This window comes from Bradyrhizobium sp. AUGA SZCCT0169, assembly GCF_018130085.1.
In the GTDB taxonomy this organism is placed as follows: domain Bacteria; phylum Pseudomonadota; class Alphaproteobacteria; order Rhizobiales; family Xanthobacteraceae; genus Bradyrhizobium.
This window is the reverse complement of sequence record NZ_JAFCMC010000012.1, coordinates 1-57,671: the sequence shown is the minus strand read 5'-3', so window position 1 is coordinate 57,671 and position 57,671 is coordinate 1. Positions and strand designations below refer to the sequence as shown.

Annotated in this window: 50 protein-coding genes and 1 tRNA gene (1 of these 51 running past the window's edge); 22 read left to right on the top strand and 29 right to left on the bottom strand. The window is 62.4% G+C overall.

Annotated elements, in window-relative coordinates; all coding sequences use genetic code 11:
• The 4 genes in view from JQ609_RS35785 to JQ609_RS16055 are tightly spaced (at most 11 nt apart) and all read left to right on the top strand, a layout consistent with a single transcriptional unit that may run on beyond the window.
• Positions 1-453, top strand: the 3' end of a protein-coding gene (locus JQ609_RS35785; protein WP_212000847.1) for an ABC transporter permease. It extends 495 nt beyond the left edge of the window; the window shows 453 of its 948 coding nt (coding positions 496-948); its start codon lies beyond the left edge, outside the window; it ends in the stop codon at positions 451-453.
• Between the two features lie 11 nt (positions 454-464).
• Positions 465-1,358, top strand: a complete 894-nt coding sequence (locus tag JQ609_RS16065) for an ABC transporter permease (protein ID WP_212213301.1) — start codon at positions 465-467, stop codon at positions 1,356-1,358.
• Positions 1,358-2,371: an ABC transporter ATP-binding protein gene (locus JQ609_RS16060; protein WP_212274132.1), complete on the top strand. Its 1,014-nt coding sequence runs from the start codon at positions 1,358-1,360 to the stop codon at positions 2,369-2,371. The genes JQ609_RS16065 and JQ609_RS16060 overlap by 1 nt, the downstream gene beginning before the upstream one ends.
• Positions 2,368-3,360, top strand: coding sequence for an ABC transporter ATP-binding protein (locus JQ609_RS16055; RefSeq protein ID WP_212213305.1), 993 nt, complete (start codon positions 2,368-2,370; stop codon positions 3,358-3,360). The genes JQ609_RS16060 and JQ609_RS16055 overlap by 4 nt, the downstream gene beginning before the upstream one ends.
• A 177-nt stretch (positions 3,361-3,537) precedes the next feature.
• On the opposite strand, the gene JQ609_RS16050 is transcribed toward JQ609_RS16055, so the two are convergent.
• The 9 genes from JQ609_RS16050 to JQ609_RS16010 all read right to left on the bottom strand — a co-directional run bounded on the left by JQ609_RS16050 (position 3,538) and on the right by JQ609_RS16010 (position 14,097).
• Positions 3,538-3,915, bottom strand: coding sequence for a hypothetical protein (locus JQ609_RS16050; RefSeq protein WP_212274131.1), 378 nt, complete (start codon positions 3,913-3,915; stop codon positions 3,538-3,540).
• Positions 3,916-3,992: 77 nt separating this feature from the next.
• On the bottom strand, positions 3,993-5,954 hold the full coding sequence (locus JQ609_RS16045; RefSeq protein WP_212274130.1) for an acetyl-CoA carboxylase biotin carboxylase subunit: 1,962 nt from the start codon (positions 5,952-5,954) through the stop codon (positions 3,993-3,995).
• A gap of 5 nt (positions 5,955-5,959) precedes the next feature.
• On the bottom strand, positions 5,960-7,576 hold the full coding sequence (locus tag JQ609_RS16040; protein ID WP_212274129.1) for an acyl-CoA carboxylase subunit beta: 1,617 nt from the start codon (positions 7,574-7,576) through the stop codon (positions 5,960-5,962).
• Positions 7,577-7,670: 94 nt separating this feature from the next.
• Positions 7,671-8,537, bottom strand: coding sequence for a 3-keto-5-aminohexanoate cleavage protein (locus tag JQ609_RS16035; RefSeq protein WP_212274128.1), 867 nt, complete (start codon positions 8,535-8,537; stop codon positions 7,671-7,673).
• 114 nt (positions 8,538-8,651) lie between these two features.
• Positions 8,652-9,473: an AraC family transcriptional regulator gene (locus JQ609_RS16030; RefSeq protein ID WP_212274127.1), complete on the bottom strand. Its 822-nt coding sequence runs from the start codon at positions 9,471-9,473 to the stop codon at positions 8,652-8,654.
• A gap of 193 nt (positions 9,474-9,666) precedes the next feature.
• On the bottom strand, positions 9,667-10,323 hold the full coding sequence (locus JQ609_RS16025; RefSeq protein WP_212274126.1) for a glutathione S-transferase family protein: 657 nt from the start codon (positions 10,321-10,323) through the stop codon (positions 9,667-9,669).
• Positions 10,324-10,403: 80 nt separating this feature from the next.
• Positions 10,404-11,615, bottom strand: a complete 1,212-nt coding sequence (locus JQ609_RS16020; protein WP_212213325.1) for an acyl-CoA dehydrogenase family protein — start codon at positions 11,613-11,615, stop codon at positions 10,404-10,406.
• 34 nt (positions 11,616-11,649) lie between these two features.
• Positions 11,650-12,804 (bottom strand): acyl-CoA dehydrogenase family protein, encoded by a 1,155-nt coding sequence (locus JQ609_RS16015; protein WP_212213328.1) that lies wholly within the window; start codon positions 12,802-12,804, stop codon positions 11,650-11,652.
• Between the two features lie 138 nt (positions 12,805-12,942).
• Entirely contained in the window at positions 12,943-14,097 is a 1,155-nt protein-coding gene (locus JQ609_RS16010; RefSeq protein ID WP_212274125.1) for an acyl-CoA dehydrogenase family protein, read from the bottom strand.
• A gap of 157 nt (positions 14,098-14,254) precedes the next feature.
• Between JQ609_RS16010 and JQ609_RS16005 the strand changes: the two genes are divergently transcribed.
• Entirely contained in the window at positions 14,255-15,463 is a 1,209-nt protein-coding gene (locus JQ609_RS16005; protein ID WP_212274124.1) for an ABC transporter substrate-binding protein, read from the top strand.
• An 88-nt stretch (positions 15,464-15,551) separates the two neighbouring features.
• On the top strand, positions 15,552-17,099 hold the full coding sequence (locus JQ609_RS16000; protein ID WP_212274123.1) for a long-chain fatty acid--CoA ligase: 1,548 nt from the start codon (positions 15,552-15,554) through the stop codon (positions 17,097-17,099).
• A gap of 111 nt (positions 17,100-17,210) precedes the next feature.
• Here the strand turns inward: JQ609_RS16000 and JQ609_RS15995 are convergent, their stop codons facing one another.
• Together JQ609_RS15995 and JQ609_RS15990 are read right to left on the bottom strand one after the other, a co-directional pair.
• Complete coding sequence (locus JQ609_RS15995; RefSeq protein ID WP_192735591.1) at positions 17,211-17,420, bottom strand: cold-shock protein; 210 nt, start codon at positions 17,418-17,420, stop codon at positions 17,211-17,213.
• A 203-nt stretch (positions 17,421-17,623) separates the two neighbouring features.
• The gene (locus JQ609_RS15990) at positions 17,624-18,388 is read right to left on the bottom strand and encodes a helix-turn-helix transcriptional regulator (RefSeq protein ID WP_212274122.1); all 765 of its coding nucleotides are present in this window, start codon (positions 18,386-18,388) and stop codon (positions 17,624-17,626) included.
• A gap of 189 nt (positions 18,389-18,577) precedes the next feature.
• Here JQ609_RS15990 and JQ609_RS15985 point away from each other — a divergent pair, with 189 nt between their 5' ends.
• From JQ609_RS15985 to JQ609_RS15975, 3 genes are all read left to right on the top strand, one after another.
• Positions 18,578-20,845, top strand: coding sequence for a marine proteobacterial sortase target protein (locus tag JQ609_RS15985; RefSeq protein ID WP_212274121.1), 2,268 nt, complete (start codon positions 18,578-18,580; stop codon positions 20,843-20,845).
• 216 nt (positions 20,846-21,061) lie between these two features.
• Entirely contained in the window at positions 21,062-21,631 is a 570-nt protein-coding gene (locus JQ609_RS15980) for a class GN sortase (RefSeq protein ID WP_212274212.1), read from the top strand.
• A 199-nt stretch (positions 21,632-21,830) separates the two neighbouring features.
• Positions 21,831-24,053: an acetate--CoA ligase family protein gene (locus JQ609_RS15975; protein ID WP_212274120.1), complete on the top strand. Its 2,223-nt coding sequence runs from the start codon at positions 21,831-21,833 to the stop codon at positions 24,051-24,053.
• Positions 24,054-24,152: 99 nt separating this feature from the next.
• Here the strand turns inward: JQ609_RS15975 and JQ609_RS15970 are convergent, their stop codons facing one another.
• Positions 24,153-24,914, bottom strand: a complete 762-nt coding sequence (locus tag JQ609_RS15970; RefSeq protein WP_212274119.1) for a trypsin-like serine protease — start codon at positions 24,912-24,914, stop codon at positions 24,153-24,155.
• Positions 24,915-25,027: 113 nt separating this feature from the next.
• Here JQ609_RS15970 and JQ609_RS15965 point away from each other — a divergent pair, with 113 nt between their 5' ends.
• Positions 25,028-25,660 carry an HAD-IA family hydrolase gene (locus JQ609_RS15965; protein ID WP_212274118.1) on the top strand — a complete coding sequence of 211 codons (633 nt, stop codon included), beginning with the start codon at positions 25,028-25,030 and terminating at the stop codon, positions 25,658-25,660.
• 125 nt (positions 25,661-25,785) lie between these two features.
• A complete protein-coding gene (locus JQ609_RS15960; protein ID WP_212274117.1) occupies positions 25,786-26,247 on the top strand; it encodes a hypothetical protein in 462 nt (153 codons plus the stop codon).
• A 147-nt stretch (positions 26,248-26,394) separates the two neighbouring features.
• Here JQ609_RS15960 and JQ609_RS15955 read toward each other — a convergent pair whose 3' ends face one another.
• Positions 26,395-26,565 (bottom strand): hypothetical protein, encoded by a 171-nt coding sequence (locus JQ609_RS15955; RefSeq protein ID WP_212274116.1) that lies wholly within the window; start codon positions 26,563-26,565, stop codon positions 26,395-26,397.
• 17 nt (positions 26,566-26,582) lie between these two features.
• Between JQ609_RS15955 and JQ609_RS15950 the strand changes: the two genes are divergently transcribed.
• From JQ609_RS15950 to recQ, 6 genes are all read left to right on the top strand, one after another.
• Entirely contained in the window at positions 26,583-27,551 is a 969-nt protein-coding gene (locus JQ609_RS15950) for a toll/interleukin-1 receptor domain-containing protein (protein WP_212274115.1), read from the top strand.
• Positions 27,548-28,405, top strand: coding sequence for a hypothetical protein (locus tag JQ609_RS15945; RefSeq protein ID WP_212274114.1), 858 nt, complete (start codon positions 27,548-27,550; stop codon positions 28,403-28,405). The genes JQ609_RS15950 and JQ609_RS15945 overlap by 4 nt, the downstream gene beginning before the upstream one ends.
• Positions 28,377-30,062, top strand: a complete 1,686-nt coding sequence (locus JQ609_RS15940; protein WP_212274113.1) for a CBASS cGAMP-activated phospholipase — start codon at positions 28,377-28,379, stop codon at positions 30,060-30,062. Before JQ609_RS15945 ends, JQ609_RS15940 begins: the two co-directional genes overlap by 29 nt.
• Before the next feature lie 121 nt (positions 30,063-30,183).
• The gene (locus JQ609_RS15935; RefSeq protein ID WP_212274112.1) at positions 30,184-31,134 is read left to right on the top strand and encodes a MoxR family ATPase; all 951 of its coding nucleotides are present in this window, start codon (positions 30,184-30,186) and stop codon (positions 31,132-31,134) included.
• A gap of 5 nt (positions 31,135-31,139) precedes the next feature.
• Positions 31,140-32,516: a VWA domain-containing protein gene (locus JQ609_RS15930; RefSeq protein ID WP_212274111.1), complete on the top strand. Its 1,377-nt coding sequence runs from the start codon at positions 31,140-31,142 to the stop codon at positions 32,514-32,516.
• Positions 32,517-32,597: 81 nt separating this feature from the next.
• Positions 32,598-34,460 (top strand): DNA helicase RecQ, encoded by a 1,863-nt coding sequence (recQ, locus tag JQ609_RS15925; RefSeq protein ID WP_212274110.1) that lies wholly within the window; start codon positions 32,598-32,600, stop codon positions 34,458-34,460.
• Between the two features lie 15 nt (positions 34,461-34,475).
• Here recQ and JQ609_RS15920 read toward each other — a convergent pair whose 3' ends face one another.
• Positions 34,476-35,489, bottom strand: coding sequence for a 1-aminocyclopropane-1-carboxylate deaminase (locus JQ609_RS15920; protein ID WP_212274109.1), 1,014 nt, complete (start codon positions 35,487-35,489; stop codon positions 34,476-34,478).
• Positions 35,490-35,634: 145 nt separating this feature from the next.
• Between JQ609_RS15920 and JQ609_RS15915 the strand changes: the two genes are divergently transcribed.
• Positions 35,635-36,111, top strand: coding sequence for an Lrp/AsnC family transcriptional regulator (locus JQ609_RS15915; RefSeq protein WP_212213382.1), 477 nt, complete (start codon positions 35,635-35,637; stop codon positions 36,109-36,111).
• Between the two features lie 23 nt (positions 36,112-36,134).
• Here the strand turns inward: JQ609_RS15915 and JQ609_RS15910 are convergent, their stop codons facing one another.
• The 3 genes from JQ609_RS15910 to JQ609_RS15900 form a co-directional block, all read right to left on the bottom strand.
• Positions 36,135-37,403 (bottom strand): S1C family serine protease, encoded by a 1,269-nt coding sequence (locus JQ609_RS15910; RefSeq protein WP_212274108.1) that lies wholly within the window; start codon positions 37,401-37,403, stop codon positions 36,135-36,137.
• Positions 37,404-37,594: 191 nt separating this feature from the next.
• Entirely contained in the window at positions 37,595-38,587 is a 993-nt protein-coding gene (locus JQ609_RS15905; RefSeq protein ID WP_212274107.1) for a tripartite tricarboxylate transporter substrate-binding protein, read from the bottom strand.
• Between the two features lie 157 nt (positions 38,588-38,744).
• Positions 38,745-40,007: an MFS transporter gene (locus JQ609_RS15900; protein ID WP_212213390.1), complete on the bottom strand. Its 1,263-nt coding sequence runs from the start codon at positions 40,005-40,007 to the stop codon at positions 38,745-38,747.
• 191 nt (positions 40,008-40,198) lie between these two features.
• Between JQ609_RS15900 and JQ609_RS15895 the strand changes: the two genes are divergently transcribed.
• Positions 40,199-41,221, top strand: a complete 1,023-nt coding sequence (locus tag JQ609_RS15895) for an MBL fold metallo-hydrolase (RefSeq protein ID WP_212274106.1) — start codon at positions 40,199-40,201, stop codon at positions 41,219-41,221.
• A gap of 81 nt (positions 41,222-41,302) precedes the next feature.
• Entirely contained in the window at positions 41,303-42,616 is a 1,314-nt protein-coding gene (locus JQ609_RS15890; protein ID WP_212274105.1) for an MFS transporter, read from the top strand.
• 339 nt (positions 42,617-42,955) lie between these two features.
• Here the strand turns inward: JQ609_RS15890 and JQ609_RS35560 are convergent, their stop codons facing one another.
• The 8 genes from JQ609_RS35560 to psrA form a co-directional block, all read right to left on the bottom strand.
• A complete protein-coding gene (locus JQ609_RS35560; RefSeq protein WP_283813856.1) occupies positions 42,956-43,639 on the bottom strand; it encodes an alkaline phosphatase in 684 nt (227 codons plus the stop codon).
• Positions 43,636-44,529, bottom strand: a complete 894-nt coding sequence (locus JQ609_RS35555; RefSeq protein ID WP_212274103.1) for an alkaline phosphatase — start codon at positions 44,527-44,529, stop codon at positions 43,636-43,638. The genes JQ609_RS35560 and JQ609_RS35555 overlap by 4 nt, the downstream gene beginning before the upstream one ends.
• A 19-nt stretch (positions 44,530-44,548) precedes the next feature.
• A complete protein-coding gene (phnY, locus tag JQ609_RS15875; protein WP_212213403.1) occupies positions 44,549-46,000 on the bottom strand; it encodes a phosphonoacetaldehyde dehydrogenase in 1,452 nt (483 codons plus the stop codon).
• Positions 46,001-46,011: 11 nt separating this feature from the next.
• A complete protein-coding gene (gene phnA / locus JQ609_RS15870; RefSeq protein WP_212274102.1) occupies positions 46,012-47,256 on the bottom strand; it encodes a phosphonoacetate hydrolase in 1,245 nt (414 codons plus the stop codon).
• A 116-nt stretch (positions 47,257-47,372) separates the two neighbouring features.
• On the bottom strand, positions 47,373-48,170 hold the full coding sequence (gene phnE, locus JQ609_RS15865; protein WP_212274101.1) for a phosphonate ABC transporter, permease protein PhnE: 798 nt from the start codon (positions 48,168-48,170) through the stop codon (positions 47,373-47,375).
• A 14-nt stretch (positions 48,171-48,184) separates the two neighbouring features.
• Complete coding sequence (gene phnC / locus JQ609_RS15860) at positions 48,185-49,006, bottom strand: phosphonate ABC transporter ATP-binding protein (RefSeq protein WP_212213412.1); 822 nt, start codon at positions 49,004-49,006, stop codon at positions 48,185-48,187.
• A 51-nt stretch (positions 49,007-49,057) separates the two neighbouring features.
• Positions 49,058-49,933 (bottom strand): phosphonate ABC transporter substrate-binding protein, encoded by an 876-nt coding sequence (gene phnD / locus JQ609_RS15855; RefSeq protein ID WP_212213415.1) that lies wholly within the window; start codon positions 49,931-49,933, stop codon positions 49,058-49,060.
• 82 nt (positions 49,934-50,015) lie between these two features.
• Positions 50,016-51,107, bottom strand: coding sequence for an iron-containing alcohol dehydrogenase PsrA (gene psrA, locus JQ609_RS15850; RefSeq protein WP_212274100.1), 1,092 nt, complete (start codon positions 51,105-51,107; stop codon positions 50,016-50,018).
• A 134-nt stretch (positions 51,108-51,241) separates the two neighbouring features.
• On the opposite strand from psrA, the gene JQ609_RS15845 reads away from it, so the two are divergent.
• Positions 51,242-52,120 (top strand): LysR substrate-binding domain-containing protein, encoded by an 879-nt coding sequence (locus tag JQ609_RS15845; RefSeq protein ID WP_212213421.1) that lies wholly within the window; start codon positions 51,242-51,244, stop codon positions 52,118-52,120.
• A 192-nt stretch (positions 52,121-52,312) separates the two neighbouring features.
• Here the strand turns inward: JQ609_RS15845 and JQ609_RS15840 are convergent.
• Positions 52,313-52,402: transfer RNA gene (locus JQ609_RS15840), tRNA-Ser, on the bottom strand.
• Positions 52,403-52,596: 194 nt separating this feature from the next.
• Here JQ609_RS15840 and JQ609_RS15835 point away from each other — a divergent pair.
• Positions 52,597-52,941, top strand: coding sequence for a hypothetical protein (locus JQ609_RS15835; RefSeq protein WP_409411179.1), 345 nt, complete (start codon positions 52,597-52,599; stop codon positions 52,939-52,941).
• Positions 52,942-53,008: 67 nt separating this feature from the next.
• On the opposite strand, the gene JQ609_RS15830 is transcribed toward JQ609_RS15835, so the two are convergent.
• From JQ609_RS15830 to JQ609_RS15820, 3 genes are all read right to left on the bottom strand, one after another.
• Entirely contained in the window at positions 53,009-54,472 is a 1,464-nt protein-coding gene (locus JQ609_RS15830; RefSeq protein ID WP_212274099.1) for a trehalose-6-phosphate synthase, read from the bottom strand.
• A gap of 210 nt (positions 54,473-54,682) precedes the next feature.
• Positions 54,683-55,519: a trehalose-phosphatase gene (otsB, locus tag JQ609_RS15825; protein WP_212213439.1), complete on the bottom strand. Its 837-nt coding sequence runs from the start codon at positions 55,517-55,519 to the stop codon at positions 54,683-54,685.
• A 6-nt stretch (positions 55,520-55,525) separates the two neighbouring features.
• Entirely contained in the window at positions 55,526-57,019 is a 1,494-nt protein-coding gene (locus JQ609_RS15820; RefSeq protein ID WP_212274098.1) for an MFS transporter, read from the bottom strand.
• Positions 57,020-57,671 lie beyond the last annotated feature (652 nt).

The following is a 57,671-nucleotide window of genomic DNA, read 5'->3' as shown; positions in this document are numbered from 1 at the left end:
ATCTTCAACCCCAATCCGAAAACCTGGACCGAAGCGATCGCCATCTACGCCGTGCCGGCGATGGCGGTCGGCTTTCGCAGCGCCGCGCTGACGATGCGTATCACGCGCTCCTCGATGCTGGAAATCCTGCGCCAGGATTTCATCCGCACCGCGCGCGCCAAGGGCGCCTCGGAGAATTCGGTCAATTACCGCCATGCGCTGAAGAACGCCATCCTGCCCGTCATCACCGTGATCGGCATCGAGGCCGCTTTCCTGATCGGCGGGCTGATCGTCACCGAAACCGTGTTCAATATCCCGGGCATCGCCCGCTTCCTGGTCGAGGCGCTGCGCTGGCGCGACTACCCGATCGTGCAGAACCTCGTGATGCTGATCGCGGTCGTCGTGGTGTTCGCCAACTTCACCGTCGACTTGCTGTATGCCGCGATCGATCCGCGCATCCGCTACGGGGATTAGGAGATTCAGGTTTGGCTGTAGTCAATTACGATAGCGAACTGAAACGCGCCGGCGCCCATTCGACGCATGGCTGGCGCCGGCTGACGTTTCTCGCGCAACGCTACATGCTCGGCACCATCGGCCTCTTCATCATGATAATGTTCGTCTGGGTGGCGATATCGGCCGATCTGATCTGCCGCTTCAGTCCGCTCAGCGTCGATTCCACGCACCGGCTGGCGGCGCCCGATGCCGTGCATTGGCTGGGCACCGATTCATTCGGCCGCGATGTCTGGAGCCGGATCGTCCATGGCGCCCGGATTTCGCTCGCCGTCGGCATCGGCGCCACGCTGCTGGGCTCGACGCTCGGCGTCATCGTCGGCCTCGTCTCCGGCTATCTCTCGGGCTGGGTCGATTTGCTGTTCCAACGCGTGACCGACATCCTGCAGGCCCTGCCGCTGCTGGTGCTGGCGCTGGTAATGACAGCGGCCCTGGGGCCGTCGCTGCCGAACGTCATCATCGCGATCGCGATCCCGCTGATTCCGACGGTGGCCCGCGTGATCCGCGCCAACACGCTGGCCTTGCGCGAACTGCCGTTCGTCGAGGCCGCCAAGTCGATCGGCATGAGCGAAACGCGCATCGCTATCCGCCACGTACTGCCGAACACGCTGGCGCCGCTGATCGTGCTGGCGACCGCGCAGCTCGGTTCCACCATTCTCACCGAAGCCTCGCTGTCGTTTCTCGGCCTCGGCATTCCCGAGCCCTATCCGTCATGGGGCCGCATGCTGTCGGAATCGGCGGCGGAATATGTCCGCACCGCGCCGTGGCTGGTGATCTTCCCCGGCGTCGCGATCAGCCTTGCGGTGTTCGGCACTAATCTGTTCGGCGACGCGCTGCGCGATATCCTCGACCCGAGGCAGCGCGGCTGATGACGCTGGCACGAGCGGATGAGACGGTTCTCGATGTGAAGAACCTGCAGACGGTGTTCTTCACCAATTCGGGCCTGTTCCGGGCCGTCGACGACGTGTCATTCCACGTTCGCCGCGGCGAGACGCTAGCGATCGTCGGCGAATCCGGCTGCGGCAAGAGCGTCAGCGCGCTGTCGATCATGCGCCTGGTGCCGGACCCGCCGGGCCGGATCGTCGGCGGCTCGGTGACGCTCGAAGGCACTGATTTGCTCGGCATCGACGAAGCGGACATGCGCAAGATCCGCGGCAACCGGATGTCGATGATCTTCCAGGAGCCGATGACCTCGCTCAATCCAGTGATGCGGATCGGCGACCAGATCACCGAGGTGGTGCGCCTGCACCAGGACATGACGGCGAAGGAAGCGTGGGCGAAGGCGGTCGAGATGCTGCGCCTCGTCCGGATTCCCGAGCCGGAGCGGCGCGCGCAGGAATATCCGCACCAGCTCTCCGGCGGCATGCGCCAGCGCGCGATGATCGCGATGGCACTGGCGTGTCGCCCGGCGCTGTTGATCGCGGACGAGCCGACCACCGCGCTCGACGTCACGATCCAGGCGCAAATCCTCGCGCTGATCGTCGATCTGCAAAAGACGCTCGGCACCGGACTGATCCTGATCACCCACGATCTCGGCGTGGTCGCCCAGACCGCGCAGCGCGTGATCGTGATGTATGCCGGCAAGAAGGTCGAGGAGGCCACTGTCGAGGCGCTGTTCGAGAATCCACGGCATCCCTACACCCGCGGCCTGATGGCCTCGATGCCGGCGGTGATTTCGCTTGGCGCGAAAGAGGATGTCAGGTTGAACGAAATTCCCGGCATGGTGCCGTCGCTGACCAATTTGCCGCCGGGCTGCGCCTTTGCGCCGCGCTGTCCGTTCGCAATCGACCGCTGCCGCGCAGAATATCCGCCGCTCAAGGATTTCGGCGATAATCATTTTGCGGCGTGCTGGCGCGCGGCGGAAATGGTGGCCGCGATATGACCGACAGAGCGCCCCTCTTGGAGGTTACCGACCTCGTCAAACATTACCCGGTGCGCGGCGGCATCCTGCGCCGGCGCATCGGCACCGTGCATTCGGTCGACGGCGTCAGCTTCTCGGTCGGCAAGGGCGAGACGCTGGGGCTGGTCGGCGAGTCCGGCTGCGGCAAGTCGACGGTGGCGCGCAGCGTGTTGCGGCTGGTGGAACCGACCAGCGGCGCCATCAAGCTTAATGGCACCGACATCACCAACCTCAGCAAGACAGATCTGCGCCCGCATCGGCGCTCGATGCAGATCGTATTCCAGGATCCGTTCGCTTCGCTCAATCCGCGCATGACCGCCGGCGACATCGTCGGCGAGCCGCTCGGCGTCCACGGCCTCGCCACCGGCGCCAAGCAGCAGGAACGGGTCGCCGAACTGTTCGCCCAGGTCGGCCTGCGCGCGGACCAGATGAAGAACTATCCGCATCAGTTCTCCGGCGGACAGCGGCAGCGCATCTGCATCGCGCGAGCGTTATCATTGGGGCCGAGCCTGATCGTCTGCGACGAGCCGGTGTCCGCGCTCGACGTCTCGATCCAGGCGCAGGTGATCAATCTGTTGATCGACCTGCAACGCAAGAACAATTTTTCCTATTTGTTCATCGCTCATGACCTCGCCGTGGTCGCCCATATCAGCCACCGCGTCGCTGTGATGTATCTCGGGCGCATCGTCGAGATCGCCGACAAGACCGAGTTGTTCGCCAACCCGCGCCATCCCTATACGCAGGCGCTGCTGGCCTCGGTGCCGGTCGCCAACCCGAAGGCGAAGAAGCTCGCGCCCATGATCGACGGCGACGTGCCAAGCCCGATCAACCCGCCGTCGGGCTGCGCCTTCCACACCCGCTGCCGCTACGTGATGGACCGCTGCAAGGTCGAACGGCCGTCGCTGCTTGATGCCGGCGCGCGGCATGAGGTGGCGTGCTGGCTCAATGAGGGCACGGGGCGGGCGGAGTAGAATCTATCGTCGTCCGTACGAAGGCCCCTCTGCCGTCATTGCGAGCGAAGCGAAGCAATCCACGTCTCCGCTCGGAAACGATGGATTGCTTCGTAGCTTTCGCTCCCTTGCACAAGCGCTTCGCGTTTGTTGCAGTTAATGACGCGGCTAGAGAGTTACGTGGCCGCCACATCTCAGCTAATTCAACTTGCTCGATTGCGTTTCAGGGCGGGCGTTGAGCTGGGCCTGCAGCTGACTAATCAGCTTCTGCGTGTCCTCCTTCGAGAACATGTAGTGGAGCCAGCCGAATCGGGGATCCCGGATATGAAGAACGGTATTGCCCTGCATCAGCTCGGGCTCGGTGCGCCAAGCCGGATACGGCACAGCCTCGCACTTCTGGCCGGTCTGGTAAGTCGAGGGAGTTTCCGGCTTCATCCGGGCTCGAAACTCTCCAAGGTCCTGCATCATCCGGCCGGCACCGTCGGCATCCATTTTTATTGCAACTGGCGGGGTGGAAGGGAACGTGATCGTTACCGTCTTGAAGTCGTCGTCCAGTTTCCAGCTTACGCCGCTCATTAGCGTCTCCAATGCGTGACGATTTTGGGCAGCTTACGCTTGAAGCGCGGAAAATGCTCCACTATTGGAAGGTAAAATCAGGCCACCGCCTCGATCTCCACCACGATCTTCCCAGTCGTCACCTGCTCGCCCTCGGCGACATCGATGGCCGCGACTGTGCCCGCAACACCCGCGGTATGCACATGCTCCATCTTCATCGCTTCCAGCGTCATGACAGGCTGGCCGGCCGTGACCTGCTCGCCCGGCTTGACCAGCACGGCGACAACGCGGCCGTTCATCGCCGCCCTCACCTTGCCGTCGCCGCCGCTGGCCGCGGCTGACACCGGCGCGGCCAGCGTCAAATCGCGGACCGCAATCGTGGCACCGCGGTGCAGGAAATAGAGCCGATCCCGGTCACGCAGGAATCTGACGGACTCCGCAAGACCGTCGCGGCTGAAGCGGATGGTGTCGCCGTCGACGGCGTGAACTTCGATTCGATAGAGCGTGTTGTTGAGCCCGCGATAGCTGCCGTCACGCTCGCGCACGATCTCGATCTCATGGACCGCGCCGCCGATCTCGACACGAACGGGAACCGGGAACGCCGCCGCCAACGAACGTCCGGGCTTCCACTTCGGCGCCGAGGGATCGGTGACATACAACAGCAACGCCGCAAGCTCGGCATCCGAAGCTGCATCCTTGCGCGGCGCCAGCAATTCATCGCGGTGGCTGCCGATGAACGCCGTGGTCGCCTCGCCCGCGGCAAAACCGGGATGGCGCAGGCATGAAATCAGAAAGCCCTGATTGGTGGTGACGCCGAATGCAGCCACCTGCTCCAGACCGACGATCAGCTTGCCCCGGGCTTCATCGCGGGTGGCGCCATGGCTGATGATCTTCGCGATCATCGAATCGTAGAACGGCGGAATCTCGGAACCGGATTGCAGCGCATGTTCGACCCGGATACCGTCCGGCATCTGCCACAACGCCATCGTGCCGGATTGCGGCATGAAATCGTGGCCGGCATCTTCCGAACACAGCCGCACCTCGATGGCATGGCCGGAGAATTTGATGTCTTCCTGCACCAGCCCGAGCGGCTCGCCACTGGCGACGCGCAGTTGCAGTTCGACCAGATCGAGGCCCGTGATCGCTTCGGTGACGGGATGCTCGACCTGCAGCCGCGTGTTCATTTCCATGAAATAGAACTCGCCGCTGCCATCGAGCAGGAATTCCAGTGTGCCGGCGCCCTCATAGCCGATCGCCTTGACGGCTGACACTGCAACCGCGCCCATCCGCGCCCGCAGCTTCGGCGACACCGCCGGCGACGGCGCCTCCTCGATCAGCTTCTGGTGCCGCCGCTGCACCGAGCAATCGCGCTCGCCGAGATGGACGGCATTGCGGTAACGATCGCCGAACACCTGGATTTCGATATGGCGGGGATTGACGATGGCGCGTTCCAAAATGACCGTGGGATCGCCGAACGCGCCCTGCGCCTCCGACCGTGCGCTGCGCAGTGCATCCGGAAATGCCGCGGCGTCGGCCACGAGCCGCATGCCGCGCCCGCCGCCGCCCGCCACCGCCTTGATCATCACGGGAAAGCCGATCTTCCTGGCTTCCGCCAGCATCACGGCGTCGCTCTGATCCGCGCCCTGATAGCCGGGCACGCAGGGCACGCCGGCCTTTTCCATGATCTCCTTGGCGCCGGCCTTGTTGCCCATCGCCCGGATCGCTTCCGGCGACGGTCCGATGAACACCAGCCCAGCGTCGCGGCAGGCTTGCACAAAATCTTCGTTTTCGGCGAGGAAGCCGTAGCCAGGATGCACCGCCGTGGCGCCGCTGGCTTTGGCCGCCGCAATGATCTCCTCAATGCGCAAATAGGATTGCGCCGGCAGCGCCTCACCGATCCGCACGGCTTGATCCGCTTCGCGGACATGCAGCGCGTCGCGGTCGGCATCCGAATAGACCGCAACCACGCCATAGCCGAGGCGGCGCGCGGTGCGCATGATGCGCAGCGCGATCTCGCCGCGGTTGGCGATCAGGATTTTGAAGAAAGGCGTCGGCTTCATGACAGTCATGGCCGCGCGACCGAGAATTGCATGCGCTGGGGTTGCCGCGCCTCCGCCTCGCGACAGATCGCCAGCACCTCGGACAAGATGCTGCGGGTATCGCGCGGATCGATCACGCCGTCATCGAGCACGCGTGCCGAGGTCGAGAACACGTCCATCTGGCCGTCGAACACGCCTGTTATCTGCGCCTTCATGGCATCGAGCTTTTCCTTCTCGATCGGCTTGCCACGCCGCGCAGCCGCCGCTTCGGTGACGATCGCCATGGTCTCCGCCGCCTGCTCGCCGCCCATCACGGCGGTCTTGGCGTTGGGCCAGGAGAAGCAGAAGCGCGGATGGAAGCCGCGCCCGCACATGCCGTAATTGCCGGCGCCGAACGAGGCGCCGCAATAGATGGTGATCTGCGGCACGGTGGCCGAGGTCACCGCCTGGATCATCTTGGAGCCGTGCTTGATCATGCCGGCTTCTTCGTAAGCCTTGCCTACCATGTAGCCGGTGGTGTTGTTCATATACAAAAGCGGCGTGCGCGACTGGCAGCAGGCCTGGATGAAATGCGTCGCCTTGTTGGCGCCGGGCACGTCGAGTGGGCCGTTATTGGTGATGATGCCGATCGCCTGCCCCTCGATGCGGGCGTGGCCGCAGATGGTGGCGGGGCCGTAATTGCCGCCGAACTCGGCAAAATCGGAATCGTCGATAAAGCGCGCGATGGCCTGCCGCATGTCGACCGGGCGCTTGTGATCCATCGGCATGATGCCAAGCAGTTCCTCCGCGTCATAGCGCGGCCGCCGATACGAGGTTTCAGCCGGCTTCGGCCGATCCCACTGCATATTGGTCATGATGTCGCGCGCGATGCGCAGCGCGTCGCGGTCGTCCTCGGCGAGATAATCGCCGAGGCCGGAAATCGAGGTGTGCATCTCGGCACCGCCAAGCTCTTCCTCGGTCGCGATCTCGCCCGTCGCGGCCTTGAGCAGCGGCGGTCCGGCGAGGAAGGCGCGGGTGCGGCCGCGCACCATCACGATGTAGTCGGAGAGCCCGGTCTGATAAGCACCGCCCGCGGTAGACGAACCATGCGTCACCGTGACGACCGGCAAGCCCGCCGCCGACAGCCGCGCCAGGTTGCGAAAGATATTGCCGCCACGGATAAAATCCTCAACGCGGTAGCGCAGTAGATTGGCGCCGGCGCTTTCGACCAGTTGCACGTAGGGCAGCTTGTTCTCCAGCGCCAGTTCCTGCACGCGCAAGGTCTTGTCGAGGCCGTAAGGCTGCAAAGCGCCGGCGTCGATGCCGGAATCATTGGCGCTGACCATGCAGCGGATGCCGGCGACGAACCCGATGCCGGCGATCGCCCCGCCGCCCGGGATGCTCTTGTCGGCATCCGGCACGTCGAACATGTAGCCCGCCAGCGTCATCAGTTCGATGAAGGGCGAGCCGGGATCGAGCACCAGCGCGACGCGCTCGCGCGGCAGCAATTGCCCGCGCTTGTGAAAGCGATCCTTGGCGGCGGCGGAGGCGGCGCGCGTCCGCTCCTCAAGCCCGCGCATGCGTGCGATCAGCGCCAGCATGCCGTCGCGGTTGGCCTTGTAGGCGGCGCTGCTCGGGGCGATGGTCGATTCGATGATGGCCATGAATGTTCCTGGTCGTCATTCCGGGGCGTCCGAAGGACGAACCCGGAATCTCGAGGTTCCGGGTTCGATGCTTCGCATCGCCCCGGAACGACAATTAATGCCTCGTCCCAAATATCTGCCGTGTCTCAGCGGGGCTGGCGATCTCTCTGCCAGCGCGGCGGGCGCAGGCGGCGATAGCTTCGATCAATTGGCCGTTGGAGGTCACCTTGGTGCCGTCGGCGAGATAGAACGTGTCCTCCAGCCCGGTGCGCAAATGACCGCCGAGATCGGCGCAGCGCTGGTGCAGCGGCCAGATTTCGGCGCGGCCAATGGCCGTGACCTGCCAGTGCGCTTCGGGCAATTTGAGCTTGAGCAGGATCGGCAGCAGATCCGGATCGGCCGGCATGCCCGACGCGACGCCCATCACGAAATTATACTCCAGCGGCCCTGAATACATGCCGGTCTGCCGGTACATGCCGACACAACGCACGATGCCGACATCGAAGCATTCGAACTCCGGAATCGTGCCCGCGACCTTCATCACGTCGAGATAGTCCTGCACCTTCTCGACCGCGTTATCGAACATCATCGGCGGCCAGGCCCAGGTGTTGTCGGATTTCACCTTGAGGTAGTTCAGCGAACCGGCGTTGCAGGCCGCGATCTCCGGCTTGGTCTCGCGCACGCAATCGAGCGCGCCGCCATAGTTCGGACCCGAGGTGCCGGTGGTGTGGTTGATGATGACACCGGGACAGGCCTCGCGCACCGCCTGCTGAATCTCTTTGCTAACGCTGACGTCCCATGACGGCAGATGGCCCTTGCCCGGCTCCTGCTGACGCAGATGGATGTGCATGATGCTGGCGCCGGCGTTGAAGGCAGCCTTGGCCTCGCGCGCCATCTGTTCGGGCGTCACAGGCACGTTGTGCTGTTTCGGGTCGGTCAGCACGCCGTTCAGCGCACAGGTAATGACAGCCTTGTCGCTCATGGATCAGCCTTTGGATCAGCCTTCGGAAATGGGCGGAAATCGCCCTTGCATGATCTTTTCGGAAAACCGCTTCACACTTTTCCGGATCATGCGCTGGCGATCATGCGGCCCGCGTCAGCCCGCTTCTTGCGTCCACCCGCTATTGGCGCCGCCGGTGCGATTGCTGCGGTAGATCGTCAGGTCGCGCGAGCCGGAAAAGATCGCGCGCGGCTTCAAGCCGTAGAAGCGGCGGATCGAGTGGCTGAAATGCGTGGAGTCGGGATAGCCGATATCCTGCGCGAGATGCGCGAGGTTGATGTCCTGGTTGGCGAAGTGCAGCAAATGCCGCGCCCGCTTCCAGGCGCGGAACGAGCGGAACGAGATTCCGGTCTCTTCCTTGAACAGATGCAGGAAGCGCGACGGCGAGAGGCCTGCCTCCGCGGCGCAGCTTGCGGCCGTCACCGGTTCGCCGCAGAATTTTCCGATCTGCACAATCGCGCGGGCCACGCGTGGATCGAGCACGCGTTGCGGCAAGGCTTCGCCAAGGCACAGAAAGTCGAACTCGGCGCTGGAGAAATCGTCGCCCGCATGATGCTCGCGCAAGGCGAGATAGGCGGCGCGAATGCGGTCGGCAAAGGCTTTGCCTTCAGGCCCCGACAGCCGCGCGGCAAGGTCTTCGAGCACGCCGGGACAAACGCTTTCCGGCTCGATCACGACGCTCAGCACCGAACGATAGTCGCTGGCGATGGTATGCCCTGTGTTCGGCAGCACCGCGACCATCTCGGCATGGCTCTCACGGCCATCTGATGTGGTGAGCCACAACCCGCCTTCGATCGCGACATAGATGTTGAACGCACCCGAGCAGCGTTCCCGCGGCCGGCCGAGCAGGCCCGCGTAAAACACGCGCTCCGGAGTGATCAGCATCAGATGGCCCGATTTGCGGCCGATGTCGTCCATGGTGCATCCTCCTCGCGCGGCTCTTGGGCCGCTGCGATGGGGCAACCATAGCGGAAATTGGGGGGCTGTCACGGACGCAAACGACGTCATTCCGGGGCGCGAAGCGAACCTCAGATGCGCAATTGCGCATCGGGGAATCTCGAGATTCCGGGTCTGGTGCTCGCGCACCATCCCGGAATGACTGCGTTTCTAATCAGCCCCGAACCCGCGGCGCTACGTTTTGCTCGGCGCCGGCCTTCTGTTCCGCGGCCACCGCCCGCTTATAACCGTCACGCGCCTGCAACCGCGCCCAATAGGCTGCGACATTGGGCCCGAAATCCTTGGCCAGCCCGATATTTCCGGCCAACCGCAACGCATAACCGTTGGCGATATCGGCGGCGGTAAAGCGGTCCGCGCAGAGCGTTTCTGACTTGCCGGTGGCGGCTTCCACGGCCCGCAGCCGCCCGAGGAACCATTTTGCATAATCCCCCGCCACCTGCGGATTGCGGCGCTCCTCCGGCTCGAGCTGGCTGTATCTCAGCACCAGCGTTTGCGGAAAGGTCAGCGTGGCGTCAGAAAAATACATCCAGTTCAGGAATGCGCCATAGGCCGGCTCGTCGGGCCCGACGATCAGCGGCGTCGGGCCATATCTGGTGCCGATGTAGTGGCAGATGCCGGACGATTCCGTCATTTTGGTATCGCCATCGACCATGAAGGGAATGGTGCCGAGCGGATTGATCGCGAGATATTCCTTGGCGAACACCCGCGGCGGAAACGGCAGCATCTTGAGCTCATAGGGCAGCCCGAGCTCTTCCAGCATCCAGAGCGGGCGGAACGAGCGCGCTCCGTCGCAGTGATAAAGCGTGATCATCAGGCGTTTCCCCTCAATTTCGATTCAGGCCAGTTTGGGGCGCCGAAGCGGCGCCCGCAATATCATCTTGGCGCCGCGCCTCAGGCATTGCTGTGCTTGCGCAGTTCGAGGCGGGCAATCTGGTTGCGATGAACCTCGTCCGGACCGTCGGCGAGGCGGAGCAGGCGAGCCGTAGCATAGGCCGCAGCCAGGCCGAAATCGTTGCTGGTGCCGCCGCCGCCATGGGCCTGAATGGCCCAATCGATCACCTGGCACGCCATGTTGGGCACCGCGACCTTGATCATCGCGATTTCCGCCTTGGCCGCCCGGTTGCCGACAGTGTCCATCATATGCGCCGCGTTGAGCGTAAGGAGCCGCGACTGCTCGATCATGATGCGCGATTCCGCGATTCGCTCCTGCGTGACGGTCTGCTCCGAAACCGGCTTGCCGAACGCAACCCGGCTTCTGGTCCGCACGCACATCTTTTCCAGCGTCCGTTCGGCGAGCCCGATCAACCGCATGCAGTGATGGATACGGCCGGGACCGAGACGCCCCTGTGCGATTTCGAAGCCGCGGCCCTCACCAAGCAGCATGTTGGTGGCGGGCACGCGGACATTCTCGAACACCACTTCCGAGGCCCTGTCAGGCACGCCATAGAACCCGAACACCGGGATAGACCGCAGCACCTTGACGCCTGGCGTGTCCATCGGCACCAGGATCATCGACTGCTGGCGATGGCGATCCGGATTATCGCGATCGGTCTTGCCCATGAAGATGCAGATCTTGCAGCGCGGATCGGTCGCGTTGGTGGTGTACCATTTGCGGCCGTTGATGACGTAATCATCGCCGTCGCGCCGGATGGAACTCTCGATATTGGTGGCGTCGCTGGAGGCGACCGCAGGTTCGGTCATGGCAAAGCAGGAGCGGATTTCGCCAGCCAGCAGCGGCTTGAGCCAGCGCTCCTGATGCTCGCGCGTGCCGTAGCGCGCCAGCACTTCCATGTTGCCGGTGTCGGGCGCCGAACAGTTGAAGACTTCAGGCGCGAGATGCGAGCGCCCCATGACTTCGCACAGCGGCGCGTATTCGAGGTTGGTCAGACCGGCGCCGTGTTCGCTCTCCGGCAGGAACAGGTTCCAGAGGCCGGCCTCCCGCGCCTTCGGCTTCAACTCCTCGACAACCGGGAAAACCTTCCAGGCTCCCAGCTCTTCCGCCTCTTTGTAGAAGCGCTCTTCATTCGGATAGACGTGGCGATCCATGAAGGACTGAAGGCGATGCTTCAGCTCGGTGACCTTCTGGCTCTCCTGATAGAGCATATCGATATCCGTTCATGGTTCGGTAAGTTGAATTTTACTTCGCTCCCGGCAGCGTGCCCATCATCTTGCACAAGACCGTCAGCATCACTTCATCGGCGCCGCCGCCGATCGAGGTCAAGCGGCTGTCGCGATAGGCGCGGCTGACGTGTGTTTCGTTCATAAAGCCCATGCCGCCCCAGAATTGCAAACAGGCATCGGTGAGTTCGCGTCCCAGCCGTCCGGCCTTGAGCTTTGCCATGGTCGCAAGACGCGTGACGTCCTCGCCCGCGATCAGCGCCTCGGCAGCGCGGTAGATCAGCGCCCGCAACAGCTCGACCTCGGTCTGCATTTCCGCAAGCTTGAAATGAACCACCTGGTTGTCGAGGAGGGTCTTGCCGAACGCTTTTCGGTTGCGGGTATATTCGATCGTCTCGGCGATAATGTACTCATGCGCCTTCAGGCACGCCGCGGCGCCCCACAGCCGCTCTTCCTGGAACTGCACCATCTGGTAGGTAAAGCCCTTGCCCTCCTCGCCGATGCGGTTGCGCTTCGGCACCCGCACATTATCGAAGAAAATCTGCGCGGTGTCGGACGAGCGCATGCCCATTTTGTCGAGTTTTCGCGCGACCTCGACACCCTTGGTTTTCATGGGCACGCAGATCAGCGACTTGTTGCGATGCACCTGCCCATCGCTGGTATTGGCGAGCAGGCAAATCCAGTCCGCCTTTACGCCATTGGTGATCCACATCTTGCCGCCATTGATGACGTAATCGTCGCCATCCGACCGGGCATTGGTCTTGATCGAAGCGACATCGGAGCCGGCGCCCGGCTCGGACACGCCGATGCAGGCCACCGCATCGCCCGCGATCGCGGGCGCCAAAAATTCACGACGCACTTCATCGGAACCGAACCGAGCCAGCGCCGGGGTGGCCATGTCAGTCTGGACCCCGATCGCCATCGGCACGCCGCCGCAATGGATGGCGCCGAGCTCTTCGGCCATCATCAGCGCGTAGCTGTAATCGAGCCCCTGCCCGCCAAACTCCACGGGCTTGTTGAGCCCGAGAAAGCCGAGATTGCCGAGCTTCTTGAACAACTCATGTGAGGGAAACTGTCCGGCCTCCTCCCATTCGTCGACGAAGGGATTGATCTCGGCGGCGATGAATTTTTGCAGGATACGGCGGGGTTCGTCGTGGTCGGCGGTGAAGAGCATTTTGTCAGTCTATCCCTCGTCATTCCGGGATGCGCCACTTGGCGCAGGCCCGGAATCCATACTCACGATCGTGGTTATGGATTCCGGGCTCGCTCGCATCGCTCCCGCCCCGGAATGACGGAAGTGCGAGCGTATCTCTCACAATCCCATCTGCCTCGACGCCAGATCCTTCATGATCTCCTCCGTGCCGCCGCCGATGGCATTGACCTTCACCTCGCGATAGATGCGCTCGACCTTGATGCCGCGCATGAAGCCGGCGCCGCCGAAGATCTGCACGGCTTCAGAGGCGCAGAACGCCATGGTCTGGGTCGCCTGGTTCTTCATCATGCAGATCTCGGCGACCGGGCTTTCGCCCTGTCCGAGCCGCCATGCCAGCATCTCCAGCATCGCTTGCGAGGCCGCGACTTTTTGCGCCATGTCGACCAGCTTGTGGCGGATCACCTGGTGCTGCGCGATCGGTTTGCCAAAGGTGTGGCGCTCCCTGGCGTAGGCAATTGCCTCCTCGACGCAGACGCGCGCATAGGCCGTACAGCTCGCCGCCATGCCCATCCGTTCGCTGTTAAAATTATGCATGATCAGCTTGAAGCCCTGACCTTCCTCGCCGAGCAGGTTTTCGACCGGCACACGGCATTCGTCGAAATGCAGCGTCGCGGTATCCGACGCCCACCAGCCCATCTTCTTGAGTTTGGTGCGCGACAGCCCCGGCGTATCGCCCTCGATCAGCAGCAGGCTGACGCCGCCCGCGCCCTCACCGCCGGTGCGCACGGCGACCGTGAGATAATCGGCCCGCATGCCGGAGGTGATAAACGTCTTCTCGCCGCTGACGACGTAATGATCGCCGTCGCGGCGCGCTTTGGTGCGGAGATTGGCGACGTCGGAGCCGCCGCTCGGCTCGGTGATCGCCAGCGCCGATATCTTCTTGCCGGACAGCACCTCCGGCAGCACCCGCGCCTTGATTTCGGCGCGGGCGGCACGCGCGATCGGCGGCGCGCCGATGGTGTGGCTCATCAGGCTGGAGGAGACACCGCCCGCGCCGGCGCGCGCGAGTTCCTGCGAGGCCACGATTTTCATGAACTGGTCGGCAGCGACGCCGCCATATTCCTCGGGGAAACCGAGCCCCAGCAGGCCGATCTCGGCCGCCTTGGCGTACAGCTCACGCGGAAACTCGCCGGCTTCGTCCCATTCATGGGCATAGGGCTCGATCTCACGCGTCACAAAGCGCCGCATCACGTCGCGAAACGCTTCGTGATCCGCGTTGTAAAACGGGCTGTTCGCCGTTGTCCGCTCCAGCATGCTGTCCTCCCGACGGAATCACGATGCCCTGAATCGGCCTGCGTAAACTTGCGTTGAGCGGCTGGCGACTCAACGCAAGACCGGTTCCCCGGCCATGCCCTAGCCTTCTGCAAAAAAGCAATAACACAAAATCGGCAAAACGCCGGGGAGATGAAGCATGATCCGATGGAGCCAATCTGTCCCGGCCATTTTCCTGGCGCTGTCGCTCGTCGCATCGTCAGCTGCCTTCGCGCAACAGCCCGGCATCACCGCTACCGAAATCAAGTTCGGCAACATCATGCCGTATAGCGGCCCGGCCTCGGCGCTCAGCGTCGTCGGCAAGGCCTTTGCCGGCTATTTCGACATGGTCAACGAGAAGGGCGGCGTCAACGGGCGCAAGCTCAACATGGTCTCGCTTGACGACGGCTTCTCGCCGCCGAAGACGGTCGAGGCGACGCGGCGGCTGGTCGAAAGCGACAACGTCGCCTTCATGTTCGGCACCATGGGCACCGCGCCGAGTTCGGCGACCGCAAAGTACCTCAACAGCGCCAAGGTGCCGCACCTGTTCCTGATCTCATCCGCGTCGAAATGGAACGATCCGGTCAACCAGCCCTGGCTGATGGCGCTGCCCTGGGCACCGAATTACGTCGAGGAAGCCGGCATCGACGTGCGCTATGCGCGCGCCAAAAATCCTAATGCACGCTTTGCGATCCTTTACCAGAACGACGACGCCGGGAAGGATTATTTGCGCGGCGTGAAAGAGGCGCTTGGGGCCGACGCCGACAAGGCGATCGCGCTGGCATCGAGCTTCGAAGTCGCCGATCCCAGCGTGGATTCGCAGATCCTCACCCTTGCCAATACCAAAGCCGACGTTTTCCTGATCTACAGCGTGACGCCGCGCGCCTGCGCGCAGGCGATCCGCAAAGCCTATGAGACCGGCTGGCGTCCGATGCGCTTCATCTCCTCGGGCTGCGCCAACAAGGAAACCGTGATGGTGCCGGCGGGCTTGGAGGCCGCGAGCGGCATCATGTCGGTCGGATCGCTAAAGCCCTATGCGGCCGACTCCAAAGATCCCGACCTGATCGCCTACCGCGAATTCATGAAGGCGCGGGTGCCGAATGTCGATCCGGCGAATTTCGCCGCCGGATATGGCTACATGGTCGCCCAAGCGCTGGTGGTCGTGCTGGAGCAGTGCAAGAACGATCTGAGCCGCGAGAACATCATGGCGCAGGCCGCCAACCTCAGGGATGTGCAACTGCCGCTCTTGATGCCGGGCGTCAAGCTCAACACCTCACCGAAAGACTATCGCCCCATCAAGGACGGCTACATGGTCGAATTTCGCGACAACCAGTTCAACGTGATCAGCGAATTGCTGCGGGGTTCGTGAAATGGCTCGCTCCCTCGCCCTCAGAGTCTGACTCAATCGCACACGAGACCGCGGGTGCAACGCGCACGCGCGACGTCAGGAGGAAGCCTTGTCCGTCCGCTATTACGACTGGATCGCCCATTTCGGCCGCCGCACGCCGGATAAGATCGCGGCGATCGACCTCGCCAGCCAGCACCGGCTTTCCTATGCGGAGTTTGATGCGCGGATCTCGCTGCTCGCCACCCATCTGCGCGACAAACTCAAGATCGCGCGCGGCGACCGGATCGCGGTGCTGGCGCTGAACACATCAGATACGCTGGAGGTGCAGTTCGCCTGCTTCCGGATCGGCGCCGTGTTCCTGCCGCTCAACACCCGCCTCACCGTTCCCGAGCTGCAGTTCATTGTCGGCGACGCCTCGCCAAAGGTCATGATCCACGACACCGATCTTGCCGAGGTCGCGCTATCGGTCGCCAAACTCTGCAACGTTTCATCGGCATTGCTGCTTGGTCCGGGTGGCTCCTATGAAGCGGCGATCGCCGCGTCAAAGCCGCTCGATCGCGCGGAGATGGTCACGCTCGATGACATCTCGACCATCATGTACACCTCAGGCACTACGGGCCAGCCGAAGGGCGCGATCATCACCCACGGCATGACGTTCTGGAATTGCGTCAATCTCGGCGGTCCCGCGTACATCTCGCCGTCGTCGGTGCTGCTCACGGTGCTGCCGCTGTTCCACACCGGCGGGCTGAATTGCTACACCAATCCCGTGCTCCACGCCGGCGGCACCGTGCTGATCATGCGCGCGTTCGATCCTGGGCTTGCGCTGCAATTGATCAGCGATCCCTCCCAAGGCATCAACCAGTTCTTCGGCGTGCCCGCGATCTACCAGTTCATGTCGCAGCATCCGTCGTTTGCTGCAGCCGATTTCAGCCGGCTCGTGATCGGCGGTGTCGGTGGCGCGCCGATGCCGGTGCCGCTGCTGAAAATATGGGAAGCCCGCGGCGTCGCCTTGCAGCAGGGGTACGGCATGACCGAGACCAGCCCCGCGGTGCTGACGCTCGACAAGGAGGACGCCGCGCGCAAGGCCGGCTCCTCCGGCAAGCCGGTGCTGCATACGGAAGTGCGGATCGTTCGCCCTGATGGGTCAGACGCCGATGTCGGCGAGCTCGGTGAACTCTGGGTCAAGGGACCGAACGTCACGCCCGGCTACTGGAACCGGCCGGATGCCAATCAATCATCCTTCACCGACGGCTGGCTGCACACCGGTGATGCCACGCGCGTCGATGAAGAGGGCTTCTACTACATCGTCGATCGCTGGAAGGACATGTACATTTCCGGCGGCGAGAACGTCTATCCGGCCGAGGTCGAGAGCGTGCTGCATCAATTGACGGCCATCGCCGAAGCCGCCGTGATCGGCATCCCGAACGAGCAATGGGGCGAAGTCGGCATGGCGATCGTGGCCGTGAAGTCCGGCCATACGCTTTCGGCCGACGATATCCACGCGCACTGCCAGGCCAATCTGGCGCGGTTCAAATGCCCGCGGCTGATCGAGTTCGTCGACGCCCTGCCGCGCAACGCGACGGGAAAGATTCACAAGCCGACGCTGCGAAAGAATTTCAGCGTTTCGAAGCCGACCGACAAAGCCATTGCCTCGTGATGATGTGCTGGCAACAAAAAAGCCCGCCGATTTGCACCGGCGGGCTTCTGTATCAGAGGCTAATTAGAGGATCCCAGCACATCCGTGGTAATCCGTAATCAGCAACCTTTGTTAGTCGACGCGAAGGTTCTCAGCGCTGGTCTTGCCGCGCATCGGGTCCTTCTTCGCTTCGAACGAGATCTTCTGACCTTCGTTGAGCGAGCTCAGGCCTGCGCGTTCGACAGCCGAGATGTGAACGAACACATCCGTTCCACCATCGTCGGGCTGAATGAAGCCAAAACCCTTGGTCGCGTTAAACCACTTAACTGTTCCGGTAGCCATGTAACTATCTCCAAGATGCGCAAATGCGCTTTGCTCACACGACCTCCGCGTGAGCTTGATCCGATTTCAACGATGTCTTGGGGATGGGCCGGTGTCGGCGTAGTCAACAAGGCAAACGACAATTCGAACAAGCGGGATATAGGCCCTTTGCGCGGGAATTACAAGGGACGATAGCGCGTCAAGAAACGCGTCAAAAACAGGCTCTAACCGGGCAGAAACATGGCAAACGGCTCATCGATCGTCCGCCGCAGACGTTCGCGATACAGCGCATAATTGGCATTATCGGACGATATGCGCCCAAAACTCGGGTTTGCGACCATCTTGATCGGCACATACGCGATCGGAGCGGCAATCGGTGTCAGCATGGAACCGCGCCCTGCCAGCAGCGTGGTGATGATGCCGTACATTTCGCCTGATATGGCCACGCGCGCCACCGTGATCAGGCGATGCTGACCGTTCCGGTTGGTGACGAGATAGATGTGGCCGGACTGGTTCGGCACCGCGACTTCGCCGAACTGGGTGTACAAGGCATCCTGCCGCTCGCCTTCGTGGAACACGAGCGACGAGGCCGCATCACTCCAGACAATCTCGGTGAGGTAGGCGAAGATCGCGTCCTTGTCGCCGAACGACGGCCGTATCGTGACATAAGCGCCTTCGATCCACGCCACCGCGCGGCGCGAATAGGCGCCCAATCCATCTGGCGCGATGTCGCCATTGACCGGCGCGGCCGGCGCCGGCGCATCCACCGTCTTGCGCAGGGATACGCCGAGCGCCTGTTCGAGCCGGACCGTGGTCGCGAGTGTGAATGGACGGCGGCCGCCGAGCACCTTTTCCAGCGTCGAAAGACTGAGTTTTGCGAGTTCGGCCAACGATTGCCGGGAGATGCGGCGGCGGGCGATCTCTTCCCGAATGGTATCGGCGATCTGCCGGCTTTGTTCGGCGGAAAGCTGCTTGTCCGGCGTCGGCATCGTCACCCCTGTTCGGCCTGTTTGGGCAGTCTACCAGACGCACAATCCATCACAAACCCGCACAAAGCCGCCCCTGCCGTGGCGCACGGCGCTGGCGTCAGGCTGAACAATGCCGATCATTCCGCTCGCGCCCGTCAGCGCGTTACCGGAGATTTCCTGCACGACGAACACGTCGCACGGGAGAAGGAAATGACGATCTGCGGTGAAATCCAGCCCGACAGGCGTTCGCGCCTGTCGCGCAAAATGCGCGTAATACTGTTCTTCGCCTTTGAAGGCGCCGCCGCACTGCTGATCGGATTTGCGGCCTTATTTTTGAGTTTACCGGCCTGGTCCGCCGAGCGCGCGCAGACCACTTTCCTCAAGCCGGGCGATGCCCGTTCCGGTTCGCTGCTGCTGAAGACCGAGGACGGCTACGCCGACGCCTCGCGGCTTGGCATCGATGTCGACATCACCGTGTCCGGCCCCACGGTCCGCGCCCGCGTCACGCAGGTTTTCCGCAACCCGACGCAAGACTGGGTCGAGGCGGTTTACGTCTATCCGCTGCCGTCCGGCGGCGCCGTCGATACGCTGAAGATGGTGGTCGGCGACCGCGTCATCGTCGGCGACATCAAGGAGCGGCAGCAGGCCCGCATCATCTATGAGCAAGCGGCACGCAACGGACAGAAGGCGGCGCTGACCGAACAGGAACGGCCGAATATCTTCACCAATTCGGTCGCCAATATCGGCCCCGGCGAAACCGTGCTGGTGCAGATCGAGTATCAGGAGCAGGTAGCACAGAGCGGCAATGAATTCTCGCTGCGGCTGCCGATGGTGATCGGGCCGCGCTACAATCCCGCACCCGTGGTGCAGAGCGTCGACTTCCGCCCCGGCGGCGGCTGGGGCGCCAGCAAATCCGATCCGGTGCCGGACCGCGACCGCATCTCTCCGCAGGTGCTCGATCCCGCGACCAACGCGCCGGTCAATCCGACAAGTATCACGGTTCGCCTGCAGGCCGGATTCCCGATCGGCGAGATCAAGAGCCATCATCACACCATCAAGACCGAAAGCCCCGACGGCGGCACGTTCATCATCAAGCTCGCCGAAGGCGTGGTGCCGGCGGATCGCGACTTTGAACTCACCTGGAAGCCTGCCGCGGAGAAGGCGCCGTCGGTCGGCCTGTTTCGCGAACATGTCGGCGGCAGCGATTATCTGCTCGCCCTCGTGACGCCGCCTTCGGTCGAACAGAACGACAGGAAGCCACTGCCGCGCGAGGTGATCTTCGTGATCGACAATTCCGGCTCGATGGGCGGCGTCTCGATCATCCAGGCCAAGGCCAGCCTCACTTACGCGCTCGGCCGCCTGCAGCCTGCCGACCGCTTCAACGTGATCCGCTTCGATCACACCATGGAGATGCTGTTCCCGGCCTCGGTGCCGGCCGACCGCGAGCGTGTCGGTCAAGCGACCTCGTTCGTCGGCGCGCTGCAGGCCAATGGGGGCACCGAAATGGTGCCGGCGATGCGCGCCGCGCTCAGCGACAGCGTTGGCGATTCCAATTATGTCCGCCAGGTCGTGTTCCTGACCGACGGCGCGATCGGCAATGAGCAGCAATTGTTCGAGACCATCAACGCGCTGCGTGGCCGCTCGCGCGTCTTCATGGTCGGCATCGGCTCGGCCCCGAACACCCATCTGATGACGCGTGCCGCCGAACTCGGCCGCGGCGCCTTCACCCATATCGGCTCGGTGGAACAGGTCGAGGAGCGCATGCGTGGGCTGTTCTCGAAACTGGAGAATCCCGCGGTGACCAACCTCACCGCCAAATTCTCCGACGCCACCGCCGACATCACCCCATCGCCGATCCCGGACCTCTACCTCGATGAGCCGCTGATTCTTGCCGCCAAACTCGACAAGCTCGCCGGCTCGGTCGAGATCAAGGGCCGGATCGGTGACCGTCCGTGGGTGGTGACGCTTCCGCTGGCGAGCGCGGCCGAGGGCAAGGGCCTGTCGAAACTATGGGCGCGGCGCAAGATTGCCGATGCCGAAGTTGCGCGCACCACACGGCAGGAGAGCCCGGAGGATGCCGACAAGACCATCCTCGCGCTCGCACTCGATCATCAACTGGTGACGCGGCTGACCAGCCTCGTCGCGGTCGACAAGACGCCGAGCCGTCCCGAAGGCGAACCGCTGAAAGTTTCGGAACTGCCGATCAACCTGCCGGCCGGGTGGGATTTCGCCAAAGTGTTCGGTGAACGCCCGCGACTGCCGGTCACGCCGATGGAACGTCGCGCCGAGGCCGGCGAGGCCAGGGTTCAGGTCGCGGCGTTGAAACGCGCGGCCCCTGCGGTCACGGCAGCGCCGAACACGGTCCAGCTCCCGAAGACCGCGACCGATGCCGAACTGAGAATGATCCTGGGTGTGATCTTCCTCATATTCAGTCTTGTCCTGTTCGCGTTCAATCGGCGCCAGGCGTTGATCCCCTGACGCCCCCTTGACGGAGGAGGCCCCCCAAGCTCCTCCCGAATGCGCGCGCGGCCCTCCGTCCCCCAGGGTCGCGCGCGCGACTTTTTTTCGAACCGTCATTGCGAGCGCAGCGAAGCAATCCACCGCGCGGCAAAGAAAGTATGGATTGCTTCGCGGAGCCTGTCATCGGGCGCGCATCCGCGCGACCCGGTGGCTCGCAATGACGGGAGGTTCCAAATGCGCCGCTTCATCCTCCCTCTCCTCCTCGCCGTCGCCGGCCTCATCCTGTTCGGCCAGGGCGGCTACATCCACGCCAAGGCGGCGCTCGCGCAAATCCTGCTCGAGCGCGCGTTCACGGAAAGCATCGCCACCGGCCGCGAGACAAGGCCGTGGTCATGGGCGGATACCTGGCCGGTGGCCCGCATCGAAATAAAGCGGATCCATGCCAGCACCATCGTGCTGGCCGGCAGCAGCGGCCAGGCGCTCGCGTTCGGCCCGGGCCATGTCGAGAACACACCCGATGCGGGCGAGCGCGGCGTCGCCGTCTACTCCGCGCACCGAGATACGCATTTCCGCTTCCTGCAAAATGTCGTCATCGGCGACGAGATCGACGTCACGCGCCGCGATGGCAAGAAATTCCGATATCGCGCGGATTCGACTTCCATCGTTCGCTTCGATGCCTCGGGCATCGATCCGATGGGCGAGGGATATGGACTGGTGCTGTCGACCTGCTGGCCGTTCGAAGCGCTGACGCCGGGGCCGGATCGCTATCTCCTGCACGCCACCTTGATCGGGCCTGTTCCCTGAGTTCATCCGCCCGTCAATCCCGGGGCGACGATGAATACTCCGCCTGCCGGGATATCGTGCGCTGCGCGAAGGGCGCTATCGGGCCAACGCGTGTTGCCACCCTCCTCAAGTCTCAATAAAAAGAATGAAAACGCATGGCCGAAGCGATCGCACGAGATCGCCGTCTGCCAAAGGAAACAACAAGGTAAGGGCACGATCCATGGAAGCTCGGGTAGTCAACGCGTCGCATTCGGCTGAAAACTGGTCGCCCTCGTCCGACGCCAGCGACATCGTCAAAAGCATCCATGCCATGCTCCACCCGCGCAACATCGTGCTGGTCGGTGCGACCGACAAACCCGGGAACTATGCCGAGCGCATCTGGAACAATCTGGTCAAGTACCAATACAAGGGCAAGCTGTTCCCTGTTAACGCCAAGCGCGAAACGATCTGGGGCGCCCCCTGTTACAAGGATTTCGCCAGCCTGCCGGAGAAACCCGACCACGTGCTGGTGCTGGTACCGGCGCGTTTCGCGGTGCAGGTGATCCGCGACGCCGCGGCCGCCGGTGCGCGTTCCGCCACCATCGTCACCTCGGGTTTCAGCGAGTTGCAGGACGCCGACAGCCAGCGGCTTGCGGTCGAACTGAAAGAGGCGGTGCGTGAAACCGGCCTTGCCGTCACCGGCCCGAATTGCCTCGGCAATCTGAGCGCGGGCGAAAACCTGTTCACCAATATCGATGACCGCATCGTGACGATGGAAGCAGGTCCCGTCGCAATCGCCGGGCAATCCGGCGCGATCGTGATGGCGATCCGCCAGGCGCTGGAGGATCGCGGCGTCGGTGTCGGCTACATGGTCACGACCGGCAACGAGACTGGGCTCGAGACTCCGGACCTGATGGCCTATTTCGCGGCCGATCCAAGTATCCGCGTGATCGTGGTCTATCTCGAAGGCGTGCGGAACACCAAAGTGTTCCGGGAGGCCTGCAAGGCCGCGCGCGCCGCCGGCAAACCTGTCATCGCGCTCAAGCTCGGTACCTCCGAGGGCGGCCGTGCGGCGGCGATGGCGCATACCGGCGCGCTCGCCGGCTCCATCCAAACCTTCGATGCGATCTCGACGCGCGAGGGTGTGATCCGCGTTCGCGGCCTCGACGAACTGATCGAGACCACCGAATGTTTCGTGCATGCGGAACCGCCGAAGAGCAATCGTCTCGCCGGCGTGTCGCTGTCGGGCGGCAAGCGCGGCCTCTTGATCGACGCGTTCGATTCCGCCGGGCTCAACTTCGCACCGCTGAGCGCGGACGCCACCGAGAAACTCGCAAAGATGCTCGGACCGGGCAGCATCGTCGGCAATCCGCTCGATGCCGGATTTGCCGCGGTAGTCGACCCCTCCGTCTACATGCAGTCGATCAAGATCATGATCGACGATCCCGACACCGATATCGTGATCATCGACGCCGAACTGCCGAAGGCGCCGCACGAACTGCGCGAGCGCAATTTGCGTATCGTCAACGACATGGCGGGCGCCGCCAGCAAGCCCGTGGTCTACATCAGCGCGATGTCGATCGGCTTTACCGAATTCACCAAGGGCCTGCGCAAGTCGCTGCCGAACATCGCGGTCATGCAGGGCCTCGACCGCGCGGTGGGTGCGATCAAGTCGTTGATCGAATATGCCTCGCTGCGCAAAGTCGTGCCGGAGATCGCGTCGAGCTCGAAGGCTTCCGCCCGTGCCGTGCTGGAGAAGACGCTAAGAAGCGCCAATGGCGCCGCGGCGCTCGACGAAGTCGCCTCGAAAAAGCTGCTGAAGGCCTACGGCATTCCCGTCTCAAAGGAAGAGATCGCGCAGACCGCCGCGGATGCGGTGAAGATCGCCAAAAAAATCGGCTTCCCCGTCGTCGCCAAGGTGGTCAGCGCCGAGATCCTGCACAAATCGGACATTGGCGGTGTGGTGCTGAACATCAACAGTTCCGCCGAGGTGAAGAAGGCGTTCAACGACATCACCGCGCGGGTCAAGAAGCTGAAGAACAAGCCGAAGCTCGAAGGCATTTTGATCGCGCAGCAGGTAAAGTCCGACCTCGAACTCGTGGTCGGCGCTTCGCTCGATGCCGAGATGGGCCCCGTGGTGCTGTTCGGCACCGGCGGCGTCGATATCGAACTGATGAAGGACGTGGCGCTTGCCGGCGCGCCGCTCGATGCCGACGAGGCGAAACAGCTGATCGGCAAGACCAAGGCCGGCGTCAAGATGAAGGGTTATCGCGGCAAGCCCGCGCTGCACGAGGCTTCCGCGGTGAAGGCGCTGGTCGGGCTATCCAATCTGATGGCGGATGCGGGAACGCGCATTGCGTCGATCGACGTCAATCCGTTCCTGATCAACAGCAAAGTCGGCGTCGCCGTCGACGGCCTGATCGTGCTCAACAACGCGGCGGCGAACAAGGCGGCGGGGCACTAGGCTCCCTTGTCATGCGCGGGCTTGACCCGCGCATCCATCAAAAATGAATCGCTTGAAGGGGGTGGATTGCCAGGTCAAGCCCGGCAATGACAGTTGGGCTCACAACCCCGCGCCCCATTGCCGCGCGGTCTGCACCAGCCAGTCGCGATAGAGCGTCAGCGGCGTGACGCCGGTGAGTCCGCCGCAACCGGCCGAGCTATTGGGTCCGGTCGACCAGCTGACGACGCCGACGATGGCCGGACCTGATTGCTTGTCCTCGAATACCGGCCCGCCAGAGTCTCCCGTGCAGGCGCCGAGCCCGTCGCGGGTGCCCTGGCCAACAGGATCAACCAGCCGGATCTGCAGCGTCCCCGGCTTGCCGGTGGCAATCAATCCGGCAGCGCGAATGGTGCCGCCGCTCTTGCCGTCACCGCGCGCCGTGACGCCGATGCCGGCGATCGTAAAGCGGCTGCCGACGAGAATCGGAATGTTGGGCATGCCGAGCGTCGACGGCGTCTTGCCTTTGACAGGAGAACCCAGTTGCAGCAGCGCCACATCGGCCGTCGCCCGGTGCGCCTGCATCGCCTGCATCTTGAAGCCGGGATGAATAGCGACGCTCTTGACGTCCTGCAAGGACGGCTGCTTGTCCGCACCATATTCGACGATCTTGTAATCGGCACCGGGCTGCACGCAGTGTGCCGCGGTCAGCACGATTTTGGGCGCGATCACCGCGCCGGTGCAGAAATTGCCGCGGGAACCGACAATGGTGACGACCGAACGACCGACGCCGTCGGCGGATGGCGCGCCACCGCCCACGATGGCGTGAGCGGGCGCGACCACCAGCAGCGCAAGACTGGCAATTACTCGAGCGAGGACTTTCATGGCCGCAGCAATACCCCGCGCAACCGACATCGCCAAGCCGCGGATCGGACTGGCTCCGAAGGGCATTCCGTGTTAGCCGCTCCCCCGTCGCGTATAGATATGGCGGGGAAACAATGGTCGAGGCGGTGATCTGGGATTTCGGCGGGGTGCTGACCACTTCGCCGTTCGAGGCCTTTACGCGGTTCGAGACCGAACGCGGGCTGCCCGCCGACATCATCCGGCGCACCAACGCGGCCAATCATCTGGAAAACGCCTGGGCGAAATTCGAGCGCGCGGAAGTCGATATCGAAGCCTTCGATGCGCTGTTCGCGACGGAATCGAAGGTGCTGGGCGCCGAGGTCCGCGGCAGCGATGTGTTGCCTCTGCTCTCGGGCGATCTACGCCCCGAAATGGTCGAGGCGCTCAAACGCGTGAAGGCCAAATTCAAGACCGGCTGCATCACCAACAATCTTCCGGCCAACGCGATCGGCAGCCGCAGCGGCCGTTCGCTCTATGTCGCCGAGGTCATGGTGCTGTTCGATCACGTCATCGAGTCCGCCAAGATCGGCCTGCGCAAGCCCGACCCGCGCATCTACCAGATGATGGTCGAGACGTTGCAGGTCGATCCCAAAAACTGCGTCTATCTCGACGATCTCGGCGTCAACCTGAAGCCGGCGCGCGAAATGGGCATGACCACGATCAAGGTGCTCAATGCGGCGCAGGCGATCACGGAGCTGGAGGCGGCGACCGGATTGTCGCTGCGATAGGGCTCAACGCCTGACCTGCGCCTTGGCTCTTTCATACGACAACCAACGGCTGTACAATCGAGGTCGCATCTCCTTTAAAGTCTGGATCAGTCCAGAACCCCGGACCGACCAAAGAGGCTGTGATCATGGCACTTCCTCCAGAGGAAAAGCCCCCTTCGGCTTTCTATCCGGCCGATAACGCTGCGGTCATCGCGCATCTGAACTATTTGCAGGCAATCATCACCCGGCTTGCCGGCAACAGCGCGCAGTGCAAGACGTGGTGTCTGGCCATCGTCAGCGCCCTCTTCAGCTTTGCCGGCGCCTTGAAGAACGACAATATCGTCGCATTCGCGATCATCCCGATCGTCATCTTCTGCATGGTTGACGCGGCCTATCTCGGCCGCGAAAAATCCTATCGCCAGCTCTACAATTCCGTGGCCACCAAGATTCGCGCGGGGACCTATACCCGCGGCGATTGCTTCGATCTAACGCCGCCTGCCGGCACTGGACGCTACTCCAAGGCGCTCTGCTCCTGGTCGATCTGGCCGATCTATCTCGGCCTGATCGCCGGCTATGCCCTGCTCCGGATGTCCGGCCTGTTGATGTAACGGCGGCAACAAGCGAAGTTGGGCGCCGACACGAGATTAGCCCAGCCGAAGCCATAAGCTGCGCAGATAATTTTCTCGATGAAACGAGCGATAGTTGTCGCTATTATCTCCAGAGATTGCATACTGTATTAGATCAATCAAAAGAGGTTATTTCTTATGACCGATTTTTTTGCGATCATTATCGGCGCGAAAGAGGATTCCCGGCGCGCCAGGCTCGTCAAGGAATTGCGTAGCCGGACGCGCAACCTGCGTGAATCCGGAGAACGGCTTGATATCGTCGGTCAGAGCCGCATCAACTCTGTACCAGTCGATGCGCATGCTGTGGCCATCGTCCTTTGCCGCAAAGGCATGAGCATCAGCGAGATCGATGCAATGCCGCAGCGAAGAAGCGCTCTGTTCCGATTATTCCTGTCGTCGCCGATCTGCGCACCTTCACGACGGTCGCTCCCCAAGGGGTCACGGAGTTCAACGGCTTCGAGTTGAGTGATCCGGCCGACATCGGCGAGCTTGCCGGACTCGTACTCGAATCGCTCGGGCTGCAGCGCTCCAAGCGGAAGATTTTCATCAGTTATGCCCGGATGGACTCGAGCGCGGTAGCGCATCAATTACGTGAAGCCTTCACGGCGCGTTGGTATTCCGTCTTCATGGACACAATCTCGATTCGCCCGGGGGCGGTATTCCAGGAGGAACTGTTGCAGGAACTGGCGGACAGTGACGCCGTTGTGTTGCTGAACAGCCCTAACGTCAAGCATCGCCCCTATGTGCAGCGGGAGATCGCATTCGCGGATCAGGCCGGCGTCAGCGGCATCCAGGTGGTCTGGCCCAGAGTGCAGCGGATGAGGGAAGGCGCATTCTTCATGCCGCTTATGCTCAACACGAAAAACGCGATAGCCCAGAATGGTGTCGTCACGGCCTTGACCCCGACGGGTATCAAGCAAGTCCTGCGTCGGGTCGCCGACATGCGCACCGCGATGCAGCGGCACCGGGAAAAGGAGATGCTGAGTCCTGTCAGGGCCTATGCCCAGACCAAAGGATGGAAAGTGGTTCCATATCTCGGTCGCCATATCGAGCTGCATGATGACGTTACGCGCATCCGTATCGATATGGCCCTTGGCGTGCCCACCAGCCGCGATCTCGAACGGGCATTTCAGGCAGCGAGCGCGGGAATACGAGGCGGCAAGTTGTTGTATGATCCGCTTGGCGTCACCAACAGCCAGGCCGATCACCTGAACTTCCTCGGCTCACACCTTCGCTTGCAGTATCTTGATCCGAAGACTGCGCTGCAATGGACGGTCATCCCATGATCATCCCACCCGTTTTCCTCTCCGCCAGCGAGCCCGATCCGGACCGAAAGGAGGAGTACTGGCAGAGCCAGAACCTGCTCAACGTTCGCGAAGCGGTGCGGGCCTTTTGCGCCCATGCCCTGGCGCATTATCCGGTCGTCTACGGCGGCCATCCGGCGATTACGCCTCTGGTCCGGCAGGTGGCATCGAGAATCGAGCATGACGCCGCCACCGGGACAAAGCCGGGAAAATCAGTCAAAAATCCGATAACCCTGATGTTTCAGTCGGGCCTTCACGTCAAGCCATCATCGGCCGACCAGAGCGTCATCGTTACACCCGCGCACGAATCCGACGGGACGATTGCGACGCCCGAAGGAGGCACGCGCAACGCAAGCCTGCTACGGATGCGCTACGAGATGATCGGCAGGCCAGGAAAGTACCCCGTTCATCTGCTGGAGGACCATGCGAACGAATTCGGCGCGCAACGCCTCGCACGTCTAAAGACATATGAGTTTACCGCTGCGGTTTTCATTGGCGGCATGGAAGGCGTCGAACGGGAGTTTCGAATCTTCCGCAGCTTCCACCCAGAAACACCGGCGTATCCGATCGGCAGTACAGGCTCCGCCTGCGCAAAGCTGCTCAAACAGGTCAGACCCTATCTCAGTCCGGAAACATTCGACGCGCTGCGCGGCGAGACCGCATACAGTCTTTTGATGCAGCAGCTTCTCCCGGTGCCGGACTCAAGCGTCGGAGGCTCGCTCGGCGCCGGAAACTGGCGCGAAGATCCCCGCGCAGGCGATCCGCGTTCCCACATCGATCCGAAAGAAATCGATCGCGCGAGAGTCAATGTACCGCAACGAAGTGGAAGGACTTGACCATATGGCCGACTCTTCTGCTGCCCCACTCAAGGGTGCCCGAATCTGGCTGTCTGGATCCATTCCCGACGGCGCCGATCCGGACAGCATCCGATCGTTCGTCGCACGACTGAGCGCGAGTATCTTCCGCGATGGCGGATCCATCATCCATGGCAGCCATCCGACGATATGGCCGATCCTGCAGCAGCAAGCGGCGGAGTTTCAGCAGGCCGGAGGTGCACGCGATTGCCTGACGATGGCGATTTCCCGGCACTTTTCCAGCGAGCCGGACAAGTACGGCGTCGACACGAAGGCGTGGCGATCATGCAGTCTCGTATATGAGGTGCCGGCCGAAGGCGGCGACGACAAGAAAGCGCAGAACCTGGAACGGTTGCGCAACTGGATCGCAGAACGATGTGACGCGGTCGTCGTCGTCGGGGGCAAGGGTTGGGATAAAAATCCGGGCGGCGCCGGAATTCCCGCCGAGTTCGAACTGGCACGCGAACGAGCTTTGCCGTGCTTCTTGGCAGCGAGCATGGGAGGCGCGGCGGAAGGCTATTTGCGCGATCGCCCTGAAATTCTGCGCAACCTCAGAAATGGCCTCGATCCAGATGAAAATCTCGCGCTCGCCACCGCACTGAAGGGAGACGTCCTCGCCGACCGCATCGTCGAACAGCTGCGCCGGCTTCCATTGGTTCGCGGCGAGCCGCGGAGTGGCAGCACGTTTCGAATATTGTCGCTGGACGGCGGCGGCATCAAGGGCACCTTCACCGCCGCGGTGCTGGCCGAGTGGGAACGGATCACGAAGTGCAAGCTGACCGACCATTTTGATCTGATTGCGGGAACCTCGACCGGCGGCATACTGGCGCTCGGACTCGGCATGGGCCTCTCGGCGCAGACGATGCTGGAGTTTTATGAACAGCGGGGACCCACCGTCTTTCCGATGACGAGTCTTGGGCAGAGATTGCTGGCGACCCTGCGTTCGCTCATCAAACCAAAATTTGCCCAGGAGATCCTGCAATCCGAATTGGCGACGGCCTTCGACAGCGCCCCCTGGAAAATTCTTCGCGACGCACGGTGCCGGCTCGTCATTCCCTCCTGTCATGCCAGAACCGGCGGCGTTCATATTTTCCGGACCAATCACCATCCGGCCCTGACGGCAGCCGCAGATTATCTGGCAACCGACATTGCTTTGGCGACCGCCGCCGCGCCGACCTATTTCCGTGCAGCGGAAGTCGATGATCGCGCCTATCTCGATGGCGGGGTATGGGCCAACAACCCCAGCATGGCAGCGCTGGTCGAAGCGCTATCCCGGCTCCGGGTGCCGCTAAACCATGTCGATATTCTCAGTGTCGGCACGACATCCGCACCCTTTGCCGGGCGCAGCACCCTCAAGGCGGGCTTCGCTGGCTGGCTTTGGAAGGGCCGCATCGCCGAACTTCTAATGCATGCACAGGCGCAAGGCGTGCTTGAGCTGTCCAACGACCTCGCGGGCCACGCCCGCATGTTGCGCGTCGACCTATCCCTCGTTCCCGGCGAAGTAAGCCTCGACAACGTCAATCGCATTGCCGACCTCAAGGATTATGGCAAGCAAGTCGCGGCCAAGCCGGATACGGTTGCCGACGTCAAGGCGCGTTTTCTCAATGGTGTTCCCGTTGAAGACTGGACCCGGTTCTAGCCGGTTCGGTCCGCGCGCATGCCAGAACTGCAGGCGCTCGAAATGCCGCAAACGAGGCTTGTTCTTTGCCCGGAACGCAGGCAGAACACTCTGAAATCCAGTGAATTCGGAGTTGAAACCCGTGGCTGAAAAAGGGCCGACCGCCTCGATCGAGGCAGTGGAAAGCGGCCTTGCCGCGCAGGGCTATATTGCGAGCCGGCAGATCGCGACCGCGGTCTATCTGTCGCAACAGATCGACAAGCCCATCCTGGTCGAGGGTCCCGCCGGCGTCGGCAAGACCGAACTTGCGAAGGCAATCGCGGCGTGGCGCGGGCTGAAGATGATCCGGCTGCAATGCTACGAGGGCCTCGACGAAGCCAAGGCGCTCTACGAGTGGAAATACGCCAAGCAGCTTCTGTACACGCAGATCCTGAAGGACAAGCTCGGCGAAGTGCTCGGCGGCGCCGAAACGCTGCACGACGCGCTGGCGCAATTGCATGATTTCGGCGACGTGTTCTTCTCCAAGGAATTCGTCGAACCGCGGCCGCTGCTGCAGGCGCTGGAACAGCCGGCCGGCTGCGTGCTCTTGATCGACGAAATCGACAAGTCGGATGCCGAGTTCGAATCGCTGCTGCTGGAAATCCTTAGCGATTTCCAGGTCACGATTCCGGAACTTGGCACCGTTACCGCCATCGCCGCGCCGACCGTGATCCTGACCTCGAACAGCGAGCGCGACCTCGGCGACGCCCTGAAGCGGCGCTGCCTCCATTTGCACATCGGCTTCCCCGAACAGAAGCTCGAGGAGCGCATCGTCGAGAGCCGGGTGCCCGGCATCTCGCAGACGCTGCGCAGGCAGATGGTCGGCTTCATCCATGAGGTTCGCTCACTCGATCTGAAGAAACTGCCGTCGGTGAGCGAGACGATCGATTGGGCACGGGTGCTGGTGCTGTTGCAGGCGCCCGAACTCGGCAGCGAGATCGTCAAGGATACGCTCAACGTGCTGCTGAAATACGAGGCGGATATCGAGGCCACACTGCCCCAGGTATCCACCTTCATCGCCAAGACATCGCGGCAGAGCGTCGTCTTCGGATAAAGCGGATGAGAGAAAACCTGCATCGCTTCTTTCGTGCGGCGCGGGGCGCAGGCGTCAGGCTCTCGCCGGCCGAAAGCATCGATGCGATGCGCGCGGTTTCCAAGGTCGGCTTCAGCGACCGCACCGTGCTGCGGGACACCTTCCTCCTCACGCTCGCCAAGACCCAGGACGAGAAGAAGGCGCTCGGCGCCTGTTTTGACCTGTTCTTCGATCAGCCCGAGCCGACGCCAGCACCTTCCGACGAGAGCGAGACGGACAAGTCCGACACGCCGGAATCCGGTGCAGCCTCCGATACGCAGGGCGACGCCGATGGCGGCGACCAGGCCCAGGATCTCGGCCAGCTCGCGCAGATGCTGCTGTCGCAGGACCGCAACGCGATGGCCTCCGCCATCGCCAACGCTTCGAATGCCGCATCTCTGTCCGACATCCGCTATTTCACGCAGCGCGGCATCTTCTCCGGCCGCCTTCTCGACCAGATGGGCATCCAGCGCCTGCGCGACGATCTCGACGCGCTGACGGCGACCAATCCCGCTCTCGCGGAACGGCTGCAGGCAGCACTCGACGGCTTGCGCGACACCGTGCGCGAGACCGTCTCGCAGGCCTTGATGCTGTACGGCCGCGAGGAAGCCGAGAACCTGCGCAACGAGATTTTGCGCAATGCGCCGCTGTCGCGGATCGAGCCGCGGCAAGTCGAGCAGATGCGGCTTCTGATCCGCCAGATCGCTCGCCGCCTGCGCGAGCGCTACAGCAAGCCGCGCAAGCGCCAACGCCGCGGCCACCTCGACGTGCGGCGGACCATCCGGCGCAACGCCGCCTGGGGCGGCGTGCCGTTCCTCACCGCATGGAAACGACGCCACCGCGACAAGCCAAAAATCATCGCGATCTGCGACGTTTCGGGTTCGGTGGCGCGGGTGTCCGATTTCTTCCTGCTGCTGATCCACAGCCTGCATGAAGTGGTCTCGGATGTCCGCTCGTTCGCTTTTTCCGGACACCTGATCGAGGTCAGCGACATCCTGGAATCCAAATCGCCGGAAGAGGCGATGGCCGAGATCATGTCCAAGGTCGGCTTCGGTTCGTCGGATTACGGCAACTCCTTTGCCGATTTCGAGCATGAATGGATGAACGCAATCACGCCGCAGACCACGGTGATCATCCTCGGCGACGCCCGCAGCAACAATCTCGATCCTCGCGCGGATATCCTGCGCCGCATCGGCGAGCGCTCGAAGCGGCTGGTGTGGCTCAATCCCGAGGGACGGATGGCCTGGGGCTGGGGCGATTCGGAAATGCCGCGCTATTCGACCTTCTGCACCGTCGTGCGGCAATGCGCGACCGCGCAGCAGCTGGAACGCGCAGTGTCGGATATCGTGGCGAGCTATCAGTAGTTCCACCCTAAGCCGCCGGAATCCTGTATTGTTGATCTCGCGCACCCGATTCCCGCCTGTTGACCCCGTTTTGAAGCCGATATGGAAGCAGCCCTTAACCGCAAGCCGGACAAAGCCCCTGACGCGCTGTCCGTGCTGAACTCCGTGTTCGGCCTGCCGGCCTTTCGGGGCGAGCAGGAAAAGATCGTCCGTCACGTCACTGATGGGGGCAATTGCCTGGTGCTGATGCCGACCGGCGGCGGCAAGTCGCTGTGCTATCAGCTGCCGTCATTGTTGCGCGAAGGCTGCGGCATTGTGGTGTCGCCGCTGATCGCATTGATGCGCGACCAGGTCGCCGGCCTGCTCGAAGCCGGCGTCAAGGCAGCGGTGCTGAATTCGACGCTGTCGTATGAGGAAGCCAACGCCGTCGAACAGCGGCTGCTGGCCGGCGACCTCGACGTGCTTTACGTCGCGCCCGAGCGGCTGCTGACGCCGCGCTGCCTCGGCCTGCTTGCACGCGCCAGGATCGCGCTGTTTGCAATCGACGAGGCGCATTGCGTGTCGCAATGGGGGCACGACTTCCGCCCCGAATATATTGGTCTTTCCGTCATCGCCGAGCGGTTCCCCGATGTGCCGCGGATCGCGCTGACCGCTACCGCCGATGACCTCACGCGCCAGGAAATCGCCGAACGGCTCAAGCTTACCGATGCGCCGCGCTTTGTCGCCAGTTTCGACCGCCCCAATATCCGCTATGAGATCGTCGACAAGCAGAACGCGCCCGCCCAGTTGAAGGCCTTCATCAGCGAACGGCATGCCGGCGACGCCGGCATCGTCTATTGCCTGTCGCGCGCCAAGGTCGAGGACACCGCCGCCGCATTGAACAAGGCCGGCGTGCCAGCGCTGCCGTATCACGCCGGCCTCGACGCCGGTCTGCGTTCCCGCAACCAGGATCGCTTCATCAACGAGGACGGTGTCGTGATCGTCGCCACCATCGCGTTCGGCATGGGCATCGACAAGCCCGACGTGCGCTTCGTGGCGCATCTCGATTTGCCGAAGAGCATCGAGGCCTATTACCAGGAGACTGGACGCGCGGGCCGCGACGGCAAGCCCTCCAGCGCCTGGATGGCCTATGGCCTGTCCGATATCGTGCAACAGCGCCGCATGATCGACGAATCCACCGGCTCGGACGCGTTCAAGCGCGTGTCGGTCGGCAAGCTCGATGCGCTGGTCGGCCTCGCGGAGACCGCAGGCTGCCGGCGCAGCCGCCTGCTCGGCTATTTCGGCGAAGCGGTCAGCGCCGGCAATTGCGGCAATTGCGATAATTGTCTTTCACCGCCACAGCTTCTCGACGGCAAGGTGATCGCGCAGAAAATATTGTCCTGCGCCTATCGCACCGGGCAGCGCTTCGGCGCCATGCACCTGATTGATGTGCTGGTGGGCCGCTTGACCGCGCGCGTCACGCAATTCGGCCATGACAAGATTTCCGTGTTCGGCATCGGCGCCGAACTCAACGAGAAGCAATGGCGCGCCGCGATCCGGCAAGTCGTCGCCATGGGCCACCTGCACGCCGACAGCGAGGCCTTTGGCGCGCTGAAGCTGACCGAGAGCGCGCGCGGAGTCTTGAAGGGTGAGACCGCGGTGATGCTGCGCGAGGCGCCCGCCGGCACCCGCGTCCGCGCCAGCCGGACCAAATCAAGGCGCGGCGATCTGGCGCCACGGTCTACCGGAGAAGGTGCGCCCGCCGATGCCGGCCTGCAGGCCGCGCTGCGGGCCTGGCGCTCCGAGATCGCGCGCAAGCGCGGCGTGCCGGCCTATGTCGTGCTGCACGATTCGACCATCGACGGCATCGCCGCCTCCCGCCCCGCGACGCTCAACCAACTGCGCAACATCCCCGGCATCGGCGACAAGAAGCTCGAGCACTATGGCGACGAGCTGATCGCGCTGGTGAAGGACGCGGAGCGCTAAGCACTCACCGCCGCGCTAGCCATTGCGGAACGTGTAGGCGTACCCGTTGATCGCGGGCGCGCCGCCGAGATGGGCGTACAGCACCTTCGATCCCTTGGGGAAATAGCCCTTGTTCACAAGGTCGATCATGCCTTGCATGGATTTTCCCTCGTAAACCGGGTCGGTGATCATGCCTTCGAGCCGGGCGCAAAGCCGGATTGCTTCCTTGGTCTCTTCCGAAGGAACGCCATAGGCCGGGTAGGCATAGTCTTCGATCAGCACGACGTCGTCTGCGACGATCTCCTTGCCCAACTCGACCAAGGCAGCGGTGTTGCGGGCGATATCAAGCACCTGGGCCTTGGTCTGCGCAGCCGTGAACGAGGCATCGATGCCGATCACCTTCCGCGCGCGGCCGTCCTTGGCAAATCCGACCAGCATGCCGGCATGGGTAGAGCCGGTGACGGTGCAGACCACGATGTAATCAAATGCGAAGCCGAGTTCTTTTTCCTGGGCGCGGACTTCTTCGGCGAAGCCGACATAGCCGAGCCCGCCATATTTGTGCACGGACGCGCCGGCCGGGATCGCATACGGCTTGCCGCCCTTGGCTTTCACGTCCGCGATCGCTTCTTCCCAACTTTGCCGAATGCCGATGTCAAAACCTTCATCCACCAGCTGGACGTCGGCGCCCATCACGCGGCTGAGCAGGATGTTGCCGACGCGGTCGTAGACGGCGTCTTCATGCGGCACCCAGCTTTCCTGCACCAGACGGCATTTCATGCCGATCTTGGCCGCGACCGCGGCGACCATGCGGGTGTGATTGGATTGCACGCCGCCGATCGAAACCAGCGTATCGGCGTTGGAAGCGATCGCGTCGGGCACGATATATTCGAGCTTGCGCAGCTTGTTGCCACCGAAGGCGAGGCCCGAATTGCAGTCCTCGCGCTTGGCGTAGAGTTCGACCTTGCCGCCGAGATGCTGCGTCAGCCGCTCCAGCTTCTCGATATGGGTCGGCCCGAATGTCAGCGGATAGCGTTCGAATTTTTCCAGCATGCGTCATCCCCGTTGATGTCTGATCTTGCGGGAACGCCTATCATCAGACGACGGAAAGGTGCTCTCTAAGTTACCATCGGATTTTGACGGATTGGTTGCTGGATTGATCATTGGTGGTAGTTTTCGTTCATCTGCTGACCACCTTATGAGAGATTCTTCCGTGACCCGACTGGACCGCGTCGACCTCAAGATGTTGCGTTTGCTGCAGAATAACGGCCGGCTCAGCAATGCCGAGCTGGCCGAAGCGGTCGGGGTCAGCCCGGCGACCTGTCACCGCCGCACCCAGCGCCTGCTCGACGACGGGTTTGTCAGCACGGTCCGCGCCATGGTGGCGCCGCGCAAGGTCGGCAAGGGCGCGCTGGTCATGGTCGGCGTCGTGCTCGACCGCTCCACGCCCGAAAGTTTTGCCTCGTTCGAGCGCGCGATCGCGAAACTGAAGTTCGTCCTCGACTGCCATCTAGTGGCCGGCGATTTCGATTATTTCCTCAAGATCCGCGTCGGCGACATGGAAGATTTCAACCGCATCCATGGCGAGCAGCTGATCGCGCTGCCCGGCGTGCGCCAGACGCGGACCTTCTTCGTCATGAAGGAAGTCGTCGACAACGCGCCGCTGGATTTTTGAGAAGGCGTTTTGGCGAGAGCGGATCACTCGCTCGATTTTTTCGCACTCGCGCTCTGTTCGGTCGCCGTGCAGGAAATCAGCAGCGTGAACGCCCTTGCGTTGCGCGCAATGTCGGACGTCTTCAGCTCGGCCTTTGCCTCGACGGCGGTCTGGTAGGGCACGACGCTGTTGTCCAGGAAGTCCCGCAATGCGCCGGTCTTGATCGCGAAATTGATATTCTCGGGGATGTTGCCGGTCGCCCTGGCAACTTTCAACGCATTGAGTTTTGCTGCCACCATTCCGGCGATCGTGCCGCTGGTGTCAAGCAGCGGCCCGCCGCTGTTACCGGGCTGAACCGCCGCGCTGATCTGCAGGAAGCGGGTATCGTTCATGATGCCGCTCAGGGAGCTTACAATTCCCGTGGTGACCGTGAAATCGGAGGACAACAGGCCGTGGAAGGGATAGCCGATTGCGACGACGCTATCGCCCGAATGGATCGCCTTGCCCCGAATCGTCGCCACTTCCTTGAAGGCGCTCGGCGCCTGCAGCAGTGCGAGATCGTTGGTTTCATCGCTTGAAACGAGCCGCAGCTTGACCGGGGCCTCGCCGGTCAAGTTTCCGAGGATGTCGCCACTGCAGCCATCAACCACGTGTTGATTGGTGACCACGTGTCCGCTGCTGCTGACGACGAAGCCCGTACCGGTTTTGTTGACCGATCTGGTGGCCTTTGGCGGCGCGGAATTCGGTTGCGCCGGTCCCGCCGCCGCCATCTGCTTCGGAGCGACCGCGAACTCGCCGGCGCCGGCGAGCCCGTTTTTCTTGACCGTGGCAACGCAATTGGCCAGCGCGGGCAACAATTGCGCGGTCTGATCGAGCTTGAACTGGAAAAGCTGCCCTTGCGTGAAGGCGGTCATCGTCTTGGCTTTGCGGAATTGCGCAATGAGCGCCGAGTTGGGCGGCATCGGCACACGGACCAGTTTGTCGCCGATCGGGATGCCGTGAACGTTGAATGGCGTCTGACCATCAAACGTCAGGACAATCGGAAATGCCTGTTCGGTGGTAAGCGTCCAGTTCTCGTGGGCGAATCCCAGACCCCATGCCGCCTTGTCGTCTATCGTGACGACAAAGTGGATGCCGCTCCCATAGGTGGCACCCGCGGCGCAGTGCGTGAACGCGCCGCTCTGGTCGTTGGTATAGGCCCCGCCCTTCCAGTTGCCGACGTTGATCGTGCCGTAAGGGCCGCGGGCATCCGAGGTTGAAAGCGTCGCAATCAGGCAAAACGCTGCAACGATCGCTCCGATTGCAAACTTCATTTCGACCTACTCAAATGAGCGCTCATCTTAAGAGGCGTTGAAATCAAACCGCAAGCGCCACGCGAATCTTCAGCGTCACGCCACCGCGACAGGCGCGCGAAGTGCGGCCCGAGCCCAACCCACTAGTTCCTACTTTGTTCTTTCAACTCCCGCGTGTCAATCCGGAAACTGAACTGCAAGGCGCCAGCGCCTTACTTCGCCTCGCTCGCCTTGACGCCCGAGCTTTCAACGAGCTTTGCCACGCGTGGCAGATCGGCGGCGAACAGGCGCGCATGCGCCTCGGGCGTCAACTCGTTCTCAGGAAATGGCAGGGTGCCGAGTTGCGTCAGCTTCTCCAGCAGCACCGGGTCAGCCAGCGCCTTGCGGAGCGCCGAATTCAGCGCGCCGACGGTTTCCCTGGGCGTGCCCTTGGCCACGTAGAGCCCGTGCCACATCGTGTAGCTGACCTCGGGCATGCCGAGCTCGGCGGTGGTCGGCACGTCTTTCAACTGTTCAAGCCGTTTTGGCGACGTAATGGCGATGCCGTGCAGCGTTCCGGCCTGAATCTGCGGCAACGCATTGGTCACCTGGTCCCACAGCAGATCGATCTGCCCGGCGAGCAGATCGCCGATCGCCGGCGCCGATCCGCGATACGCCACGACGGTCGGTTTGAAGCCGAGCACATTGCCCATCATCACGGCGCACAAATGACTGTTGGTGCCGATACCACCATGCGCGAAGTTCGCCTTGTCGCCCTGCGCCTTGATCCAGGCCACATAATCCTTCGGTCCCGCGCCGGGAATCGACTTGCGGCCGATCAGCACCATCGGTGCGTTGTTGACGAGGCCGACCGGCTCGAAGGCGTTTGCCGTGTCGTAGCGCAGATTGATGAACAGGCTGGGCGCCGCCAGCAGCGCGACGTGATTGATCAGGATGGTGGAGCCGTCAGGTGCCGATCGGGCAACACGGTCATTGGCCAGCGTGCTGCCGCCTCCGACCACGTTCTCGATGATGACGGTCTGGCCGAGCGTGCCCGACATCCGCTCGCCGATGAGACGCGCCACGGTGTCCGTGCCGCCACCCGCCGCATAGGGTACTACAAGCGTTATGGTCTTGGGAGACGATTGCGCTTGGGTCTGCGTCACAAGCGCAGCAAGCAAGAGGCCAAGGCCGATAAGCGCGCTGCTAAAAAGCCGGTTGATCACGACGGCGTCCTTCCCATGGTTTTTCTTGTCATGCCGCATGTTTGCGGTCGTGCACGCGTTCGCGAAATCGCACTGCAGCAAAGCGGGCGGTATCGCGTGAGTTCAGATCATGCTGATTGTGCGTCTGCAAATCAAATACAATGCGACGCGGGCATTCCTAGCGTGCCGGGCTCAATGTCGGGCGCTGGTAGCGAAGCCATAGGACGGCGGCGGCGGCGGCCAGCATCAGCAGCACCGAAAACCAGTTGAGCGGATGCCAGCCCCAGCGATCCTGCAGAAACCCCGCCATGAAGCTCGACGTCGCGGTCGTGCTGAAAACCAGGAGATCGTTGAGCGCCTGCGTCTTGCCACGCTCGCTCGGGCGGTAGCAGGTCGTCACGACAGTCGTGGCGGCGACGAACAGGAAATTCCAGCCGACGCCGTTGACCGTGAGCGCGATCCGGAAATTCCATTCGCTCAGCCCGGCGAGCGCAGCAGCAACGCCGGCCAGCATCAGCGCGACACCCCAGGCCATGACCGTTGTGGCGCCAAACCGGTTGATCAAATTGCCGGTGAAGAACGACGGCACGAACATGCCAAGCACATGCATGAAGATGACCCAGTGGGCTTCCGCATGCGGAAACCCGCAGCCGACGATGGCCAGCGGCGAAGCGCTCATGATGAAGGACATCGTGCCGAACGCCAGCATGCCGGCGATGACTGAGGCGATGAAGCGCGGCTGGCTGGCAATCACCCAGAGCGGACGCGGCGGCGCTGAAGAGACGGCAGCCCCCTCGGCAGCCGTCGAAGCCGCGACCGAGGGGAAGGTGATGAAGGACATCACCGCAAAGACGATCACATGCAGGCCGAGAATGGCGGCGTAGGTCGCAAGATACAGCGGCATCACCAGATCGTGCGTCACGCGCACGAGGCTGGGGCCGATCACCGCAGCGGCGACGCCGCCGGCCGTAACCCACGAAATCGCCTTGGCGCGGTAATGGATCGGCACCAATTCCGCCGCGGCAAACCGGTACATCTGCAGACAGGCGACGGCGTAGCCGAGGATGAGACCGCCGGCGCACATCACCATGAAGTTGGCGGTGTATAGTCCGGTACACATGATGATGGCGCCGGCCATGCCGAACAGCGAGCCGACGCGAAAGCCGATGCTGCGGCCGACCCGCTGCATCAGCAGCGCGGCCGGGAATACCCAGATCATCACGCCGAGGTGCTGCATCGTGACCGGCAGGTTGGCGAACTCTGGATGGTGATAGAAGGTGATGACGGACAGCCCCGTCGCCGCAAACATCATGGTGTTGCAGGACTGGCCGACCGCCTGGCAACAAGCCAGCAGCAGCAGATTGCGGCGTGCCCGCCGATCGAGGTCCGGCGCGGGATCAGCTTCCGGCTTGAGCCCTGATAGGGGGTTCAGCGCATCCATTTTGGTTTTTTGCCTAACTGACCTCGGAGCGCCGATTGCGCGACGGTTCGTCACCTTCTCTAGGAGAAACGTTCCCCATTCAAGGCCTGGGTGGAAGATTTTGCTGCGCATAGCCGCATGGGAGGCATGAAAATCCCTTTGGCGTTGATGGTCCGACGAAATCGCGTAAGCTGACGGTCCGGGGGAAACGAATGTCCGACGATCTGAAATTCACGGTCCAGCGCCCGCCGGCCTATGGCGAATTGACCGACATGCTGCCCGGATTGTTCTGGGTGCGGCTGCCGATGCCGACGATTCCCAATCACGTCAATTGCTGGCTGCTCGACAACGGTCCGGGATGGACGCTGGTCGATTGCGGGCTGAACACCGACGACACGTTTGAAATCTGGGACAAGCTCTGGCGCGGGCTGTTGCGCGCCCGCCCGTTGCAGAACCTCACCTTCACGCACGCCCATCTCGATCATTTCGGCCTCGCCGGATATCTGGTGAAGGAAATGAAATGCACGGTGCGCATGCCGCTTGCCGAATGGCTCAGCGGCTGGAAGATGTGGCATGAGCGCGAAGAGGGTCCGGACGAGCATTTTGCCGGCTTCATGAAGCGGAACGGCGCCTCCGACGAGGACGCCACCGGGATCATCCAGGCGCAGCGCCCATCCAAATATCTTGGCCTGCGACCGCCGCGCGAATTCATTCGCATCCGGGACGGCGATGTGATCGCCATGGGGCAGCGCGAGTGGCGGACGATCACGGCGGGCGGACATTCACCCGAACATGCGATGTTCTATTGCGAGAGCGACAAGATCCTGATCGCCGGCGACCAGATCCTGTCGCACATGGCGCCGTCGGTGATCGTGCCGTCGGCGCAGCCGGAAGCCAACCCGATGAAGGAGTATCTGGAGGCGCTGACGCGGCTCGAGGCGCTGGCGCCGGATACCCTGGTGCTGCCGTCGCACGGCCTGCCGTTTCGCGGACTGCATGCCCGGCTCGCCCAGCTGCGCGAGCATCATCAGGCGCGGCTCGACGACGTGGCATCCGTCGTGTCAGGCAAGACGACTGCGTTCGCGATCGCGCAGGAAGTGTTTCCGCGGGTGCTGTACGCCAATCCGCGCCAGGCTTTTGGCGAGTCGCTTGCGCATCTGAACATGTTGGCTTCGATCGGCAGATTGACGCGCGATGTCGATGCTAATGGTGCGATCAGCTTCGCACCGGCGTAACACAACGTGCCTTCAGCAACCGAACCGAATCCTCCCAAAGCATCTGTAGGCCTTCTCCACTCCAAGGCGTGGCAGATTGCGATGATCGGGCTGGGCACGGCGACGGCGCAGCTCGACACGTCAGTCAATATCGCCTTCCCTGCCATCACCCGCGGCTTCGAACTTTCGATCGGCGACATCCAGTGGGTGGTGATCTGCTACGTTCTGACCTACGCCAGCCTGCTGTTGGCGCTCGGGCGCATCGGCGACACCATCGGTCACGCGGTCGTCTACCGGGCCGGCCTGATCTGCAGTGCGGTGGCGTTGCTACTGGTCAGCTGTGCGCCCAGCTACGGCGCGATGCTGGTGTTTCGCTGCCTGCAGGGGATCGGCGCGGCACTGGTGATGAGCTGCGGCGTAGCGCTGGTGACGTCGCTCTACGGCGAGGAGCGACGCAGCCGGGCGCTCGGCATCTACACGATGATGATGGCATTGGGCTGGATGCTCGGCCCCTTGCTCGGCGGCGCCTTGACGGCCACCTGGGATTGGCCGGCGGTGTTCTGGTTCCGAATTCCCATCGCGATAGCGGCACTGCTGCTGCTCCGCGGCCTGCCCGCGGCCCCGCCACGCCTGACAAGCGAACGCTTTGACATTCCAAGCGGCATCGCATTGGCGCTGGGCCTGGTGACCATGCTGATGGCGATCAATCGCGTCAGAGAGTTCTCCGCCGTCTGGCTCGGATTGCTGTCCGTCGTGGCGTTTGCAGGCTTTGCCTTCCGCCAATCCCGCACGGCGCGACCGATCATCGCGATGGACGTTCTCAAACGGCCGGGATTCACGCTGCTCAACTTTGTCAGCGTGCTGGCCAATCTCGCAGCCTTTTCGGTCTGGCTGCTGGTGCCTTATTATCTGGCGCGAATGCCCGGCTACACGCTGACAGAGGGCGGCGCCATCCTGGCCGCTGGAGCGGCCGGCGCTGCACTGGCAGCGCCGATCGGCGGCCGCCTCACCGGACGGCTCTTCTCATCGGAGCGGCTGGCCATCGCAGGTGCCGCCATCATTGGCGCCGGGCTTCTGCTGCTGGGCGCGTGGACCGAGCAGACCCCGACAGCGCTGCGGGTGACAGGGCTGATCGTGCAGGGTATCGGCCTCGGCCTGTTCCAGCTCGCCTATTCGGACATCGTGACTGCAACACTTCCGCTGACGGAGCGCGGCGTCGCGGGCAGCCTTGCGCTGCTCACGAGAACGCTGGGCACGGTGACCGCGGCGTCGGTTTTCTTTCTGGTGTTCGAAATCGTGCAGGCGGCGCATGGCTTCTTTGAAGCCTTCCAGCAGACATTTCAGCTGGCAGCGGTACTGGCGTTCGTCGCGGCGGGGTTGTTGATGCTTGCACCGCGCAAGATCGGCAAGGCGTAGCCACGCTCAATCCGGCGACACCAGCAGCCAGGCCAAATAGCCGTAATAGCCGGTCGCACCCAGCGCGATGGCGAGCGCAAGGCCGGCGATGATGTCGGTCGTGGCAGATTTCGATGCCTTCATCCACCAATAAGGCAAATGCCCCGGTGTTGGTTCCCCGGCACTACCGATGCATCGAGGAAGCTCGAACCAGCCCGCCGTCGCTTGCGCTCATCGCGGGCATGCCGCGCCGAAGCGCAAGCGAAGGCGGGTGACGGAGATCACCGTCCAGTCGCGGGAACTGACGGTGGCTCATCCGGGTTCCGGCCCGACCTGTCAACTCGGGCAAGTGGACCTTTCTCAAATGGGCCGCAAACCGGCTACGCCCCATTTGGTCGCGAAGGTGGCCAACGTGTTGAGACCAGACATTGGGTCGCGCACGTCATCGACAGCGCGAAACTCGAACAAGGCTTGGTCTCGCGTAAATGTACAACGCGTGTAACCGTGACGTTCAGCATCGACGAACCGGATATGCGGATTGTCCGGAAGCGACGCCATATAGCCACTGTGATCGCCCAGGCGGGAGCTGATGGCGCCGCAGACGATGTGGGCTGCGACAGTATCGGAGCGAATATCCTGTCGCCGGGATGGAACATTCGAGGCGACGAAGCCGTGAATATCGCCTCCGAGAACGATGGTGTCGCGGCGCGGACGTGCGGCGATCAGATCGATGACGCGCTGATGGGCTGCCGCGTAGCCATCCCAGCCGTCGGTGGAGAAGCCGGTGCCGGATTTCAGCTTTCGCTCGAATGGCGAGAACATGAGTTGCTGTCCGAGAAGCAGCCACCGTCCGCGAGCCGGCTCGGCAAGGCAGCTCGCAAGCCAGCTCTCCTGATTCAGTCCGAGCATCGTTCGCTCGGGGTTGAATGCGTCTGCGCATTCCGAAGCAGAAACCAGGCGGCTGCGATCAAGCGCCGGTGCTGGTGGTGGGCAAGGGAGCGGCGAGCGATACTGGCGTTCGTCCAGTATGATGAGGTCGATCAAGTCGCCGAACGCCAAGCGCCGATAGAGGATTGCGTCCGGTCCCAACGGCGCTGTGCGTTCCTCAGTGGCATGTGCTCCCAATAGGCTTGATAGGCCGCAGCCCGCTGCCGCAGGAACGCCGCCGTCGACGGCCGACCGGGAGCGTGGCTTCCCGCATAGTCGTTCTCGACGTCGTGATCATCCCAGATGGCAATCCAGGGAAAGGCAGCGTGCGCCATTTGGATCGCCGGATCGGTCTTGTACAATGAATGCATCCGCCGATAGTCGGCCAGCGTCTTTGGAACGTCGAAGGGAACGTCGCGGACCTTCTGCTTGACGGCGGCAGGGCTAGATGACGGAGCCTCGTAGATGTAGTCTCCGAGGTGCAACACGAAGTCGAGGTCTTCATCGGCCATCCGTTGATAGGCGGCCCAGTTCCCGTACATCCAATGCTGGCATGCGGCCGCAGCGAACCGCAGACGCGACACTTGCTGTCCCGGCGCAGGCGCGGTGCGAGTTCTACCGATTGGACTCTCGGTCTTCTCGGCCCGAAAGCGGTACCAATAGGAGCGCCCGGGCTCGAGGCCGCCGACCTCGATATGCACCGAATGCGCGACTTCCGGCATCGCCAGGGTGACGCCGGCCCGCACGACATCCTGCAAACGTTCGTCGCGCGCCACTTCCCAGGTAACCTCGACGGGAGGATCACCCATGCCTCCATCGGTTGCCAGAACGTCACGAACCAGCCGTGTCCACAGCACAACGCCATCGGGCCATGGGTCTCCGGAGGCGATCCCCAGTTTGAAGATGCTGCGGCCTGAGGACGCCCTGACCGGATGAGATGCAAGTGAAGTCGACAAGGCAATGCCGATGGCTCCGGCAAGCGTGTCGCGGCGCGTATACGACGTCATGGTCGGCTCCGATTGATCGTCAGCCCTGCCAGGGCATCGAATACGTCCGCACGTTGGTGAAGCCTTTCATGGCTTCCACAACTCCCTCCTTGTAGCCCTGCCCAGAGTCTTTGATGCCGCCAAACGGCGACATCTCGGTGCGATAGCCCGGCACCTCCCAAACGTTCACCGTGCCGACCTCGAGCTCATTGATGAAGCGCGTAATGTAATCGAAGCGGTTGGTGCAAACGCCGGAGGACAGCCCGTAGGCGGTCGAATTGGAAATGCGGATCACCTCTGCGATGTCGTTCGGACAACGGATGATCGGAATCACCGGACCGAACGTCTCCTCGTGCACCAGTTCGCAATCGTACGGCACGCGGTCGACGACAGTCGGGGAATAGAGCGCACCCTGGCGATCATTGCCGTGAAGCAGCTCGGCACCTTTCGTCACCGCGTCGTTGACACGGCTTTCGAACAGCACTGCGGATCGCTCATTGATGACCGTGCCGACGTCGGTTTCCGGATCGGCCGGGTTGCCGCATTTCAGCTTCCTGGCCTTTTCGAGCACGCATTTCGAGAATTCATCGGCAACCTTCTCGACGACGAGAATGCGCTTCACCGCCGTGCATCGCTGGCCCGAATTCTTCGTCGCACCCTGCACGGCGAGTTCGGCCGCCTTGTCGAGGTCAGCGTCTTCCATGACGATCAGCGGATCATTGCCGCCGAGTTCGAGCACTATACGCTTGTAGCCTGCTGTGCGGGCGATGTGCTTGCCGACGCGTACGGAGCCGGTGAAGGTAACCAGGTCTGCGTCCGGATCAGTGATCATCGCATCACCCATCGTGGATGGATTGCCCGTGACCACAGAGAGCATTTCGGGCGGCAGTCCCGCCTCATAGAGCACGTCCGCGAGTGCAAGCGCGGTCAGCGGAGTCAGCTCGGTCGGCTTGAGAACGATCCGGTTGTTGGTTGCGATCGCAGGCGCTAGCTTGTGGCTCACCATGTTGAGCGGATGATTGAATGGTGTGATCGCCGAGATGACGCCCAGCAACGGCGTTCGCAGCGTATGGATGCGGCGCGCCTTGCCGTTCGGCGAGATGTCGCAGGCATAGGACTCGCCATCGTCCTTGACGGCGAGTTGCGCGGCGAACGACCAGACGTCGTAGGCGCGCGTCGACTCATAAATCGCGTCCTTCCAGCACAGGCCGGACTCCGCGGAGATGATACGCGCGAAGGATGCGCGCCGCCCCCGCAGCAGTTCAGCGGTTTTCTGCAGAATCTGTTGACGCTCGAAACGCGATAGTTTCGGTTTGAATGCTTTCGCCCTGGCAAACGCTTCGCGCACGTGTTCGGGGCGCGCTGCCGGCACGGTACCGACAAGCGACCCGTCGTAGGGATTACGGACCTCAACGACGTCATCGGTCGTGATGTGTTTGCCGGCAATGCGCATAGCCTCCCGCTTTGCCGCATAACTAAAAGGCACGTTCATGGGACCGGTCCTCAGGACACGAGATTCAAGGCGACGTCGAAAACGTCGAAGTTGCGCAGCGTCCGCCCGGCGGGAATCTTGATCTTTCGATTGGCGATCATCGGCACGGTCTGCTCCGTGAGACCGCCATGCGAACGCAGCGGTTCCGTGAGTCCCGACAGATCGTGTTTGGCGGCGGAGGTGCCGAGCACCTTGTGTTTCGACGAAAGCACGACGACGTCGCCAATGCGGTCGGCCGGAAGCTCGAACCGCTTGCAAGCCTCCTCCGCCGGGATCGCAACTTCGACGCCCTCGATCGTCTTGATGTGATCGAGCACGGCTTGCCGCTTGTCAGCATCGACGTAGACAGTCGCGAATGAGCCGAGCGCGCCATGATGCGCGACATATGGGTCCGTGATCGGGAGAATCACCCGGGTCATCCCGGAACCGAATTTCTCATCAAGGATCTCCTGCAGGTAGATAACGTCCGGCTGGCCGTTTGGCAGATGCTTGTCGTTCATGCCGTGATCGGCGGTCATCACCAGCACACAGCCCAGCGCATCGAGCTCTCCGACGTAGCGGTCGAACATCTTGTAGAAGCTGTCGGCGATCGCCGAACCTGGCGCCGCCTTGTGCTGCACGTAGTCCGTGGTCGAAAGATACATCACGTCCGGCCGGAAGGTTTTGAGCAGTTTGACGCCGGCCGCGAAGACGAATTCCGACAGATCGGCCGAGTAAACTTCCGGCAGTTTCATGCCAACGAATTCGAGCACGTTGTCGATGCCGTTTTCGGCCATGTCGGCCTTGTCGGCCTTCTCCGATGAGAACGCGATAGCGGTACCCTTTTGAAAGTCGAGACCCTTGCCCAGCAGCGTGCGCAACTTGTCCTTCGCGGTCACCATAGCGACCTTGCTCCCGGCCTTCTGGAAGTCGGCGAGGATCGTGGGTGCGCGCAGGAAGCGGGCGTCGTTCATCATCACTTCCTGCTTGGTCTCGCGATCGTAGAAGAAGTTGCCTGCGATGCCGTGTACGGCCGGCGGCCGGCCGGTGATGATCGACAGGTTGTTCGGGTTGGTGAAACTCGGGATCACCGACAGCGCCAGCGTGTTCGTGCCGGTCTTAAGTATCCGGTCGAGATTGGGACAAAGCCCCTTCTCGATAGCGCGCTCGATATAGCCTGGCTCGGAGCCGTCGATGCAAATGACGACGGTCGGGGTATTGGGGAGGCGATAGCTGCGGCCATTCGTCGTCACGGAAGCGGGAGTGCGTGTGAGCATGGCTCATCCTTTCCAGTGTTGCGCCACGCGGTGGAGCGCTGAGAGGTTACCGTTTTCTCGGCAATGCCGGGAACGTTCATAAAGTGGCCGGGCAATGTTCGGACGGCCGAGTCGCGTCATCGGATCATCGAGCGGACGCGGGAGGAAAGGAGGTCGGTGACCAACACCATCGCAAGAATGACCAGGATGCAGGTCGCCGTGTCCTGGTACTGGAACAGCTTCATCGAGGACACGAGTTCGAAGCCGATGCCGCCCGCGCCGACCATGCCGAGTACGGTGGATTGCCGCACATTGGTCTCGAGACGGTAAAAGATGGTGCCGAGCCAGGCCGGCAGCACTTGCGGCAGCACGCCGAAGAAAAAGGTCTTGAACGGGCCGGCGCCAGCCGAGCGGAATGCCTCGAGCGGTCCTTCGTCGATGTCTTCCATGGCTTCGGCAAAGAACTTGCCGAGCATGCCGGCGCCGTGGATGGCGAGGGCGAGCACGCCGGCGAACGGGCCGAGGCCGATGGCGGCGACGAAGATCAGCGCCAGGATGATCTCGTTGATGCCGCGCATGCAGTTCAGCACCTGGCGGGTGAAGTGATAAATCGCTGGATGCGGCGAGAGGTTGCGGGCCGCGAAGAAGCTGATCGGCAGCGAGATCGCGACGCCGAGCAACGTGCCCCAGATCGCAACCTGCAAGCTTTCGAGCGCCGGTCGCCAGAGCTTCTCAATGAAGCCCGGGTTTGGCGGCATCATGCGGACCATAAAGTCCCACATATAAGGGATGCCGTTCCACAGATTTGTCGCGTTGATCTGCGATCCGACCGCCGCCCAGTAGAGGAATCCAAGGATCACCAGACCGACGGCGCCGGTGCCCCACCAGCCGAAGCGGCCCTGAGGCGGACGAAGGACGAGTTGATAGCTGGACATGGTCATTCTCCTGCTCAGGCGGATGCCGCGAGGGCGACGGGATCGAGCGAATTCGACACCAGGCGTGGGCCTGCGTTCGGCCGCAACACGCGGGCGACCCCCGGATCTTCGAGCCCTGGATAGATCTGGTGCACGACGTCGACGGTGAGGTGGTCCGGCGTATCGTCGAAAACCACCTTGCCGCCGGAGAGACCGACGATGCGCTCGCCAAATTCGACCGCGTAGTCGACCTGGTGCAGATTGCAGATGACGGCGATGCCTTCCTCCTTGCAGATCGCCTTGAGGTAGCCGAGCACGACACGCGAGGTTTTCGGGTCGAGGCTCGCCACCGGCTCGTCGCACAGAATGACAGCCGGGCGTTGTGCCAGTGCACGGGCAATGCCGATGCGCTGCTGCTCTCCGCCGGAGAGCTGATCGGCACGCGACATCGCCTTGTGGGTCAGCTCGACGCGCTGAAGACATTCCATCGCGATCTCGACGTCCTTCGTCGGGAAGATTTGAAGTGCAGAGAGGATCGACGACATCCCGGCCATCCGGCCGACCAGAATGTTCTTGAGCACGGTGAGTCGCTTCACCAGGTTGTGGTTCTGGAAGATCATCGCGACCGGGCGCAACCGTCCGCCGGCCGCACGTTTGGAGTCGAAGATCGCGCCGTCGATGACGATCTTGCCGGCGTCCGGCGGCGTGAGGCCGTTGATGCAACGGAGCATCGTTGATTTTCCGGCGCCGCTCGGACCCAAGACCACGAGGAATTCGCCGGACTTTACTTCGAGATCGATGCCCTGGAGCACCGGCCTCCCGCCGTATGATTTCTTCAAACCTTCGATCTTGATCATCTGAGCAGTCCTATGCCGGAGGGTTGGTTACGGCGTGTTAGCGCAGTGGGCTCATTTCATCTTCTTCAGATCGAGATTGAGCGCTTTTGCGGTATCCCGAATTACATCGTAGGCCGCGTCGTTGGTTTCGACGAAGCGGTTGAGCTTGCCCTGGTCGGCCCAGGTGATGTCCCTGATGTCCAGGAACGCGGTTTTGATCTTCGCCTTGAGCTCCGGCGTCAGATTCTTGCGCCACACCGTCGGTGATTCCGGGATCGGGCCGGAACTCCAGACGACGTGGATGTCCTCGCGCTTGACGAGATTCTTCTGCACGGCGGCATCCAAGATGCGGTCGGCGATGGTGGCCGCGTCAACGCGCTTGTTGGCAACCGCCAGCGCGTTGGCATCATGCGAACCGGTGAAGAGAACGCGGCCGAAGAATTTATCCGGGTCGATACCGAGCTTGAGCAGGCCGGCCTTGGGGAAAAGGTGACCCGATGTCGAAGACGGATCGACGAACGCGAAGGTTTTGCCCTTCAGATCGTTGATATCCTTGATACCGCTATCCTTCCGCGTGATGATCTGGCTGTGATAGAAGGTTCGGCCGGACTTCGAGGTCTCGGCAGTCGCGAAAGCTTCGATGTTCGCAACGCTTGTGCCGAGCACGTAGGAGAACGGCCCAAGGTAGGCCACTTCGACGTGGTTCGAGCGCATCGCCTCGATGACACCGTTGTAGTCGGCGGCGACAAAGCCCTGCACTTTCATGCCGAGATTCTTTTCGAGCGCATCGAGCAATTGCTGGCTCGACGCCAGCATCGCGCGGGAATCTTCCGACGGAATGAGGCCGACGCGAATCACACCCTGTGCACGCAATACATTCGGCATGGAGACTAAAGCGCCGGCAGCCGCAACGGACCCGACGAGCATTTTTCGACGCGTGATGGTCATGTCTTTCTCCCTTTACGCCGCCGGTCTTTGTGACCTTGTCGGTGATCTAATGATTGGTGCATTCGCCTCTAGCTTTGTTTCACTACGCTGCCTTGACGGTCTGCCTTCCTATGAAATTCCTGCCGCGCTCGCCTTCCAGCGCCTTCTCGACCAGGCGTGTCCACTCGGCGGGCGAGACCCCATACGCGGCTGGATCAGTCTTGACGCCCATGCCCTCGAGGAAGGACCGCAGCTTTCGGATGCCTTCGCTGAGGTCCGGGCCAAAAATCCGGCGCAGTGCAGCATCGCAGTCGGAGCTGTTGCCTATTGCCCACCCCATTACGATCGGAAGCGAGAACGAACAGGCGATGCCGTGGATCAATCCGGTCTTCAGCGTAATGTCGTAGGAGATGTTGTGCGCCAAAGCCGTCTTGGTCTGCGAGAACGCGAAGCCGGCGAGCAGACTGCCGCGCACCTGACGGGTGCGCAGATCGATATCGCCGAGATTGTCGAGCAGGCGCGGCAGCGTTTCGATGATCTCGCGCGCAGCCTCGACCGCGAAGCTCGCCGAGACCGGGTTGGCATTGACGTTCCAGATGCTCTCGAGCGCATGTGACAGGGAATCGAGGCCGGTCGCCAGAGTCAGCCCGCGCGGCGCCCCGAGAATGAGTTGCGGGTCCAACACGGCGGCTTCCGGATAGAGCAGTGGATGTGCGAGCGAATATTTGCTGCCGTTGGCCGAATCCCACACGGTTGCCCAATGGGTGACTTCGCTGCCGGTTCCGGAAGTGGTCGGTACCGCAATGATCGGCACGATCGCCGAGGTGTCGAGCGGCGCCTTCTCAGTAAGGTGGCGGCGGACATTCTCGAAGTCGCCCTTGCTGGCGGCCAGCACCTTGGCAGCATCCATCATCGAGCCGCCACCGAGGGCAACGATGACTTCGGGCGCTTGCGTTGCAGCGCCGAAGACTCGGCAGGAATTCACCAGATCGGCGCAATCCGGGTTGGTCTCGATATTGTCGATGACGGCGACCGGCTCACCCGCGACTTTTGCAAGGCGGGCCGCTAAGTCATTGAAGATTGGCTGGTTATAGGTGACGAGGGCATAGCGTCGCTTGCCGATCAAGCCCTCAACTTCATCGAACGTGCCGGCGCCGAAGCGAACTTTTACGGGATTCCAGTAGGCCCACCGCATGACGTTCCACCCTTGATCGCGCCTGGAGCGCTGCCACTTCCGCGCTTCTCAGGAGCGCTCGTTATGCCGAACCATCGCTGGAAGCTGATACATCGACAAATTGATTTTTTTGGAGAAATAGATAGATTTATTCTATGCGTTACAGCCAACTCCGCTCCTTCCATGCAGTGGCAACCGCCGGTGGCTTCAACGCCGCATCGGATGCCGTCCACATCACCCAGCCGACGCTGACAGCGCAGGTCGGCGCGCTGGAGGAGGAGTACGGTGTCGAACTCTTCATCAAGAAAGGGCGACGGCGCGAGTTGACCGATACGGGGCGGCAACTATTGGCGATTACGTCACGCCTGTTTGCCGAAGAGGAAGAGGCGGCGGCATTCCTCGAGCAGTCGCGCGAGCTCAAGACCGGTCGGCTTTCCGTCGGCGCGGTCGGTCCATATCATGTCACCGAGATGCTTGCGGCCTTCAATCGCGCCTATCCGGGGATCGAGCTTGCCGTGAAGCTCGGCAACTCGCACGACGTGCTCGCCGATCTCCTGGACTACAGGAGCGATATCGCGGTGCTCGCACACATCGACGAGGATGATCGTCTTCTCACCATTCCATATCGGCGTCATCCGGTTGGCGTCTTTGTGCGCACAGATCATCCGCTGGCAAAGCGGAAGAACGTAAAGATCGCCGCACTCGAAGGTGAGCCGCTAATCATCCGTGAGACTGGCTCTACGACGCGACGCGCGTTCGAACAGGCACTCGCCAAGGCGAAGATCAAACCGCGCATTGTCATGGAGATCGGAAGCCGCGAGGCGATCCGCGAAGCCGTCATTCGCGGATTGGGCATAAGCTATGTCTCTGAACCCGAGTTCGTTCCGGACCGTTCTCTTCGTCTCATTCCAATCGGCGATACGGAAATCTTCACTTATGCGCATGTCGTGATTCTGCAGAAGCGCGAAAACAGCCGGATCATTCGCGCATTTCTCGAAGTCGTGCGCAAGACAAAACTCTCCAGTGCAAGGTAGGTCATTCACGGCAATCGGGTTGATCGGGACGACTGGAGAATCGGCAGATCTCGTGGAACGAGATCACATGCGCATCTTCAACCGCGTCGGTATCCCCGGCCATTGCGGCGCGACTTTGTCGGGTAGCCGGCAGTATTCGGAACGCGGCGGCGTTTCCGTCTATCGCCCTTTACAGGCAATCCTGAAGGCGGGTGGCGGAGAGAGTGGGATTCGAACCCACGGTACGGTTTCCCGCACACACGCTTTCCAAGCGTGCGCCTTAAGCCACTCGGCCATCTCTCCGGAGGCCCTCTCTTGAAGGGGCAGGACAAATTTTGCAAGGGACCGCGGACACGCGCGCTGAAATTTCCCCAATTGTCTGAATTTATTGGATAATTTGTCCCTAATGTCGGCAGGGGCAACCGCGTGGCGCTGGGCCTTGAACCGGAATCAGGTTATCGCCGACGACCATGGGGCAACCATGGGCGGAGAACGGCATGATGATCACGCGGGCGTTTTCATTCGCCACCCTGATAGCGGCGCTGGTCGCGGGCGCTGCGGGCCCCGCCATGGGGCAATCCTGCACCCGTCAGGGCGTCGATGTGAGTTGCGACGACGGAAGGCGCGGCATCCTTTCGGGAGAAGCGATCATCTGGGCCGACGGCACGCGATCGAACCTGGCCTCGCCGCACCCGAGTGTCATCATCGGCAACAAATCGTCCGTCATCGTCGGAAAAGGCGTGTTCGTCGGCAAGGGCAACGGCGTGGTGCCGATGGAGAATCCGAGCGATCCGCGCCGGGCACGCTGCCCGGTGCTGGATGGCGTTTCCTATTGCTACTGAGAGCAGGCTTTGGATTTTTGACGCGGTTTCTTGACGCGAACCGGCGGCCACTTCGCTTGAAAACGCTTTAATGATGATACCGCGCGCCATTGTTGATGGAGCGTAGCGGCCAGCGGGTCGGCGCATCAGCCAAGACGGGTCCCAAAGGGCCTCTATCGAGCTGGCTTTCCTGCAGCGCGTCGATGAAATCGGCAAACCATTGCTGGATCGTGCCGCCGCGCAGCTTCTCCATCATCGCCTCCCAGCGCATCCGCCGCTCGGTCACCGGCATCGAGAGCGCCGTTGAGATGGTGCGGGCCATGCCGTCGATATCGTGCGGGTTCACCAGCAAGGCGGTGTCGAGTTGGTTGGCGGCGCCGGCGAATTTCGACAGCACCAGCACGCCGGGGTCGGCGGGATTCTGGGCGGCGACATATTCCTTGGCGACCAGATTCATGCCGTCCTGCAGCGGCGTCACCACGCCGACCTGCGCGGTGCGGTAAAGCCCCGCGAGCACAGCCTGGCCGAAGCCCTTGTTGAGATAGCGGATCGGCGTCCAGTCGACTTCGCCGTGGACGCCGTTGACGTCGCTGACGAGCTTGGCGACATCGCTCTGCAGATTGCCATAGGCTTCGATCGCGCCGCGCGACGGGGTGGCGATCTGCAGCAGCGAAACGGTGCGCAACAGCTGAGGATGCAGCGTCCACATCCGGTCGAACGCCTTGATGCGGTTGATCAGCCCCTTGGAATAATCCAGCCGGTCGACGCCGATCGCGAGCTTCTCGCCATTCAGGCTGCGCCGCAGCCGCGACACGTCGGGATGCGTCATCGCCTTGGCGGCCTGCTGGGCGAATTTCTGCGGATCGATGCCGATCGGAAATATCGCGGCGCGGGTCCGGCCATAGCGCGAGACGACAACGCCGTCACGCACGGCGAGCCCGAGATCTGACTGCGCGTAAGCCAGGAAATTCTCGCAATCCTCCTCGGTCTGGAAGCCGATCAGATCATAGGCCAGCATCGCCTCGATCAGATCGCGATGATGCGGCACGCCTGATATCACCGAGCGCGTCGGCCACGGTGTGTGCAGGAAGAAACCGATCGGCTGTGTCACGCCGAGATCGCGCAGCTCGGCGCCGAGCGCGAGAAAATGATAGTCCTGAACCCAGAACGCGGAGTCCGGCTTTTTGAAGCGCAGCAACGCGCGCGCCATGAAGGCGTTCACTTCGCGATAGCTGACGTAATCCTCCTGGGAGGCGCGAATCAAATCGGCGCGGGAATGCAACGCCGGCCACAGCGCCGAATTCGCAAAGCCTTCGTAATAGCCCCCGTAATGCGCCGCCGGCAGATCAAGCATGGCAAGCGCGCCCGCGCCCAATGCTTCAATTTCGGCGAAAGGTTCCTTCTGGTTCCCGTCACGGACGCGACCGCTGGAACCTACCCAAATCGCCCCGGATTTCTCGACAACGGGCAATAAAGCCGCCGCGAGGCCTCCGGTCATGGGTTCATTGGGTTTTCCGCGCGCAACGCGGTTCGAGACGACGACGAGGTTCACAGGTCCCCTCCTGTTGCTGCACCCGCGAATTAACAACCATTCATCAATATGGTTCCTGGCCAACGTTTCAACGAATTGAAACCAAATTCGGGCTGGCTCGGACGGAACTCACCTGAACTCACGAAAAAAGAAAACTTTCCGCGAGATGATGGTGATGCGTCAGGGAACTGTGTTCTAAAACCGGCGCGATTTGTAAAAATCGTGCGCCGATCATGGCCGCGCCGCGTCTCTTTCGTCATCGAGCAGATGCGCAAGAAACTCCCTCACATCACTCGGCGAATCGAAATGTCCCTGCACGCCTTTCGCGCGGCGGCCGACCGAGAATGCGAGACCATCGTAATCAGGCATAATGCCAAACACGGTTTCGTCGGTGACGTCATCGCCGATGAAGAGCGGACGTCGGCCCTTGAACGGTTCACGCGTCATCAGCTCGCGCACGCCGGTCGCCTTGGTGAAACCGGAATGCTTGATCTCGCAGACGCATTTGCCCGGCAGCACTTCGATCGGCGCGTTCGGCAAATCGGCCCTGATCAGCGACACCGCGGCATAGATCGCCTTCTCGGCATGCGGCGCCAGGCGATAATGCAGCGCCAGTGAATAACCCTTGTCCTCGAGCAAGATTCCCGGGCTGAGCTTGGCGATCGCCGCAAGCCGGCGCTTCAATTCCCTGTCCAACGGCGGCGCATGGGCGTCGACCGATTCGTTGTCGGGATCGATGCGCATTTCCGCGCCATGGCCGCCGACGGCCGGGAATTGCTCCGGCGCGAAGATCAGGTCGATATCGTTGAGCGAGCGGCCGCTGACGAGTGCCAGCGCGCCGTTGGTGCGGGCCAGCAGCCGGTTAAGCGTCTTCGACAGCCCCGGCGGGACCCAGACCTCGCGCGGCGTCGGCATCAACTCGAGCAGCGTGCCGTCGATGTCGAGCAGGATAGCGGTTTCGCTCAAATGCGGCACCAGCGAGCGCGGCACCGGAACGGTTTCCGGCGCACCTTCCTCCTCGCCAACGATCTCATCTTCCAATGGCATTTCCAACAGATCCTCGTTCATCTCATCTTACTCCACAAAGGCTAGCGGTCGTGCGACAGTTTCGAGCGACTTGCGCTCGGCGGCGACGGCGTAGCGCCACGCCACGGCTGCCGCCACGATCATCAGCGCCGACCCCAACAGGTAGCCGGCGAAAACACTCGTGCGCGACCCCGTATCGATCAACACACCAAACAAAGCGGGCCCAATTACGCCGCCAATTCCGGTGCCGATCGCATAAAACAGCGCGATCGCCAGCGCGCGCACCTCCAGCGGGAACGTCTCGCTGACGGTGAGATACGCCGCACTCGCCGCGGGCGAGGCAAAGAAGAAGATCACCATCCAGGCGATCGTCTGCGTCTGCGCGGTCAGGGCTCCGATCGAGAACAGATAGCCCGACAGCGCCAGCAGTACGCCCGACACGCCATAGGTCAGCGTGATCATCTTGCGGCGGCCCACCGTGTCGAACAGCCGGCCCAGCAGCAGCGGGCCGAGAAAATTACCCGCCGCGAACGGGAGAATGTACCAGCCGACGTGATTGGCCGGGATGTTGAAAAAATCGGTCAGGATCAGCGCGAAGGTGAAGAAGATCGCGTTGTAGAAGAACGCCTGCGCCGCCATCAGCACCAGGCCAACCAGCGAACGCTGGCGATAGACCGTCAGCAGCGTGTGCACGACTTCGCGCAGCGGCGTGTGGCTGCGCATCCGCAATCTGACCTTCGGCAGGACGCCCTTCGTCTCATCCCGCACGAGCCCCGCCGACTTCTCGATTGCGTCCACGATCGCGTGTGCCTCATCGGGACGGCCATGGATCATCAGCCAGCGCGGGCTTTCCGGAATCCACATCCGCATCACGAACACGACGAGGCCAAGGACAGCGCCGGTCATATAAGCGAGCCGCCAGCCAGAATCAGGCCCGAACCACGCCGGATCGAGCAGCACGATCGCGCAGACCGCGCCGAGCGCCGCCCCGAGCCAGAAGCTGCCGTTGATGACGAGATCGGTCCAGCCGCGATAGCGCGCCGGCACCAGTTCCTGGATCGTCGAGTTGATCGCGGTGTATTCGCCGCCGATACCCGCACCGGTCAGGAATCTAAAGAGCGCATAACTTCCCACGCTCCATGAGAACGCGGTTGCCGCGGTCGCCGTGAGATAGACCGCGAGCGTGATGAAGAACAGTTTCTTGCGGCCGATCCGGTCCGTCAGCCAGCCGAAACCAAGCGCACCGAGTACGGCGCCGGCGAGATAGGCGCTATTGGCCAGTCCGACATCGAAATTCGAGAACCGAAGCGTCGGGCTTTCCTTCAACGCACCGGACAAGGCGCCGGCGAGCGTGACTTCCAGCCCATCCAGAATCCAGGTGATCCCGAGCGCCAGCACGACGCGGGTATGAAATCCGCTCCAGCGCAAATCATCGAGCCGCGCCGGAATCGAAGTTTCGATGACGCGATCATTGTCCTGCCGCACGGCTGCGGAGGCGGAATCATTCGCTGCCGAACGTTTCCCTGTCAGCTGCACACCCATGGGAATTGAACCAATGAAAAAAACACCCGGAACGCCCCAGCCCCAAGCTTCTTTGGCCCGAATTAAGGCAGACATGATGTCCGCCATGGGACCACAACGTCCGCGCGGTATCATGGTTCCCGCATTGCGGCATAGGAACCGTGCGGATTTGGGCACCGCGTTTCCTTCGCGTCATTGCGAGCCAACGGGTCGGACGGAGGATAGTGCGCCTCCACTCGATCCTGTCGTCGTCATGCGCGGGCAGCCACCACCATATTGCGCATCTGAGCTCAAGGCCGGGACCACGGCGGTGTTTGTGGGTTGCACCTTCATCCAAACGCAGTTTCGCGATCTCGCGACGCATTGCGCCCGAGCTTTGCCAGAAATCCTTGCCCTCGAAATATGAGGGCGCAGGGAAGACCGGGTGCGCGCTGCACCCGCGGTCTCGCGTGCGGTTTGCACAAAACAAAATGCACACGAGCATACAGGGCAGCGGTGAACACCCGGCCTTCCCTGCGCAATGGCTTTACGGCTTATGCCGTGATCTCCCCGGAGACGAGTTCTTGGTTGACTCCGTCACCACCGGTTCAGCTTGCGCCGACCCGACAGCTTGACGCCAGCAACGGGCGCCAGGACCACACGGTTTTGCCGTACGCTTATCCACGCCGTCGTC

Excerpts from the sequence above, each read along its gene's own strand:
- JQ609_RS16055 (WP_212213305.1), top strand. The coding sequence starts at position 2,368 with ATGACCGACAGAGCGCCCCTCTTGGAGGTTACCGACCTCGTCAAACAT.
- JQ609_RS15990 (WP_212274122.1), bottom strand. The coding sequence starts at position 18,388 with ATGCCGACGCCGGACAAGCAGCTTTCCGCCGAACAAAGCCGGCAGATC.
- JQ609_RS16020 (WP_212213325.1), bottom strand. The coding sequence starts at position 11,615 with ATGCTCTATCAGGAGAGCCAGAAGGTCACCGAGCTGAAGCATCGCCTT.
- JQ609_RS15900 (WP_212213390.1), bottom strand. The coding sequence starts at position 40,007 with ATGGATGCGCTGAACCCCCTATCAGGGCTCAAGCCGGAAGCTGATCCC.
- JQ609_RS16015 (WP_212213328.1), bottom strand. The coding sequence starts at position 12,804 with ATGCTCTTCACCGCCGACCACGACGAACCCCGCCGTATCCTGCAAAAA.
- JQ609_RS16010 (WP_212274125.1), bottom strand. The coding sequence starts at position 14,097 with ATGCTGGAGCGGACAACGGCGAACAGCCCGTTTTACAACGCGGATCAC.
- JQ609_RS16050 (WP_212274131.1), bottom strand. The coding sequence starts at position 3,915 with ATGAGCGGCGTAAGCTGGAAACTGGACGACGACTTCAAGACGGTAACG.
- phnD (WP_212213415.1), bottom strand. The coding sequence starts at position 49,933 with ATGACCATCACGCGTCGAAAAATGCTCGTCGGGTCCGTTGCGGCTGCC.
- JQ609_RS15890 (WP_212274105.1), top strand. The coding sequence starts at position 41,303 with ATGATCGGGCTGGGCACGGCGACGGCGCAGCTCGACACGTCAGTCAAT.
- JQ609_RS15955 (WP_212274116.1), bottom strand. The coding sequence starts at position 26,565 with ATGCGCATCGACTGGTACAGAGTTGATGCGGCTCTGACCGACGATATC.
- phnA (WP_212274102.1), bottom strand. The coding sequence starts at position 47,256 with ATGCTCACACGCACTCCCGCTTCCGTGACGACGAATGGCCGCAGCTAT.
- JQ609_RS16060 (WP_212274132.1), top strand. The coding sequence starts at position 1,358 with ATGACGCTGGCACGAGCGGATGAGACGGTTCTCGATGTGAAGAACCTG.
- JQ609_RS16030 (WP_212274127.1), bottom strand. The coding sequence starts at position 9,473 with ATGGACGACATCGGCCGCAAATCGGGCCATCTGATGCTGATCACTCCG.
- JQ609_RS15995 (WP_192735591.1), bottom strand. The coding sequence starts at position 17,420 with ATGGCTACCGGAACAGTTAAGTGGTTTAACGCGACCAAGGGTTTTGGC.
- JQ609_RS15930 (WP_212274111.1), top strand. The coding sequence starts at position 31,140 with ATGAGAGAAAACCTGCATCGCTTCTTTCGTGCGGCGCGGGGCGCAGGC.
- JQ609_RS15985 (WP_212274121.1), top strand. The coding sequence starts at position 18,578 with ATGACGATCTGCGGTGAAATCCAGCCCGACAGGCGTTCGCGCCTGTCG.
- JQ609_RS15945 (WP_212274114.1), top strand. The coding sequence starts at position 27,548 with ATGATCATCCCACCCGTTTTCCTCTCCGCCAGCGAGCCCGATCCGGAC.
- JQ609_RS15895 (WP_212274106.1), top strand. The coding sequence starts at position 40,199 with ATGTCCGACGATCTGAAATTCACGGTCCAGCGCCCGCCGGCCTATGGC.
- psrA (WP_212274100.1), bottom strand. The coding sequence starts at position 51,107 with ATGCGGTGGGCCTACTGGAATCCCGTAAAAGTTCGCTTCGGCGCCGGC.
- JQ609_RS16045 (WP_212274130.1), bottom strand. The coding sequence starts at position 5,954 with ATGAAGCCGACGCCTTTCTTCAAAATCCTGATCGCCAACCGCGGCGAG.
- JQ609_RS16005 (WP_212274124.1), top strand. The coding sequence starts at position 14,255 with ATGATCCGATGGAGCCAATCTGTCCCGGCCATTTTCCTGGCGCTGTCG.
- JQ609_RS15845 (WP_212213421.1), top strand. The coding sequence starts at position 51,242 with ATGCGTTACAGCCAACTCCGCTCCTTCCATGCAGTGGCAACCGCCGGT.
- JQ609_RS16035 (WP_212274128.1), bottom strand. The coding sequence starts at position 8,537 with ATGAGCGACAAGGCTGTCATTACCTGTGCGCTGAACGGCGTGCTGACC.
- JQ609_RS15835 (WP_409411179.1), top strand. The coding sequence starts at position 52,597 with ATGATGATCACGCGGGCGTTTTCATTCGCCACCCTGATAGCGGCGCTG.
- phnC (WP_212213412.1), bottom strand. The coding sequence starts at position 49,006 with ATGATCAAGATCGAAGGTTTGAAGAAATCATACGGCGGGAGGCCGGTG.
- recQ (WP_212274110.1), top strand. The coding sequence starts at position 32,598 with ATGGAAGCAGCCCTTAACCGCAAGCCGGACAAAGCCCCTGACGCGCTG.
- JQ609_RS15820 (WP_212274098.1), bottom strand. The coding sequence starts at position 57,019 with ATGGGTGTGCAGCTGACAGGGAAACGTTCGGCAGCGAATGATTCCGCC.
- JQ609_RS15910 (WP_212274108.1), bottom strand. The coding sequence starts at position 37,403 with ATGAAGTTTGCAATCGGAGCGATCGTTGCAGCGTTTTGCCTGATTGCG.
- JQ609_RS15965 (WP_212274118.1), top strand. The coding sequence starts at position 25,028 with ATGGTCGAGGCGGTGATCTGGGATTTCGGCGGGGTGCTGACCACTTCG.
- JQ609_RS15920 (WP_212274109.1), bottom strand. The coding sequence starts at position 35,489 with ATGCTGGAAAAATTCGAACGCTATCCGCTGACATTCGGGCCGACCCAT.
- otsB (WP_212213439.1), bottom strand. The coding sequence starts at position 55,519 with ATGAACGAGGATCTGTTGGAAATGCCATTGGAAGATGAGATCGTTGGC.
- JQ609_RS15970 (WP_212274119.1), bottom strand. The coding sequence starts at position 24,914 with ATGAAAGTCCTCGCTCGAGTAATTGCCAGTCTTGCGCTGCTGGTGGTC.
- JQ609_RS15975 (WP_212274120.1), top strand. The coding sequence starts at position 21,831 with ATGGAAGCTCGGGTAGTCAACGCGTCGCATTCGGCTGAAAACTGGTCG.
- phnY (WP_212213403.1), bottom strand. The coding sequence starts at position 46,000 with ATGAACGTGCCTTTTAGTTATGCGGCAAAGCGGGAGGCTATGCGCATT.
- JQ609_RS15915 (WP_212213382.1), top strand. The coding sequence starts at position 35,635 with ATGAGAGATTCTTCCGTGACCCGACTGGACCGCGTCGACCTCAAGATG.
- phnE (WP_212274101.1), bottom strand. The coding sequence starts at position 48,170 with ATGTCCAGCTATCAACTCGTCCTTCGTCCGCCTCAGGGCCGCTTCGGC.
- JQ609_RS15960 (WP_212274117.1), top strand. The coding sequence starts at position 25,786 with ATGGCACTTCCTCCAGAGGAAAAGCCCCCTTCGGCTTTCTATCCGGCC.
- JQ609_RS15940 (WP_212274113.1), top strand. The coding sequence starts at position 28,377 with ATGTACCGCAACGAAGTGGAAGGACTTGACCATATGGCCGACTCTTCT.
- JQ609_RS16040 (WP_212274129.1), bottom strand. The coding sequence starts at position 7,576 with ATGGCCATCATCGAATCGACCATCGCCCCGAGCAGCGCCGCCTACAAG.
- JQ609_RS16025 (WP_212274126.1), bottom strand. The coding sequence starts at position 10,323 with ATGATCACGCTTTATCACTGCGACGGAGCGCGCTCGTTCCGCCCGCTC.
- JQ609_RS35555 (WP_212274103.1), bottom strand. The coding sequence starts at position 44,529 with ATGACGTCGTATACGCGCCGCGACACGCTTGCCGGAGCCATCGGCATT.
- JQ609_RS15980 (WP_212274212.1), top strand. The coding sequence starts at position 21,062 with ATGCGCCGCTTCATCCTCCCTCTCCTCCTCGCCGTCGCCGGCCTCATC.